The sequence below is a fragment of the Streptomyces xanthophaeus genome (genome assembly GCF_000725805.1).
GTDB lineage: Bacteria > Actinomycetota > Actinomycetes > Streptomycetales > Streptomycetaceae > Streptomyces > Streptomyces xanthophaeus.
The window spans coordinates 115,344-171,476 of record NZ_JOFT01000009.1 but is presented as its reverse complement, the minus strand read 5'-3'; the positions used below and the strand labels follow the sequence as shown (position 1 = coordinate 171,476).

Below are 56,133 nucleotides of genomic sequence, written 5' to 3'. Positions count from 1 at the left end.
CCGTGCCGGCGGCAGCGCCCCGCAGTTCGAGCCGCTGCCCGTCCAGTACGCCGACTACGCCCTGTGGCAGCACCGCCTGCTCGGCGACCCGCAGGACGCGCAGAGCCTCGCCGCCCGCCAGCTGGACTACTGGCACACCACCCTGGACGGGGCCCCCGAGGAGCTGGAACTGCCCACGGACCGGCCGCGCCCGGCCCGGCCGTCGTTCACCGGCGCCGAACTGGACATCGCCTTCGACGGCGAGGTCCACGAGGGCCTCAAGCGGCTCGCCCGCGAGACCGGCGCCAGCATGTTCATGGTCGTGCACGCGGCCGTGGCCGCCCTGCTCCACCGCATGGGCGCCGGCACGGACATCCCCGTCGGCTCGCCCATCGCGGGCCGCGGCGACGAGGCCCTCGACGACCTCGTCGGCTTCTTCGTCAACACCCTGGTGCTGCGCACCGACCTGAGCGGCGACCCCAGCTTCACCGAGCTGCTCGGCCGGGTCCGGGAGACCGACCTCGCGGCGTTCTCGCACGCGGACGTGCCCTTCGAGTCGGTCGTGGAGAAGCTCAACCCGACCCGCTCGCTGTCGCGGAACCCGCTCTTCCAGGTGATGGTCGGCTACCACGCCCGTACCGGCGACGGCCTGGAACTGCCCGGCCTGCGCGCCGACTACGTGCCGTTCCGCATCAGCTCGGCCAAGTTCGACCTGGTGTTCAGCTTCACCGAGCACACGCCCGCCGACGGCGGCGCGGGCTCCCTGGGCTGCCGCCTGGAATTCGCCACGGAGCTCTTCGACCAGAGCACCGCCGAGCGCCTCGGCGAGCGCCTGCGGGCCCTCGTCGCGGCCCTGGTCGCCGCGCCCGGACGCCCCGTCTCCCAGGCGGAGATCCTCGCGGACGACGAGCGCCGGCTGGTCCTGGAGGGCTTCAACGGCGCGCCCCGCGCGGTCGAGGAGGAGACCTTCCCGGCCCTGTTCGCGCGGCGGCTCGCCGAGCGGCCCGACGCGGTCGCCGTCGTCGACCACTCCCGTTCGGTGACGTACGCGGCGCTGGACGCCCGGTCCAACCGGATCGCCCGGCTGCTGGCCGCCCACGGCGTGGGCGCCGAGAGCGTGGTCGGCGTGGCCGTGCCCCGCTCGGTCGACATGGTCGCCACCGTGCTCGCCGCGCTCAAGCTGGGCGCCGCGTTCCTGCCGCTCGACCTGGCGCACCCCGCCGACCGGCTGGCCTACATGATCGAGGACTCCGGCGCCGGCCTGGTCGTCGGCACCGAGCCCGTCGCCGGGAAGATCCCCGAGGCCGAGGGCGTACCGCTGGTGCTGCTCGACGCCCCGCAGACCGCCACCGAGCTGGCCGGGCTGTCCGAATCCGCCCTCACGGGCGGGCCGGTCGGCCTCGACCAGGCCGCGTACGTGATCTACACCTCGGGTTCGACGGGCCGCCCCAAGGGCGTCGTCGTCCCGCACGAGGGCATCGCCAGCCTCGTGGCCACCGCCGTGGACCGGATGGGCCTGGAATCCGACAGCCGGGTCCTGCAGTTCGCCTCGATCGGCTTCGACGTCTTCGCCTTCGAACTGTCGATGGCCCTGTGCCACGGCGGGCGCCTCGTCCTGATCACCGACGAGGCCCGCGTCGCGGGCCCCGAGCTCACCGACTTCCTCGCGGCCCAGCGGATCACCCACATGATCCTGCCGCCGTCCCTGGTGTCGGCGCTGCCCGCGGGCTGCGAGCTGCCCGAGGGCTCGACCGTCCTCGTCGGTACGGAGACCGTGCCGCCGGACCTGTTCGAGCGCTTCGGTGCCAGGGCCCACCTGATCTGCGCCTACGGGCTCACCGAGGCGACGGTCAACTCCACGCTGTGGCCCGCCCGCGAGCACGGAGGCAGGCCCGGCAGCCGGGTCCCGATCGGCCGGCCCGACCCCAACACCCGCTGCTACGTCCTGGACGACACCCTGCGCCCGGTCCCGCCGGGCGTGGTGGGCGAGCTGTACGTGTCCGGCCGCGGCCTGGCCCGCGGCTACCTCGGCAAGCAGGCGCTGACCTCGGAACGCTTCGTCGCCGACCCCTTCGGCGCCCCCGGCACCCGCATGTACCGCACCGGTGACCGCGCCCGCTGGCTCGCCGACGGCAACCTCGACTTCCTCGGCCGCGTCGACACCCAGGTGAAGGTGCGCGGCTTCCGGATCGAGCTCGGCGAGATCGAGGCGGCCCTCGCCTCGCACCCGTCGGCCGCCCAGGTCGCCGTACTGCCCGACCGTGACGGCGACATCGTGCGCCTCGTCGGCTACGCCGTTCCGGACGCGGGCGAGCTGGACCCGCAGGAGCTGCGCGCCCACGTGGCGGGGCTGCTGCCGGAGTACATGGTCCCCGCGCTCGTCGTACCGCTGGACGGCCCGCTGCCGCTCACGCCCAACGGCAAGCTGGACCGCAAGGCGCTGCCCGCGCCCGACTGGTCGGCGATGACCGGCGACGCCCGCCCGGCCACCGGGACGCAGGCCCGCCTGGCGGCCCTGTTCTGCGAGATCCTCAAGCTGGAGGAGGTCGGCGTCCACGACAACTTCTTCGCGCTCGGCGGCCACTCCATGGCCTCGATGCGGCTCCTGGGCCGCATCCGCGCCGAGTTCGGGGCCGAGCTGAGCATCCGCGACGTCTTCGACGCGCTGACCGTCGCGGGCATCGAGGACAAGCTGAAGGGCGCGGGCTCGGCCCGTCCGGCCCTCGCCCCGGCGGCCGGTCGCCCGGACACGCCGCTCGCGGCGCCCGTCCAGCGCTGGCACTGGGACGCCTTCCGGCGCCACGGCCGCTTCGACCACGCGCTGGTGCTGCGCTCGCCCGGCGGCCTGGACGCGGACGCCCTGTCCGCGGCGCTCGCCGACGTGGCGGCCCGCCACGAGCCGCTGCGCACGGCGTTCACCGAGGTGGACGGCGTACTGCAGCACCGGAGCGCGCAGGCCCCGGCCCTGGTCCGCGAGACCTGCGAGGACCTGGAGGCCCGGCTGGCCGAACTGGCCGCCGGGGCACCGGAGCCGGACCGCGCGGCGCCGCTCGTGGCCCACCTGCTGACCGCCCCCGGAGGGGCGCAGGCGCTGCTGCTGACCATGCACTACCTGGTGGTCGACGAGTGGTCGGTGGTCCCGCTGTTCCGCGACCTGACCGCGGCCTACGCGGCCCGCACGGACGGCCGGGCCCCCGCCTGGCAGCCGCTGCCGGTCTCGTACGCCGACTACGCCCAGTGGGCCCGCGAGGTCCTGGGCGACCTGGACGACCCGGACAGCCGCGGCGGCCGCCAGCTCGCGTACTGGCGCGAGACGCTCCAGGACGTACCGGCCGCACTGGCCCTCCCGGCGGACGGCCCCCGCTCGGCCGCCGCAGGCGCCGACCACGTCGGCTTCGTCCTCGACGAGCAGCTGCACGCGGCCGTGGACGAGCTCGCCCGGGCGACCGGCACGAGCATGTTCATGGTGCTGCACTCCGCCCTGGCGGCCGTGCTCACCGCCCACGGCGCGGGCACCGACCTGCCCATCGGTACGATGGTCGCCGGCCGTACGGACGACCAGCTGGCCGACCTGGTGGGCTGCTTCTTCAACACGGTCGTGCTGCGCACCGACACGGCGGGCGACCCGACGTTCGCGGAACTGCTGTCCCGCGTACGGGAGACCACGCTCAGCGCCCTCGACCGCCAGGAAGTGCCCTTCGAGGAGGTCGTCCGGGCGACCGGACTGCTGCCGCAGGGCCCGCAGGTCATGGTGATCCACCATGAGCAGGCGGACCTGGAGCAGCTGGAGGGCGGCATCGGCTCCCTCGACGCCGTACCGACCGGCTCGACCCGGGCCCAGCTGACCCTCAGCTTCTACGAACCGCAGGGGGACGGCCCCGTCCACTGCGGCCTGATCCACGCGACCGACCTGATCGGCACCGCCAAGGCACGGCGGCTCGCCGACGAACTCCAGAGGCTGCTGCGCACCGTGGCAGCCGATCCGCAGCAGCCGCTCTCCGAGCTGTTCACCGCAATGTCCACGAGGAGTGACAACGCATGACCACCAACCCGTTCGAGGACCCGCAGGGTCGCTTCCTTGTCCTGGTCAACGACGAGAAGCAGCACTCGCTGTGGCCGTCCTTCGCGGAGGTCCCCGCTGGCTGGCGGACCGCCTTCGGCGAGGACACGCGCGAGGCGTGCCTCACGTACGTCGAGCAGAACTGGACGGACCTGCGCCCGGCGAGCCTGGTCGCCCAGCAGGGCTGACCGGCAACGGCCCCTGACGCCGCCTGTGGAGCACTCCCTCCACGGGCGGCGTCCGCGTTTCCGGGCCGGCTCCACCCCCCTCACGTGCCGTGGGGTGGGGACACGGCGGAGGGCCCCCGCAGGACGAGCGCGCAACCCGGGCTCCGCTTCCGTAGCGGGGGCCGAGTGCGCGAGCCGAGGAGGTCCTCCGGCGGGGCACCGCCCCACACCCCGACAGGGCTCGATCAAGCCCCGCCGGCACTTGAGGCGCGGGGTCCCGTGCAGCGGCGCCGCAGGTGGGGCACCACCACACGGCTGAACCCGGCGCAGCCGAACCCGCGGAGCCCGGACACGGCAGAAGGCTCCCGTCCCGGAACGCCGGGGCGGGAGCCTTCGTGCTGGGCGGAGGGGGACCGGTCAGGCCTGGACCGCAGGTTCGCGGCGGCTGTCGGACCACGCCGACCAGAGCTCGGCGTAACGGCCGCCCGCCGCGACGAGTTCCGCGTGGGTGCCCGTCTCGACGACGCGTCCCCGGTCCAGGACGACGACGCGGTCCGCGGTCGCCGCCTGGGGGAGCCGGTGGGCGACCATCAGGCCCGTACGGCCCTCCAGGGCGCGCAGCGCGGCGGTTTCCAGCACGCGGGCGCCGGCGCTGCCCGCGTCGGCGGTGGCCTCGTCCAGGATCGCGATGGGCGGGTCCGTGAGGACGAGGCGTGCGAGCGCGAGGTGCTGGGCCTGGGTCACCGTGAGCCGGTGGCCGCCCTCGCCCACGACCGTGGCCAGCCCGTCGGGCAGCGCGTCGACCCATTCGAGGGCGTCGACGCGGGCCAGTGCGGTGCGCAGTTCCTCGTCCGTCGCCCCGGGGCGGGCCAGCCGCAGGTCCTCGGCGAGCGGGCCCGCGAAGACGTGGACCTCCTGGCTGATCAGGGTGACCGCCTGCCGGATCCCGGAGGGGCCCAGCTCGCGGGAGTCGACCCCGCCCAGGGAGATCGCGCCGGTCTCCGGGTCGTGGACGCCCGCGATCAGCTTGGCGAGGGTGGTCTTCCCGGCGCCGCTGGCGCCGACCAGGGCGACGCGTTCGCCGTCCGCGACCACCAGGTCGACCTCGCTGAGCACCGGGTGGCCGTCCACGTACGCGTGGCTGAGGCCGGACACCTTGACCGAGCCGTCGACCGGTGCGGCGGCCCGGACGTCGGGCTCCCGCTCGGCGGGGAGGCTGGAGACGCCGACGAGGCGGGCGAGGCTCGCCCCGGCGGACTGGGCGTCGTCGATGAGGAACAGCGCGGCGTTGATCGGGTTGAACAGGCCGTGGAAGTAGAGCGCGGCCGCGGTGGCCGTACCGATGCTCACGGAGCCGTTGTCGACGAGGAAGAAGCCGGTGACGAGGATCGCCGTCATGCCGATGAACTCGGCGATGTTCAGGCGGGAGAAGAAGCCCGAGACCAGGCGCATGCCGCGCGCCGCGAGGTCGACGGCGGTCTGCGACCGCTGCTCGACCAGCTCTTCGTGGCGCCCGCCCAGCCGGAACGCCCGCACGGTGCGGACGCCGCCGACGCTGTCGAGCAGCTGGTGCTGGAGCGCTCCGGTCGCCACCCGGTGTGCGGCGTAGATGCTCGCGGCGCGCGGGATGTACCAGCGGACCGTGAGGATGTGCACGGGGACGGCCAGCAGGACGGCGGCCAGGAAGCGCCAGTCGAGGACGGTGAGGCCCACCAGCGTCAGAACGATGGTGAGGAAGGCGCCGGCGAACTCGGGCAGGGCCTGGCGCACCGCCCTGGCGATCAGGGTGACGTCGCCGGTCACGCGCGAGGTCAGGTCGCCGGAACCGGCCTTCTCGACGCGTTCCAGCGGCAGCCGCAGCGCCCGCGCGATGAAGCGTTCGCGCAGCTCGGCGAGGACCGTCTCGCCGAGCCTGGCCACCAGGGACTTGCCGATGGCGGTCGCGATCCCGCGGGCGACGGCGACGGCCAGGAGGAGGATCATCGGCACGGTCAGCGCGGACTCGCCGCGCTTGTCGATGACGAGGTCCACGATCCAGCCGAGCAGCGGCGCGGTGAGCAGCCCGATGCCCGTGCCGAGGACGAGGACGGACACCGCGGCGAAGGACAGCAGCCGGTGCCGGCGCAGCAGTTCGCGCACGACGGCGAAGGTCCGGGCACCGGTGGCGGTGGGCAGGAGCTCGCGTTCGGGTGTGTCGGGTCCGCTCATCGTCGGTCCTTCGTCCTTCGCGTCTCGGTCGAGCGGTTGTGGGTCCCGGTCCTGGGTGGCCGTCATGCCAGCACCGCCGAGCGGTAGGTCTCGTGGGCGGCGACCAGCTCCGGGTGGCTGCCCTCGGCGGCCACCCGGCCGTCGTCGAGCATGATCACGACATCGGTTCCGGCGAGCAGCGCGGGGCTGGTGGTGACGAGCACCGTGGTGCGGCCCCGGCGCAGGTCCCGCAGGCGGGTGGCGATCCGGGCCTCGGTGACGGTGTCGACGGCGGTGGTCGGGTCGTGGACGACGAGGACCGGCGGGTCCGCGGCCAGGGCGCGCGCGAGGGCCACGCGCTGGCGCTGGCCGCCGGAGAGGGAGCGGCCGCGCTCGGTGAGGACGGTGTCGACGCCCTCGGGCAGGGCCTGGGCGACGTCGTCGGCCGTGGCGGCGGCCAGGGCCGGTGCCACGTCCGCCGCCGTGGCGTCCGTCGCTGCGCGCACGTTGGCGAGCAGGCTGTCCTCGAAGAGGTCCGCGTCGTGGTGGGCGACCAGGATCGCGCGGCGGGCGTCCTCGGGGCCGAGGTCGGCCAGCGGTACGCCGTCGAGCTCGACGGTCCCCTCGGCCGGGTCGAGTTCGTGGCCCAGGCAGAGCAGCAGGTCGTTCGCGGCGGCCGCGTCGCGGGTGACGACACCGACGAGGGTGCCGGGCGCGATGTCGAGGTCGATGCCGCGGAGCACCCCCTGGGTGACACCGCGCAGGCGCAGCCCCCCGGCGACGGTGTCGGGCAGCGTGGCCGTGCCGGCCGCGACGGCGGGCGGCGAGGCGAGGACCTCGGCGATCCGGTCGGCCGAGGCGCGGCCCTGGGCGAACTCGCCGTTGACGTAGGTGAGGAGCTGGAAGGGGCCGAGGAGGTACTGGGCGAGGGCGACGGCCGCGACCAGCTCACCGACGGTGATGTCGCCGCTCATCGCGAGATGGGCGCCGACGAGTCCGATGGCCGCGATGAAGATGCCGGTCAGGGCGAGGATCGCACCGTCGTGCCAGGCGCGGCTGGTGGCCGCCCGCAGGGCGGAGGCCAGCGAGCTGCGGCTGGTCTCGCGGTAGCGGGAGACTGCCGTGGCCTCGGCGCCGATGCCCTTGAGCACGCGCAGGCCGGCGACCAGGTCGGCGGCGACGCCCGACGCGTGGGCGGCGTGCTCCTGTTCGGCCTCGCTGCGCCGTTCCAGCGGGCGGCTGATGCGGTGGCCGATCCACAGCAGCGGCGGTACGCCGAGCAGGACGAGCAGGCCGAGCGGTACGGAGATCCGCAGCAGGGCGACCGCACTGATCGCCAGACCGGTGATCGCGGACAGCGTGTACGGCAGCGCGGAGGCGACCGAGCCGACGCGGCGGGCGTCGCCGGTCGCGACGGACGTCAGCGCGCCGGGCAGCCGGCCGCTGTCGGCGCCGCCCCGCGGGTCGAGCACCCGGGCGGCGAGGTCCTTGCGGATCCGGTGCGCGGCGCTCTCGCCGGCGCCTTCCGCGAGGCGTGCCGAATTGCGGTAGCAGTTGGACAGGATGAAGAAGAGGGCGGCGAGCACCAGCAGCCAGCGGAGCAGGGCGCCGGAGGAACCGGTCGCCACCGCCTCGTCGATGACCAGACCGATGACGACGGGGATGAGGGCTTCGCACGCCTGGTGCGCCATGCCGAGGAGCGAGGCTCCGGTGACGCGGCGACGCTGATCGGCGAGGGCTCTCCGGAGGACGGTGCCTCCCGTTGGTTCTCCAGCGGGCATGCACGCCTCCACAAGAACAGAGCAGGATAGTTAGGTAAGGCTATCTTAATTTAAACGTCTGCCAAGGGTGCCTGCGGGGCCCCCGTCGGCCCTGTGCGGCCCGGCCCGGGCATCGTGTCAGGTCCCGCCGCCGCGTTGACCCCGCGGCGGCTGTACGGTTAGGCTCACCTAAGTTCAATGATTGCATGTCATGTCGCGCGCGGCATAGACGTGTTCTCGTTCACGCTTCGCGCGGCTTGCGGGGCACCGAATTCCGCCGCCAGGGGAGTGGTCGTTGTCCGTCGAAGCCCAGGCGGCGTCCGGGACCAGGACCGGTGAACCCGCCGAACCCACCGACCCCACCGACCCCACCAAGCCTTCCGCACCCAGGGCCCGTCCGGCCGCAGCGGCACTGCGCGGCCTCGGGCTCCTCGTAGCGCTCGGCGCGCTCGTCCTCGTCTCGCTCGTCAGCGTCTGGGTGGGCTCCCGGGGGATCCCCTTCGCCTCGACCTGGGACCTCCTGTGGAACCCCGACGGATCGCAGGCCTCCGTCATCGTCCACGAGTACCGGATCCCCCGCACCATACTGGGCGTCCTCGTCGGGACGGCGCTGGGTCTGTCCGGCGCCCTGATGCAGGCCCTGACGCGCAACCCGCTCGCCGACCCCGGACTGCTCGGGGTCAACCTGGGCGCCTCCTCGGGCGTCGTCGTCGCCATCGCCTTCGTGGGCGTGGCATCGCCCCTGGGTTACGTGTGGTTCGCCCTCGCCGGGGCCGCCGCCGCCTCGGTCGGCGTCTACCTCCTCGGCTCCTCCGGACGCAAGCTGGCCACCCCCGACCGGCTCGTCGTCGCCGGAGCGGCGGTGACCGCCGTGCTCTACGCCTTCAACTGGGCCGTGCTGCTCTTCGACCCGGAGGCCTTCGACCAGTTCCGCTTCTGGACGGTCGGCTCCCTCGCGGGCCGGTACTACGACATCGTGCTGCTCGTCCTGCCGTTCGTCGGCGTCGGCCTGGTCGTCGCCTTCCTCCTCGCCCCCTCCCTCAACGCCCTGGCCATGGGCGACCAGATGGGCCGCTCCCTCGGCGTGAACGTCGGCCGCACCCGCGTCCTGGCGGCCATCGCCGTGATGCTGCTGTGCGGCGCCGCCACCGCCGCCGTCGGGCCGATCAGCTTCGTCGGCCTGGCCGTGCCGCACGTCGCCCGGTTCATCGTCGGCGCCGACCAGCGCTGGGTCTTCGCCTACTCGATGGTGCTCGCGCCCGTGCTGCTCGTCGGCTCGGACGTCCTGGGCCGGGTGCTCGGCGCCCCGGGCGAGGTGCAGGTCGGCATCGTCACCGCCTTCATCGGCGCGCCCCTGTTCATCGCGCTGTGCCGCCGTCGAAAGCTGGTCATGCTGTGAGCGCCGCACCGGAGACGAAAGCCTCCGCCTCCGTAGCCTCCGCCTCCGCCTCCGTCCCCGGACCCGGGCGCACCCCCGCCCCCCGCGTCGTCAGCGGCCGGATCGTCAGGGTGGGCGGGGTGTCGATGCGCGTGCAGGGCCGCACCGCAGCCGTGACCGCCCTCCTGGTCGGCGCGCTCGTCGTCCTCATCGGCATCACGCTGACCACCGGCGACTTCGAGCTGTCCGTCGGGGAGGTCCTCCAGGCCCTGACCGGGAACGGCTCCGGCGCCGCGGACTTCGTCGTCAACACCCTGCGCATGCCGCGCATCCTGACCGCGGTGTTCGTCGGCGCGGCCCTCGCCGTGAGCGGGGCGATCCTGCAGAGCCTGACCCGCAACTCCCTCGGCAGCCCCGACATCATCGGCTTCACCAACGGCTCCGCCGTGGGCGCGCTCGTCGTGATCATCGTGCTGCACGGCAGCATGTCCCAGATCGCGCTGGGCGCCCTGGCCGGAGGCCTCGCCACCGCCCTCGTCGTCCACCTCCTCATGATCGGCCGCGGGATCCAGGGCTTCCGGCTGGTCGTCATCGGCATCGGCGTCAGCGCCCTGCTGCTCGCCGTGAACTCCTACCTGATCACCAGGGCCACCTTCCAGGAGGCCCTGGAGGCGCAGTCCTGGCTGATCGGCAGCCTCGGCAACCGGCTGTGGACGCACGCCAACGCCATCGGCCTCGCCCTCGCCGTCCTGCTGCCGCCGGCCTTCCTCCTCTCCCGCCGCCTCTCCATGGTCGAGATGGGCGACACCACCGCCGGCGCCCTCGGCGTCGACGTCACCCGGACCCGTACGGCCCTCCTCGTCATCAGCGTCGCCCTCGCCGCCTTCGCGACCGCCGTCACCGGCCCCATCTGGTTCATCGCCCTCGCCGCGCCCCAGGTCGTCCGCAGGCTCACCCGGTCGTCCGGCCCCGCGCTGCTGCCGTCCGCCCTCATGGGCGCCTTCCTCCTCCTCCTGAGCGACCTCGTCGTACAGCGGGCCTTCGCGCCCGCGCTGCTCCCGGTCGGCACGGCGACGGGCGCCATCGGCGGGCTGTACCTCATCTGGCTGCTGATCACCGAGTCGCGAAAGAGCCGCGCATGACATCGACCAACCCGCCGCAGCCCCGGCTGCGCGCAGAGGACCTCACGCTGTCCTACGACCAGCGGACGGTGGCCACGTCCCTGAGCGTCGACATCCCCGACCGCTCCTTCACCGTGATCATCGGGCCGAACGCCTGCGGCAAGTCGACGCTGCTCACGGCGCTCGCACGGATGATGAAGCCCAAGGCCGGACAGGTCTACCTCGACGGGGCCGCCATCGCCTCGTACCGCTCCCGCGAGGTGGCCCGGCGCCTCGGGCTGCTCCCGCAGTCCTCGAACGCCCCCGGCGGCATCACGGTGGGCGACCTCGTGGCGCGCGGACGCTACCCGCACCAGCGCCTGCTCAAGCAGTGGTCGGCCGAGGACGAGGAGGCCGTCACCGAGTCGATGCGCCAGACCGGCGTGCTCGAACTCGCCGACCGGCCCGTGGACGACCTCTCCGGCGGCCAGCGCCAGCGCGTCTGGCTCTCCATGGTCCTCGCCCAGCAGACCTCCATCCTGCTGCTGGACGAGCCCACCACCTTCCTCGACATCGCCCACCAGGTCGAGGTGCTGGACCTGTGCGCCGAACTGCACGCAGGCAAGGGCCACACCGTCGTCGCCGTCCTGCACGACCTCAACCAGGCCTGCCGCTACGCCACCCACCTCATCGTGATGCGGCCCGGCGGCACCATCGCCGCCCAGGGCGACCCGGCGAGCGTCATGACCGCCGAACTGGTGGAGGACGTCTTCGGGCTGCCCTGCCGGATCATCGAGGACCCCGAGACCGGCACCCCGCTGATGGTCCCCGCGGCGCCGAAGCGGTACGTGCCCCAGGACGCGCCTGCCGTCGCCCACGAGGCCGTCCTCGCCGAACGCGCCTGACCCGCCGGACCCCTCCTAGCGACGGGAACCACCCATGCTCTGCACGAGGCTGACGAACGCGCGCATCCTCACCATGGACCCGGACCACCCGGTCGCCCGCGACATGGGCATCTGGCGGGGCCGGATCGTGGGCCTGGACGAGTCCGTGACCTCGCTGCCGGCCCGCGAGGTCATCGACCTGCAAGGCGCCACCGTGCTGCCCGGGTTCATCGACAGCCACGTGCACCTGACGTGGACCGGGCTGAAGGCGACCACCCCGAGCGTGGCCCCCTGCCGACGGGCCGAGGACGTGCTCGCGGCCGTGGAGGAGGCCGCCCTGCGCAAGGACCCGGCGGACTGGGTCGACGTCATGGGCTACGACCAGCGGGCCCTGGGCCGCCATCTGACCGCCGCCGAACTGGACCGGGCCGCCCACGGGCGCAAGGTGTTCCTGCTGCACGACTCCGGGCACGGCTGCGTCGTCAGCAGCGCCGTACTGGACCTGCTCCCCGCCGGGATCCCGCACCAGGACGGCTTCCTGGCGGAGAGCGCCATGACCGCCGCGCGGCGGCTGCGCCTGCCCTACTCCCAGGCGGAGATGGCCGACGCGGTCGAAGAGGCGGCCCGCGTCTGCCTCTCCGAAGGGGTCACCGCCGTCGCCGAAGCGGGCATCGGAGGCGGCCTGCTGGGCAACAGCCCGGTGGAGCTCGGCGCCTACCAACTGCTGCGCGACCAGGGCAGGCTGCCCCTGCGGGTCCAGCTCATGGCGGCCGGCGACACGCTCCGCCCGCTCGCCGCGCACCGGGACGACGGCATCCCGCGCGCCCTGGACCTCGGTGTGCGCACCGGCTTCGGCGACGAATGGCTGTCCCTGGGCGCCCTGAAGATCTACACCGACGGCGGGATGATGGCCCGTACCGCCGCGCTCACCGCCCCCTACGTCGGCCTGGACCACACCGGCGAGCTCCAGGACGACCCGGAGCGCCTCCTCGGCCTCATCGTCGACGGCCACCTCGCGGGCTGGCAGCTCGCGGTCCACGCCATCGGGGACCGCGCCGCCGACCTCGCGCTGGAGGGCCTGGAGCGGGCGCAGCGCCTGCGGCCCCGCCCGGACGCGCGGCACCGCATCGAACACGCCGGGCTGATCCGCCCCGACCAGCTGCCGCGCTTCGCGCGCCTCGGCGTCAGCGCGGTGGTCCAGCCCGCCTTCCTGTACTCCTTCGGCGACGACTACGCGGCCGTGATGGGCGAGGAGCGGGCGCCGTGGATGTACCGGGGCCGGGGCTTCCTGGACCACGGGGTCACCCTCGTGGGCAGCTCCGACCGGCCCGTCACGGACGGAGCGCCGCTGCGGGCGGTCCAGTTCATGGTCGAGCGGGCGTCCTCGTCGGGCCTGTCGGTGGGACCGGACGAGGCCGTCACCGTGGAGGAGGCGCTGCGCGCCTACACGGTCGCCGGTGCGTACGCCTGCCGTTGGGAGGACAGCGCGGGCAGCCTCGTGGCGGGCAAGCGCGCCGACTTCGTGGTGCTGGGGGACGATCCGCGCAGCGTGGATCCGTCCCGGATCGCAGGGATCGAGATCGTGGCGACCTTCGTGGACGGCCACGAGGCGACGGAGGGAAACAAGCTGTGAGTGCCGACGTGGAAACGCTGGAGCGCCTGCTCCCGCTGTGGCAGGCCCCCGACTTCCCGCCCCGCTGGGTGATCTGGCAGGCGGGCGGGGACGAGGTCATGGTCTTCGACCGGGAGTTCAACATCCCCGTGGACGTCGACGACGCCGCCCTGGACGAGGTGCTGCGGCGGATGCGCGAGGCCGGGGCCCCGGAGAGCGCGGACTACCCCGGCAGGGCGTGCGGTTAGGCCGTCCGGCCGCCCGCCGAGGGCCCCGCGGAGGCTACTGCCGGGTACGAACCCGGCCGCCGCGCGGGCGACTTGGCCACAGGCTTAGGTGAGGCTAGCCTTACTTCGAATGTTCCACCGGGTACGCGGCGATCCTGCCGTCCTCCGCGCCCGATGGGACCCGAGGAAGGAACGCCTTGATCACGGCCCCGCCGCGCCCCGCCGCGCTCGCCACGCTGCCGCTCCGCGCACACCAGCTGCCCGGATTCACCCCGTTCTCCGTCCGCCCCGCGCGCCCCGACGACGGCGCCGCGCTGGCGGCCCTCTCCCGGCCGTTCGCCCGGGCGGGAGCGCTCCGCGAGCGTCCGCTGTCCCTCTACCTCTCCCAGGCGGCCGACTTCCTCGTCGCCCAGGCCCCCGACGGCACCCTGGAGGGGTGTCTCGGCGTACGGGTCCACCCCGCGGCCGGCGTCCTGTACAACTTCTGCGTCGCCCGGCACCGGCAGGGATCGGGCATGGGGGCCCGGCTGCTGCAAGCGGCCTTCACCGCGGCCCGCACCCGCTCGCTGGACACCCTCTTCACCGCGACCACCGGCAGCGGACGGCTGTTCCTGAGCCACGGCTTCCGCCCGGCCTCCCCCGCCTCGGCCCCGGCCGCCTGGGCGGACTCCCTGGACCCGCGCCGGGGCGCCCGCGTCCTGGCCCGCGCCCTGTAGGACGGGCCGAAGGGGCGGGCCCCGTGCGGGACCCGCCCCTTGGTGCTCGCCGCGCACGGCCGCCGCCGCGCCGTGCCTCAGGCGTCGAGGATCCCAGGCAGCGCGGCCACCAGCGCCTCGGCCTGCTCCTGCGTCACCGTCAGGGCAGGAGCCAGCCGAACCGTGGCCGGGCCGGCCGCGTTCACGAGGAACCGGGCGTCCTGCGCGGCCCGCTGGACCCGTGCGGCGACCGGTTCGGTGAGCACGACGCCCAGCAGCAGCCCCGCGCCCCGCACTTCACGGACCAGGGGGTGGCCCAGCGCCTCGATGCCGCTGTGCAGCAGCTTGCCGGTCCGTACGACGTGAGCGAGCAGGTCCTGGGAAGCGATGGTCTCCAGGACTGCGAGCCCGGCCGCGCAGGCCATCGGATTGCCGCCGAAGGTGGTGCCGTGCTGACCGGGGGTCAGCAGGTCGGCCGCGGGTCCGAAGGCCACCGCGGCGCCGATGGGCAGGCCGCCGCCCAGCCCCTTGGCCAGGGTGACCACATCGGGATCGATGCCCGGCTCCGCCTGGTGCGCGAACCAGTGGCCGGTTCGGCCGATCCCCGTCTGCACCTCGTCCAGGACGAGCAGGGTGCCCGTGGCCCGGGTGATCTCGCGGGCGGCCCGCAGGTACCCCTCGGGCGCCGGGATCACCCCGGCCTCGCCCTGCACCGGCTCCAGGAAGACCGCGGCGGTCCGCTCGGTGACCGCCGCGCGCAGCGCCGCCACGTCCCCGAAGGGCACGTGCGTCACTTCCGCGGGCAGCGGCAGGAAGGGCTCGCGCTTGGCCGGCTGGCCGGTGAGGGCCAGCGCCCCCATGGTGCGGCCGTGGAACCCGCCCTCGGTGGCCACCAGATGGGGCCGGCCCGTCCGGCGGGCGATCTTGAAGGCGGCCTCGGCGGCCTCCGCGCCCGAGTTGGCGAAGAACACCCGTCCCGGCCGGCCCAGCAGCTCCAGCAGACGTTCCGCCAGCGCGACCGGCGGCCCGGAGATGAACAGGTTCGAGACGTGGCCCAGCCGGGCGATCTGTTCCTGGACGGCCCCGACCACGGCCGGATGGGCGTGCCCGAGGGTGTTGACCGCGATCCCGCCGGTGAAGTCCGTGTACGCCAGCCCGGATTCGTCCCACACGGTGCTGCCCTCGCCCCGGACCAGGGCCAGCGGGGGAGTGCCGTAGGTGTCCATCATCACCGCCCTCCAGCGGTCGGCGAGCGGGGTGGCGGGTGCGGCGCTCACGCGACGGTCTCCTCGTTGTCGTGCTCGAAGGCGTACTCGTTGTCGTGCTCGTTGTCGTGCCCGGTGCGGGCAGGGGCGGGTCCGGGCTCGTGGTCCGGGACGACCGTGGTCCCCGAGCCGCCCTCGGTGAAGACACCCGCCAGCAGTGCGTGCGGCACCCGGCCGTCGATGACCTGGGCCCGGCCCACGCCCGCCCGTACGGCGCGCAGGCAGCCCTCCATCTTGGGGAGCATGCCGCTGGCGAGATCCGGCAGCAGCGCGTCCAGTTCGGCGGCGGTGAGGCGTTCGATCACCTCGGTGCTGTGCGGCCAGTCCGCGTACAGTCCCTCGACGTCGGTCAGGACCACCAGGCGCTCCGCGCCGAGGGCCACGGCCAGCGCCGAGGCCGCGAGATCGGCGTTGACGTTGTAGACCTCGCCGTCCGCGCCCCGCGCGATCGGCGAGACCACGGGGATGCGGCCCTGGTCCAGCAGGGTGCGCACCGTGCCGGGCTCGACGGCCACGACGTCGCCGACGAGGCCGATGTCCACCGGCCGGCCGTCCACCCACGCGGGGCGCCGCACGGCGGTCATGGTGTGCGCGTCCTCGCCCGACAGGCCCACGGCGAAGGGGCCGTGGGCGTTGAGCGCGCCGACCAGTTCCCGCTGGACCTGCCCGGTCAGCACCATGCGGACCACGTCCATGGTCTCCGGGGTGGTCACCCGCAGGCCCGCCTCGAAGCGGACCTCCAGGTCGAGGCGGTCGAGCATGGCGCTGATCTGCGGGCCGCCGCCGTGCACGACGACGGGCCGCAGCCCCGCCTGCCACAGTTCCACGACGTCCTGGGCGAAGGTCCGGTGGAGCGAGGGGTCCACCATGGCGTTACCGCCGAACTTGACGACGACGGTGCGGCCCCGGAGCTCCTCGCGCCACGGCAGGTCCGCCGCGGCCGGGGCGGGCGCCGCGTTCGTGCCGTCGGCGCGCCGCTGTCCGACGATCGTTCCCGTCCCCGTATGCGTACGGGTCGTCCCGGGGCCGTTCACGAGCTGTACGCGCTGTTCTCGTGGACGTACTCGGCCGTGAGGTCGTTGGTCCAGAGCGTCGCGGCGGCCTCGCCGGAGCGCAGGTCCACGGTGACGGTGATCTCGCGGCCCGACAGGTCGACCTTGTCCCGCGGTTCGCCCGCCGCGCCGTCGCGGCAGACCCAGACGCCGTTGATGGCCACGTCCAGGCGGTCGGGGTCGAAGACGGCGGCGGTGGTGCCGATCGCCGACAGCACCCGGCCCCAGTTCGGGTCCTCGCCGTGCAGCGCGCACTTGAGCAGGTTGTTGCGGGCCACCGAACGGCCCACCTCGACCGCATCCTCTTCCGAGGCCGCGCCGATGACCGCCACCTCGATCTCCTTGGAGGCCCCCTCGGCGTCCGCCACCAGCTGCCGCGCCAGGTCCGCGCACACCGTGCGCACGGCCTCGGTGAACTCCGCGGTGGCCGGTACGACGCCTGACGCGCCCGAAGCGAGCAGCAGGACCGTGTCGTTGGTGGACATGCAGCCGTCGGAGTCCACCCGGTCGAAGGTGGTGTGCACGGCGTCGCGCAGCGCCGGGTCGAGGACCTCCGCGCTCACGTCGGCGTCCGTGGTCAGGACGACCAGCATGGTGGCCAGGCCGGGGGCGAGCATGCCCGCGCCCTTGGCCATGCCGCCGACCGTCCAGCCGTCGCCGCCGGCGACCGCGGTCTTGTGCACGGAGTCCGTGGTCTTGATGGCGACGGCCGCGGCCTCGCCGCCCCCGTCCGACAGCCGCCCCGCGGCGGTGTCGATGCCGGCCGTGATCCGGTCCATGGGCAGGCGCAGGCCGATGAGTCCGGTGGAGCACACCGCGACCTCGTCGGGGGCCGTGTCCACGGCCAGCGCCGTGCGCTCGGCCATCAGCCGCGCGTCGTCGGCGCCCGCAGGCCCCGTACAGGCGTTGGCTCCGCCGGAGTTGAGGACGACGGCCGTGAGCCGGCCGTCGGCGAGCACGCGGCGCGACCAGCGCACGGGCGCGGCCTGCACGCGGTTGGAGGTGAAGACACCGGCGGCTGCCCGGGACGGTCCCCGGTTCACCACCAGGGCCAGGTCGGGATCCCCGGATTCCTTGATGCCGGCGGCCACTCCGGCGGCCAGGAATCCCTGGGCGGCGGTCACGCTCACGGAGCCACTCCATTCGTGGGCAGGCCCAGCCGTTCCGGCAGGCCGAGGGCGACGTTCATGCTCTGCACCGCGCCACCCGCGGTGCCCTTGGTCAGGTTGTCGATGGCGCTCACGCAGACGAGCCTGCGGGCGTCCGGGTCCACGGCGATCTGCACCTGGGCGGTGTTGGAGCCGAGGACGGCCGCCGTGGAGGGCCACTGCCCGGGCGGCAGCAGCCGTACGAACGGCTCGTCGGCGTACGCGGCCTCGTACGCCTCCCGCACCTCCTGCGCCCCGGTGGCGCTGTCGGCGACCTCCGGGCGCAGGCGGGCCGAGCAGGTCGCCAGGATGCCGCGGGGCATGGGGGCCAGGGTCGGGGTGAAGGAGACCGTCACGCGCTCGCCGGCGACCCCGGACAGGTTCTGGGTGAGCTCGGGGGTGTGCCGGTGGCCGCCGCCGACGCCGTACGGGCTCATGGAGCCCATCACCTCGGCGCCGAGCAGGTGCGTCTTCGCGGACTTGCCCGCGCCCGAGGTCCCGCTCGCGGCGACGACCACCGCTTCGGGCTCCACCAGGCGGGCCGCGTAGGCGGGGAACAGGGCGAGGGTGACCGCGGTCGGGTAGCAGCCCGGTACGGCGATCCGGGTGGCGCCCTTCAGCTCGTCCCGGGCGCCGGGCAGTTCGGGCAGGCCGTAGGGCCAGGTACCGGCGTGCGGGGAACCGTAGAACCGCTCCCAGTCGGCCGGGTCGCGCAGCCGGAAGTCCGCGCCGCAGTCCACGATCAGCGTGCCGGGGTCGAGCTCCTGCGCCAGCGCGGCCGACTGGCCGTGCGGCAGGGCGAGGAAGACCACGTCGTGGCCCGCGAGCGAGGCGGCGGAGGTCTCCACCAGCTCGCGGTCGGCGAAGGAGGACAGCTGCGGCTGGACGGAGCCCAGCAGCCGGCCCGCGCTGGTGTGGGCCGTCAGCGCGCCGATCTCCACGCCGGGATGCGCCGCCAGCAGGCGGAGTATCTCCCCGCCCGCGTAGCCGCTGGCACCGGCCACCGCGACCCGTACGGTCATGTTCTTCCGTCTCTCTCGATCCGTGCGAGGGCAGCGTCATCGTCCGCCCCCGGGGTTCCCGTCCCGCGTACGCCCTCAGGCGTCCCGGTGAACGTCTCGCGCCGCCCTTCCGAGCAGCAGGTCCCGCAGCAGGGCCTCGGTCGTACAGACCACGCCGCTGCGGGCGGCCCACCGCAGGGCCATGGCGTGTTCCTCGGCGGAGAAGTCGGCCACCGCGTCGGCGACGACGAAGGGCTGGATGTCGTTCATGAAGGCGTCGGCCGCCGTGAGCAGGATGCCGAGGTGCGCGTGGATCCCGCAGACGATCAGCTGGTCGCGCCCCTCGTCGCGCAGGAGCCGTCCGAGGTGGCTGCGCAGGAAGGCGTTGGGGCGGATGTTGGCCAGCAGGTGTTCGCCCGGTCTGGGGGCGAGCGGCCCGATGATGGCGGCGGCATCCGGCACGTCCTCGATGCCGGGGCCCCAGACGTCGGCGACCAGGCCGCGCTGGCCCGGCGGCTGGGCGGCGGGCTCGGCGCTGAAGACCACGGGGATGCCCAGGCTTCCGGCGAGCGCCCGCAACGCCGTTATGTTGTCGACGAGTTCGACCACCGGGGAGCGTCCCGCCGGGAGCGGTCCCACGAAGTGGTTCTGCATGTCGTGGATGAGCAGGGCGGCGCGGTCGGGGTCGATGGTCCAGGCGGCGCAGGAGCTGGGCAGGGCGGCGCGCTCGGGCATGGGGTAGGTGCCGATGGCCGGCAGGCCCATGGTGAATCCCTCCCCTGAGGACGTCCATGCGCCCACTGCTCGATCAAGATTTAGCTTAGCCTAACCTAAGTTGGCTGCTTCAAGTTAGCAGCCCGGGCATTTCCTGCCTACGCCACCCGCCAGTACCCGAGCGCGTACAGCCGCTCCTTGGGCACTCCGAGCTCCTTGCGCGCGAAGGCGGCCAGGGCTCGGGTGGTCGCGGTGTCGCAGGCAATCCACACGTAGGCGCCGGGGTCCAGGCGCGGGGGCAGCTCCGCCCGCACCGTCTCGACCAGTTGGGCGCCCTCGCGCTGCCGCGGTACGTGGATCACCTCGCGGTCCGGGCCCGGGCGGCGCGGGGTCCCCTCGGCCTCCGCGGGGTCCGTGCTCTCGAACCAGATGGTCGCCGGGGTCGAGGGCATCGACTCCAGAAGGGAGTTGATGGCGGGTCTGGAGGCCGGGTCGCCGACGACGAGCAGCCGCGACGGCAGCGGGTCCGGCGGAGCGAACCCCGTGCCCTGGAGCGTCGCCTCGATCGTGTCGCCGGGCCGGGCGGCGCGCGCCCAGTCGCTCGCGGGTCCGTCGTGGAGGGCGAACTCCACGTCGAAGGTACCGGCGGCGGGATCCGGGTCGACCAGCGTGTATCCCCGCTGGTGCGGCTTGCCCTGGTGCTCGAACCACAGGCGCACCCACATCGTGGGGTGCACGCCCGTGGCCTCCAGCATGCCCCCGTCGGCGAAGGACAGCCGGTGCAGGTGGCCGGACACCCGCTCGTTGGACCGGACGGTGAAGGTGAAGTCCTTGCCGCGGAAGAGTCTGAGGGCGATGCCCTGCCAGCCGTGTCCCATGGTTCAGTACCGCGCGGGGGAGTGGTCCTGGCGGGAGCACCGCCGGGGCGCCGTCAGCAGCTGCCGGACCTGCCGGCCGGCCCCGGCCGCGTCCCGCGCCGGGACGGGGAAGAGGAGCCGCAGGTCGCAGTGGCCGGAGGCGTATTCGCAGCGCAGGGTGATGCCGTGCCGGTCGACCGCGAGCGGCAGCGCCCGGCGCACACCGGCGGGCAGGCGCGAGGCGCCGAGGGCGAGCAGCTCCGTCACCATCTCCCCGTGGGAGGCGGCGAGATGGGTCAGCATGCCGGCCTCCTCCACGGCGAGCGGATCGGGCTCGGCGAGCGTGACCTCGTCCAGCGCGACGTCCACCGGGCCGGCCGCGGTCCGCAGGGTCACGCGCGCCGTGTCCAGCCGCAGGGGGCCCTCGTCCCCCGTGCCCGCCGGGGCCAGCCAGCCGGAGACCGTCACCCGGGCCCGTACGCGGTCGCGGACGGGGGTCGGCGCGATGTCGGTGAACTCCAGCAGGGCGGCGAGGCTGCCGCGCGGGGCGAAGGCGATCCGGGCGGCCAGGGGGCTGTCCGACGGGGGGTGGAGGGTGATCCGCCCCTTCGCGTCCACGGAGTGCATGCCGATCAGGTCGTAGCTGTGCCCCTCGGTGGTCAGGGACAGCGAGACCGCCCGGGCCAGCACGGAGCGGACGCGCTCGGCGGCGGTGGGCCCGGGCAGGGCGGCGCCTGCGGCAGCGTTCACGAGAACTCCTGGCGGGGTACGGGCGGGGTCCGGCGGACCCCGGCCCTCCGGCGGAGGCGCACACCTCCCGACCCCTTCGATTGAGGTAAGGCTAACCTAACCAACCCCGTCCGGACCGTCCAGACCCCCGGCCGGGACGGGGCCGGCCGAGGGCGGCGACGACCGCGCCGCACGCGCACGCCACGGCGCCGTACGCGCCGGGGACGCCGCCGAGCCGGAGATCAGTGCCGCGCGCCATGGCCGTCCCGGCAGCCGCGGACCGCCCGCGAGCCGCTCGGCCCGTCCTGGAGGAGCACCAGGCCGGCGCCACTCACCGCTCAACGGCAAGCCAGGCAAGGTCAGTTGTCAGGGGGTTGCAGCTCTGAAAGGAATGGCTGCATCCCCGGCCTGTTTGGGGGCGGCCCGGAGAATCGTCCGGGTAACCGACGGCCGGACATCGCCGATGGCCAGCAGGTGCCCCGCCAGAGCCGACCGCCGCGCACCATCCGTAAGCAGCTCCGTCCGGTGATCCGGACCGGACCGGGGAGGATGGACGCGCACGCAAACAGGTCAGGCCACCTACTACGGAAGTAGGTGGCCTGACCTGGTACTACAGCGTCGGGGTGGCGGGATTTGAACCCACGACCTCTTCGTCCCGAACGAAGCGCGCTGCCAAGCTGCGCTACACCCCGATCGCCGCCTTTGCAGCGCTTGCTGCCCTGGCGACATCGATTACTTTAGCGGACCTCTCGCCGGAGACGAAATCCGGTTTTCACGGCGCGGCCCCGGAGCCAGCGGCGACGCCGGGCGGTAGCGGTCCGCCAGGACCAGGGCCAGGCCGAGTACGGCGAAGCCGAGGCCCAGGACGACGCAGTTCACGGCGACCCGGGCGTAGCCGTACTGGGCCACGTCGATGAAGGGGTACGTGTACCGGCTCCTGCTGTCCGGGCCCAGCAGCGCGCCGCGGACCAGCGCGAACACCACGTACGCCAGCGGATAGGCCAGCCACTGCAAGGCGTGCTTCGGGCGCAGCGTGCGCGGGGCGGTCAGCAGGAGGAAGTCCAGCGCTGCGCCGATCGGGGTGACCGTGTGGAGGAGCTGGTCGGCGACGGCCTTGGCGCCGGTCAGCTTGTCGAGCTCCGCGAGCACGTTGAAGGGGCTCGCCGGGTTCGCCAGGACCAGGTGGAAGACCAGCCCGGTGACGAGGATGAACAGCAGCACCCCGCCCCGCAGCAGCGGGGCGGGGTCGGGCCGCTCCTGCCAGGCGCGGAGGGCGGAGAGGCCGAAGACGACGGCCACCGCGATGTTGGTCCAGATGGTGAAGAAGCTCAGGACGACCGGGACGCTGCCGTGGGTGAGCTCGATGACGAGCCCCACCACGGCCGCGGCACAGACCAGGGCGCGGAAGGCCGCCGGGACGAGGCGCGTCGGTTCGGTCATCCCGTCAACGTACTGGGGGAGGGCCCGGGAGTCGCTAGGCCTTCGGCGTGAGCGTGAGCAGGGTCGCCTCCGGCGGGCAGGCGAAGCGGACCGGGGTGTAGCGGTTGGTGCCGCAGCCCGCCGAGACGTGGAGGTAGGCGCGCCGGCCGCCCGTCTCGTGGGTGGAGAGGCCCTTGACCCGCTTGGTGTCCAGGTCGCAGTTGGTGACCAGGGCGCCGTAGAAGGGGATGCACAGCTGCCCGCCGTGGGTGTGCCCCGCGAGGATCAGCGGGTAGCCGTCCGCGGTGAAGGACTCCAGCGTCCGCAGGTACGGGGCGTGCACCACGGCCATGGAGAAGTCCGCGTCGGTCTCCGGGCCGCCCGCCACCTGCTCGTACCGGTCCCGCTTGATGTGCGGGTCGTCCAGACCGGTGAAGGCCAGCTCCAGGCCGTCGAGCTTCAGGCGCGCCCGCGCGTTGGTCAGGTTCAGCCAGCCCGCCGCGTCGAAGGCGTCCCGCATCTCCTCCCACGGGTTGTGGACGGCGCCGACGACCGGCTTGTTGCCGTTCAGCCCGTGCCGGCCCTGGGCCTTCTCCAGGAGGTAGCGCCCGGGGTTGCGCAGCCGGGGCCCGTAGTAGTCGTTCGAACCGAAGACGTACACGCCGGGGAAGTCCATGAGCGGGCCGAGCGCGTCGAGCACCTCGGGCACGCCTTCGGTGTCGGAGAGGTTGTCCCCGGTGTTCACGACGAAGTCGGGGCGCAGCCCCGCCAGCGACTGGAGCCAGGCGCGCTTCTTGCGCTGCCCGCCGACCATGTGGATGTCCGAGACCTGGAGTATGCGCAACGGGCGCATCCCCAGGGGCAGGACGGGCACCGTGATCCGGCGCAGGCGGAAGGACCGCGCCTCGAAACCGGCGGCGTAGGCCACTCCCGCTGCCCCCACCGCCGCGATTCCGGCAGCCGCCTTCAGGGGTACTCCGTAACGCGCACGCATGGCCCCATCGTCGCAGACCCGGAAAACGGACGGGCGCCAGCGCCCCGGTACCTGGCAGACTCGGGTGCATGACCACGCTGAAGGCCAAGCTCCAGGACGACCTCACGACCGCCATCAGGGAGCGTAACGAGCTGCACTCGTCCACGCTGCGCCTGACCCTCTCCGCCATCACCAACGCGGAGGTCGCGGGCAAGGAGGCGCGCGTCCTCTCCGACGAGGAAGTCCTCAAGGTGATCGCCAAGGAGGCGAAGAAGCGCCGTGAGGCCGCCGATGCCTTCGCCAAGGGCGACCGTCCCGAGCAGGCCGCCCGGGAGACGGCGGAGGGCGAGTTCCTCGACACGTACCTGCCCAAGCAGCTGAGCGATGAGGAGCTCGTCGAGATCGTGACGCAGGCCGTCGCGGAGGCCCGCGCGGCGGGTGCCGAGGGGCCGCGGGCCATGGGCGCCGTCATGAAGATCGTGAACCCGAAGGTCGCGGGCCTGGCGGAGGGCGGCCGCGTCGCCGCCGTCGTCAAGCAGCAGCTCCTTTGATCCGCGGACCGCAGTGACGCAGTAACGCAGTAACGCACTGACGCAGTAAAGGGGAGGGCCCCAGCCGGATCGCGGCTGGGGCCCTCCCCTTCTTCGGGGTCCGTCAGCGGTCGTCGCGGCCGCCGATCAGGCCCGGCTCGATGCTGAAATCGGGGAACGGGTTGTCCGGGTTGCCCCCGGTGCCGCCGCCCGTGGCTCCGGCTGCGGTGGCTCCGGCCGCCGTCTGCCCGCCCGGGCGCCCGCCGGGCTTGCCGTCGCCGCCCGGCTTGCCGGGCTTCCCGGGCTTGGACGGGGTCGTCGCGGGCCGTCCGCCGTTGTTGCCGCCCGCGTTGCCGTTGGCGTTGCCCGGGAGTACGGGCTCCGGGATGCTGACCGTCGTGAAGCTGGGGGCCTCGCGCCCGGACAGGGCACCGGTGACCGCGTCCTTCCAGATCGGGCCCGGCAGACCGCCGCCGAAGACCTTGTCGTAGGACCGGCCGCCGATCTCGATGTTCTCCATCGAGATCTTCTTCGCGCCGCCCGAGCCGACCCACACCGCGCCGGAGATGTTCGGGGTGTAGCCCACGAACCAGGCGTTGTGGCGGGAGTCGGTCGTACCGGTCTTGCCCGCGTTGTCGCGGTCGGTCAGGCCGGCCCGCTCACCGGTACCGGAGTCGACCACTCCGCGCAGCAGGGTGTTGATGGTGTCGGCCGTGGTCTGCGACATGGCGCGGTCGCACTTGGTCTTCGGCACCGCGAGAGCCTTGCCGTGCGCGTCGGTGATCGACTCGATGGCGACCGGGGTGCAGTAGACCCCGCGGTTGGCGAACGTGGCGTACGCGTTGGCCATGGTCAGCGGGGAGAGTTCGGCGGAGCCGAGCGCGATGGACGGTGCCTCGGGCAGCTTGGTGCCGGCGGCCGGGACCACGCCGAGCTTCTGCGTCATCTCGGTCACCGGGCAGAGCCCGATCTCGCCGATCATCTCGACGAAGTAGGTGTTGATGGACTTCTCCATCGCCGTCCGCAGGGCGTACGGGCCGATCTCGTCCTCGGTCTCGTTCTCGGCGGTGGCGAGCTTGCCGCTGTTGTCCGGCAGGTTCAGCCACTGGGTGCCGTCGCACTTGGTGATCGGGCTCGGGTAGTCGAGCTTGTTCGGGGCCCCGTACACCTTGGTGGGCGGCATGCCCCGCTCCAGCGCCGCGGCCGCGATGAACGGCTTGAAGGTGGAGCCGACCTGGAAGCCGAAGTTCGAGCCGCCCATCCGCTTGTCGACGGAGTAGTTGATCTGCGTCTCGTTCTTGCCGAAGCCGTACGGCTTGGACTGACCCATCGCCAGGACCCGGCCGGTGCCCGGCTGGACCATGGTCACGGCCGTCGCGATCGAGTCCTCCTGATAGACGTGATCCTTGATCGACTCGTTGGCCGCGTCCTGCGACTGCGGGTCGAGGGTCGTCCGTACCGTCAGGCCGCCCTGGTTCCAGACCTTGGCCCGGTCCTCGCGCGTCTTGCCGAAGACGGGGTCGGTCAGGAAGGAGTTGCGCACGTAGTCGCAGAAGAAGCCCGCGCCCTTGACCGCGGTGATGCAGCCGTTCTTCGGCTTGGTCAGCTTCAGGGTGACCGGCTTCGCCTTCGCCGCGTCCGCCTCCGCCTGCGAGATGTCCTTGATGTCGGCCATCCGCTGGAGGACGAGGTTGCGGCGCTTCGTCGCCTCCTGCGCGTCGTTCGCAGGGTCGTACCGGCTCGGCGACTGGACGACGCCCGCCAGCAGCGCCGACTCCTCCAGGGTGAGGTCCTTGGCCGGCTTGCTGAAGTAGCGCTGGGCCGCGGATTCGATTCCGTAGGCCTGCTGGCCGAAGAAGGTGATGTTGAGGTAGTTCTCGAGGATCTTCTTCTTCCCGAGCTCCTCCTCGACCTGGATCGCGTACTTCAGCTCGCGGATCTTGCGGCCGAGGCTCTTCTCCTGGGCCTCGCGCACCTTGGTCTCGTCGTCACCGGCCTCTTCGACGAAGACGTTCTTCACGTACTGCTGCGTGAGCGTGGAGGCGCCCTGTGCGGCGCCGCCTTCCTGTGCGTTGCGGTTGACCGCGCGCAGGATGCCCTTGAGGTCGACCGCACCGTGCTCGTAGAAACGAGAGTCCTCGATGGCGACGATTGCCTTCTGCATGTACGGGGAGATCGCCGTGAGCGGGACCACCTGACGGTCGCGCGAATAGACGGTGGCGATCACGCCACCTTCCGCGTCCAGAATGGTGGTCCGCTGGCTCAACGGCGGAGTCTTGAGATTGGCCGGGATCTCATCGAATCCCTCGACCGTGCCCTTGGCCGCGAGCCCCAGGGCGCCTGCGGCCGGAATCGCCATGCCGGCCAGCACAACTCCGGAGAGAACGGACACCCCGAGGAACTTGGCGGCCTGCTGGCTCCCCGTGAGCCCGCCGCCCGAGCGCTTCTTTCCCATGGAGGGCAGCCTACGTTCTCATTCGCCGGACACGCGCGAATGCCTTGGCCTAAGCTGTCCCCAACTGTCACAGCAGTGCGGCCCGACATCAACCCCGCGGCTTGATTTTCACCCTTCCCGAATGGGGTGGACTCATGTCCGAATCTCGCCGCAAGCCCCGAGCGTGCCGTGTCGATGCCCTCCCGCTTTCATCCGAATTGCCGGAATGGTCGGGCATGTCGCCGGATCACTCCGTCGGGTGATCTGCCGCTTACCCATAGTCCGTTCGGACCATTCAAGATTGGGCCCGTCGGGGGTGTTGCACTGTGCTCGCCTTCCGTAACGTCCTCAACTGGCAGCGGTGAATATGCCGCTACCGCCGTGGGGGAGCCTCGATTCGGGAGAGGACGGCGCCGGGATGGGCTGGGTTACCGACTGGAGTGCGCAGGCAGCCTGCCGCACTACCGATCCGGATGAACTGTTCGTACAAGGAGCAGCACAGAACAGGGCCAAGGCGGTGTGCACCGGATGTCCGGTGCGGACCGAATGCCTGGCCGACGCGCTCGACAACCGTGTCGAGTTCGGTGTGTGGGGCGGAATGACCGAGCGGGAACGACGGGCGCTGCTGCGCCGGCGTCCCACCGTCACCTCGTGGCGACGGCTGCTCGAAACCGCCCGCACGGAGTACGAGCGCAGCACGGGCATCCTCACCATGGATGCAGACGCGGAGATCGACGTCCCGTACGAGACGTACGCGGCAGCCGGGTAACCACCCGCGCGCCACGTCGTACGAACGCCTACGCTCCGGCCGGAACCCCGGCCGCGAGTCGCTCTCCGATGGCCCGTAGCCCGGCGAGGTCGTGCACATCGCCGGGCAGGGCGGCCACCTCGGCCACCGCCACTTCGGGGTGAAGCGAGGTGAAGCGATCGCGTGTGCGCTGTTCGCGCGCGATCACCTGCATCCGTTCCGCGTGCAGGCGCAGCAGCCCTGCCGTGATCGTGTCCACCACGGTCTCGTTCAGCGCGTTCTCGTCCGGCGTGATCTCGTCCACGTCTGCCGTGAGGTCTGCGGCGGTGGGGGAGCCGGTCCCGGAGGAGTCCGCGGCCGAGTCACGAAGTCCAGCTTTCCCGGACTCCTGATCGACAATGCGGCCTTCTTCAAGATTCTCTGCGGCGGCCAACGCCCGTTCGGCGGACAGCTGGTCGGCGCCGCTCCCGTGGACCCTGTTGAGCACCAGACCCGCCAGCGGCATGTCCTCGGCGGCCAGTCGCTCCACGAAGTACGCCGCCTCGCGCAGGGCGTCCGGCTCGGGCGCCGCGACCACGAGGAAGGCCGTGCCGGGAGCCTGGAGCAGCCGGAAGGTGGCGTCCGCGCGCGTGCGGAAACCGCCGAACATGGTGTCCATCGCGGCCACGAAGGTCTGCACGTCCTTCAGCAGCGAGGCGCCCATCAGCTTGCTGAGGGTCCCCGTCATCATCGACATGCCGACATTGAGGAACTTCATCCCCGCCCGGCCGCCCACCTTCGCCGGAGCCATCAGCACCCGGATGAACTTCCCGTCCAGGAAGGACCCGAGCCGCTTCGGCGCGTCGAGGAAGTCCAGCGCGGACCGGCTCGGCGGGGTGTCGACGATGATCAGGTCCCAGTCGTCCCGGGCCCGCAGCTGCCCCAGCTTCTCCATCGCCATGTACTCCTGCGTGCCCGCGAACCCGGCCGACAGGGACTGGTAGAAGGGGTTGGCCAGGATGGCCCGGGCCCGCTCGCCGTCCGCGTGCGCCTCGACGATCTCGTCGAAGGTCCGCTTCATGTCCAGCATCATGGCGTGCAGTTCACCGCCGCCCGAGCCCACGCCGGTCACCTTGCGCGGGGTGTTGTCCAGCGAGTCGATGCCCATCGACTGCGCGAGCCGCCGCGCCGGGTCGATGGTGAGCACGACCGCCTTGCGCCCGCGCTCCGCCGCCCGTACGCCGAGCGCCGCGGCCGTGGTGGTCTTGCCGACACCGCCCGCCCCGCAGCACACGACGATCCGGTTCTCCGGGTCGTCCAGCAGCCGGTCGACCGCCAGCCACGGCGGAGTGTCCAGACCCATGGTGTCCACCCCCTCGTTCATTCGGCCACCGACTGCTTGCGCAGGTCCTTGGCCAGTGCGTACAGCCCGGCCAGGTCCACCCCCGTGCCGAGCAGGGGGAGTTCGTACGTCGGCACCCGCAGTCCCTCCAGTACGGCGCGCTGCGCGCGCTCCAGTTCCACCCGGCTCGCGTGCTCGGCGGCCTGTTCGAGCAGCGGGTCCACCAGCCGTTCGGCCAGCCCGCCGCGCCGCGCGCCGCCGAGGCCCGCCCGGGACAGGGCCTTGGCCACCTCGGTGCGGTGGCCGTCGGCCGCGGTGCGCAGGGTGTCCTCGTCGACGTGGTGCGGCCGCACCATGTTGACCACGACCCGGCCCACCGGAAGCCCCGCCTCCTGGAGCTCGGCGATGCCGTCCGCGGTCTCCTGGACGGGCATCTCCTCCAGCAGGGTGACCAGGTGGACGGCCGTCTCGGGGGACTTGAGCACCTTCATGACGGCCTGCGCCTGGTTGTGGATCGGCCCGAACCGGGCCAGTCCCGCCACCTCGTCGTTGACGTTCAGGAACCGGGTGATCCGCCCGGTCGGCGGCGCGTCCATGATCACGTGGTCGTAGACGAACCGGCCCGCCTTGTCCTTGCGCCGCACCGCCTCGCACGCCTTGCCGGTCAGCAGGACGTCCCGCAGCCCCGGCGCGATGGTCGTCGCGAAGTCGATGGCGCCGAGCTTCTTCAGCGCCCGCCCGGCCGAGCCGAGCTTGTAGAACATCTGGAGGTAGTCGAGGAGCGCCCGCTCGGCGTCGATGGCCAGGGCGAAGACCTCGCCCCCGCCGGGCGCGACGGCGATCTTCCGCTCCTCGTACGGGAGCGCCTCGGCCCCGAAGAGCTGCGCGAGCCCCTGCCTGCCCTCGACCTCCACCAGTAGAGTCCGCCTGCCCTCGCGTGCGAGGGCGAGCGCGAGTGCCGCGGCGACCGTGGTCTTGCCGGTGCCGCCCTTGCCGCTGACCACCTGGAGCCTGCTCACAGCGTCCGAGCCTAACCACTCGCCTCTCGGGCCGCGCATGAGGCCCGCACGAGAGGCACTACCCTCGCTCCCATGACCAAGAAGTTCGAATACGCGACGGTCCCCCTGCTGGTTCACGCCACCAAGCAGATCCTGGACACCTGGGGCGAGGACGGCTGGGAGCTCGTCCAGGTCGTGCCCGGGCCGAACAACCCCGAGCAGCTCGTGGCCTACCTCAAGCGGGAGAAGGCATGAGCGGCGTCGTCGAGGCGAAGCTGGCCGAACTGGGCCTGACGCTCCCCGAGGTCGTCCCGCCGCTGGCCACCTACCAGCCGGCCGTCCGCTCGGGCGTGTACGTCTACACCGCGGGCCAGCTCCCGATGGTCAAGGGCAGCCTGCCGGTCACCGGCAAGGTCGGCGCCGAGGTCTCGCCGGAGCAGGCCAAGGAACTGGCCGCCACGTGCGCGCTGAACGCCCTGGCCGCCGTCAAGTCCGTGGTCGGTGACCTGGACAAGATCGCGCGTGTCGTGAAGGTCGTCGGTTTCGTCGCCTCGGCCCCCGACTTCACGGGTCAGCCGGGCGTCCTCAACGGCGCCAGTGAGCTCCTCGGCGCCGTCCTCGGCGAGAAGGGCGTCCACGCCCGCAGCGCGGTCGGCGTGACGGTCCTGCCGTTGGACGCCCCGGTCGAGGTCGAGATCCAGGTCGAGCTGGTCCCCTCCGCCTGACGCGCCCCTCGCGCACCCCGCACCACGCGCACCGAGCGCACCACTCGGCCCCGGCGGGCCTCCCGGGCTCCGGCCCGCTGCGCCGGACTCCGTCCGTCGACCTGCCGGGGCCGGCCCGTGCCCGCCGCTGCCCTGAGCCCGGCCGGCTCCGGCGGCGCGCAGCCGGGACACCGGCACCTCGGCCGCCGCCCACGGGTGGCCCTCGAACATCGGGCCGGATGGCCGTAGCATCCCGGCATGCCGAATGGTCAGCAGGGTCAACAGCACGCGCAGCCGCAGCCCCCCGCCGGAGGCCAGTGGTACCCGCCGGAGTGGCCCGACCGCATCCGCGCGCTCGCGGACGGTTCCCTCACCCCGGTGGACCCGCGGCGCGCCGCCACCGTGATGCTGCTGCGCGACACCCCCGCCGGACCGGCCGTGCACATGCTGCGCAGACGGACCTCCATGGCCTTCGCCGGAGGCGCGTACGCCTATCCGGGTGGCGGGGTCGATCCCCGCGACGCGGAGCACCAGGTCGGCTGGGCCGGACCCTCGCGGCAGGACTGGGCCGAACGGCTCGGGACGGATCCCGCCGTCGCACAGGCCGTCGTGTGCGCCGCGGTCCGCGAGACCTTCGAGGAAGCGGGCGTGCTGCTCGCGGGCGAGGGCCCGGACACCGTGGTCGGCGACACCACCGGGGACGACTGGGAGGCCGACCGGCTGGCGCTCGTGGCCCGGGAGCTGTCCTTCGCCGCCTTCCTCGACCGCCGCGGGCTGGTGCTGCGTTCCGACCTGCTGGGGGCGTGGGCGCGCTGGATCACCCCGGAGTTCGAGCCGCGCCGCTACGACACCTGGTTCTTCGTCGCCGCCCTTCCCGAGGGCCAGCGCACCCGCAACGCCTCCACCGAAGCAGACCGGACGGTCTGGATCCGCCCGGCTGACGCGGCCGACGGCTACGACAAGGGCGAGCTGCTGATGATGCCGCCCACCATCGCCACGCTGCGCTCCCTGGAGCCGTACGCCGGCGCTGCCGAGGCCCTCGCCGCCGCCCCGGCGCAGGAGCTCGCCCCGGTCCTGGCCCAGGCCACGCTGGAGGACGGCGAGCTGGTGCTCAGCTGGCCGGGCCACGACGAGTTCACCAAGCGCGTCCGCCCCGGAGGCCCCGCATGACCGACGCCGCCGCACTGCCCGGAGCGCCCCGCGGGGTCGTCAGCACCGGCCGGGCCACCGCCCGCGCGTTCAACGTGCTGGCGCCCAACCCCTCCGCCATGACCCTGGACGGCACCAACACCTGGATCGTCTCGGAGCCCGGCTCCGACCTGGCCGTGGTCATCGACCCCGGCCCGCTGGACGAGGCGCACCTGCGGGCCGTCGTCGCCACCGCCGAACGGTCGGGCAAGCGGGTCGCCCTGACCCTGCTCACCCACGGCCACCCGGACCACGCCGAGGGCGCGGGCCGCTTCGCGGAGCTCACGGGCACCAAGGTGCGGGCCCTGGACCCGGCCCTGCGCCTGGGCGACGAGGGCCTGGCCGCCGGTGACGTGATCCGCACCGGCGGGCTGGAGCTGCGCGTCGTGCCGACCCCCGGCCACACCTCCGACTCGCTCTGCTTCCACCTGCCCGCCGACCGGGCCGTCCTGACCGGCGACACGATCCTGGGCCGGGGCACCACCGTCGTCGCGCATCCCGACGGCCGCCTCGGCGACTACCTGGACTCCCTGCGGCGGCTGCGCTCGCTCACCGTCGACGACGGGGTCCACACGGTGCTGCCGGGCCACGGGCCGGTCCTGGAGGACGCCCAAGGCGCCGTCGAGTACTACCTGGCCCACCGGGCGCACCGCCTCGCGCAGGTCGAGACCGCGGTCGAGAGCGGCCTGCTCACCCCCGCGGCGGTCGTCGCCCAGGTGTACGCGGACGTGGACCGCTCCCTGTGGCCGGCCGCGGAATGGTCCGTCCGTGCACAGCTCGAGTACCTTCAAGATCACGGACTGATCCCGGGGGGACCCGAATGAACACGATTTTCCTGCTGCTGGCGCTCATCGCCACGGCTGCCTGGGTCACCTCGACGGTGACCCTGCGGATGAAGGCCCTGGAGAGGCGGGCCGACCGCGCCGATCGGCGCCTGGGCCTGGTGCTGTCCCACTTCGGGATCACCGAGCCGGAGCACCCGGTGACCGGCGAGGTACGGGCCCTGCTGCGCGACGGCCGGAAGATCGAGGCCATCAAGGCCTACCGGCAGGGCACCGGCTCGGACCTCCTGGAGGCCAAGCAGGCCGTGGAGGCCCTCGCCGCCGCCGAAGGCCTCTAGAACACGCCCTACGAGGGCCCAGGGCGCCCCTGGCGGGCCCGTCAGGGCCCGGGAACGCACAGGAGGGGTCCTGCCCGGCGTACGGGCAGGACCCCTCCTGTGCGGACGGCCGTCAGCGCGAGCGCTTCGCGAGGCGCTCCACGTCCAGCAGGATCACGGCGCGGGCCTCCAGCCGGAGCCAGCCGCGGCCCGCAAAGTCGGCCAGGGCCTTGTTCACGGTCTCGCGGGAGGCGCCGACGAGCTGCGCGAGCTCTTCCTGCGTCAGGTCGTGCACCACGTGGATGCCCTCCTCCGACTGCACGCCGAACCGGCGCGAGAGGTCGAGGAGCGCCCGGGCCACGCGGCCGGGGACATCGGAGAAGACCAGGTCGGACATCTGGTCGTTGGTCTTGCGCAGGCGCCGGGCCACGGCGCGCAGCAGGGCGGTCGCCACCTCGGGCCGGGCGTTGAGCCACGGCTGCAGGTCGCCGTGGCCGAGGCCGAGGAGCTTGACCTCGGTCAGGGCGGTGGCGGTGGCGGTGCGCGGGCCCGGGTCGAAGAGCGACAGCTCGCCGATCAGCTCGCCGGGGCCGAGGACGGCCAGCATGTTCTCGCGGCCGTCGGGGGAGGTGCGGTGGAGCTTCACCTTGCCCTCGGTCACGACATACAGCCGGTCGCCGGGGTCGCCCTCGTGGAACAGGGCGTCACCGCGTGCGAGGGTCACCTCGCCCATGGAGGCGCGGAGCTCCGCGGCCTGCTCGTCATCGAGCGCCGCGAAGAGCGGGGCGCGCCGCAGAACGTCGTCCACGAGTCTCTCTCCTATGTCGACCAGCTCAGGGGACCGTGCTCCCCATTTTGCCGGACGGCTCAAACAGTGCGATCAATCACAAGGATGCCGGACGTACGGGTGTGCTGTGCGGCGAGAGGCCAATCGGAGTGGTGTTACCTGAGGTCCGGACGGGTGTCGGCGCCCGGCCTTAGGCTGGCCGGGTGTCCAACAAGCCGGTGAGAGCACAGGCCAAGGGGTCCGCAGGAGTGACGGCGGCCTCCAATTCAGCCGTGGGCGAACAAGCCCCCTTGGAGGTGTCGACGAAGGCGCCGCCCCGCCCCGAGGGCAAAGCTTCGGCCAAGAAACCGAAGGTGCCGAAGGTGCCGAAGCAGGAATCGCACCTGGCCATGGTGCGCCGCGCCCGCCGGATCAACCGAGAACTGGCCGAGATCTATCCGTACGCCCATCCGGAGCTCGACTTCCGCAATCCCTTCGAACTGCTGGTCGCGACCGTCCTCTCCGCGCAGACCACCGACCTGCGCGTGAACCAGACGACCCCGGCGCTCTTCGCCGCCTACCCGACCCCCGAGGACATGGCCGCGGCCGCCCCCGAGGATCTGGAGGAGATCATCCGGCCGACCGGGTTCTTCCGGGCGAAGTCCAGGTCCCTCCTCGGTCTCTCACAGGCCCTGCGGGACCGGTTCGGCGGGGAGGTCCCCGGGCGCATCGAGGACCTGGTCACGCTGCCCGGAGTGGGCCGCAAGACGGCCAATGTGGTTCTCGGCAACGCCTTCGGCGTCCCCGGCATCACGGTGGACACGCACTTCGGCAGGCTGGTGCGCCGCTGGAAGTGGACCGAGCAGGAGGACCCGGAGAAGGTCGAGGCGGAGATCTGCGCGATCTTCCCCAAGAGCGAGTGGACGATGCTCTCGCACCGCGTCGTCTTCCACGGCCGCCGGATCTGCCATGCCCGCAAGCCCGCGTGCGGGGCCTGTCCGATCGCCCCGCTCTGCCCGGCGTACGGGGAGGGCGAGACCGATCCGCAGAAGGCGGCGAAGCTGCTCAAGTACGAGAAGGGCGGCCATCCCGGCCAGCGGCTGACCCCGCCCGCCGACTACCCGGGGCTCCCGGCCCTGCCGCTGGGCGGCCCGCAGCCGCAGACGTAGGAACGAATCGGTACCCGGACCGCGTTGGCGGTCCGGGGGAACACGGACAGGGGTGCCTATGACTGGGGCGACACAGAACAGCCCGGTGGCCGATACGGGCGCGCAGGACGCCGGACCGCCCGGCGGCGGCGCCGGGGCCCGCGCCCGTGCGGGCAAGGGCGGCAGCATCGCCCTGAGCACGCACGGCCTGCCCGAGTGGCTCGACCCGGTCGTGGAGGCCGTGCGGACCGTCCGGCCGACCCAGCTCAGCCGGTTCCTGCCGCCCGAGGACGGCCGCGGGCGCCAGTCCGCCGTGCTCATCCTCTTCGGCGAGGGCCCCCGCGGCCCCGAGCTGCTCCTGATGGAGCGCTCCGGCAGTCTGCGCTCGCATGCCGGCCAGCCCTCCTTCCCGGGCGGCGCCCTCGACCCCGAGGACGGCGACCCGCACACCACCGGCCCGCTGCGCGCCGCCCTGCGCGAGGCCGAGGAGGAGACCGGGCTCGATCCCGCCGGGGTCCAGCTCTTCGGGGTGCTGCCCCGCCTCTACATCCCGGTCAGCGAGTTCGTGGTGACCCCCGTCCTCGGCTGGTGGCGGGCCCCGAGTCCCGTCGGCGCCGTGGACCCCGCCGAGACCGCCCGCGTGTTCACGGTCCCCGTGGCCGATCTCACGGACCCCGGGCACCGCGTCACCGCGATCCACCCGAGCGGCCACCACGGCCCCGCTTTCACCGTCGAGTCGGCTCTGGTCTGGGGTTTCACCGCCGGAGTCATCGACCGCCTGCTGCACTACGCAGGATGGGAACGGCCCTGGGACCGCTCCCGGCAGGTCCCGCTCGACTGGCGCTCGTGAGACGGTGACCCACGTGAACGTGCTGGACATCTTGTTGCTGCTCGCGGCCGTGTGGTTCGCGATCGTCGGCTACCGCCAGGGCTTCGTCGTCGGCATCCTGTCGGTGATCGGCTTCCTCGGCGGCGGCCTCATCGCCGTGTCCCTGCTCCCGCTGATCTGGGACCGGGTGACGGACAACGGCAAGCAGGCCTCGTCCACGGTGGTCGTCATCGCCGTCGTCGTGATCATCATCTGTGCCTCGATCGGCCAGGCCCTCACCACCCACCTGGGCGGCAAACTCCGCCGCCACATCACCTGGTCACCGGCGCGCGCGCTCGACGCGACCGGCGGCGCCCTGGTCAATGTGGTCGCCATGCTCCTGGTGGCCTGGCTGATCGGCTCGGCGCTCGCGGGCACCTCACTGCCCACGCTGGGCAAGGAGGTCCGCAACTCCAAGGTGCTCCTCGGCGTGTCGCGGGTCCTGCCCGCCCAGGCCAACACGTGGTTCTCGGACTTCAGTTCCACGCTCGCCCGCAGCGGCTTCCCCCAGGTCTTCAACCCCTTCTCCAACGAGCCCATCACCGAGGTGAGGGCGCCCGATCCGGGGCTGGCCACCAGCCCCGTCAGCGAGCAGGCCAAGGCCTCGATCGTGAAGGTCGTGGGCACCGCGCCCAGTTGCAGCAAGGTGCTGGAGGGCACCGGCTTCGTCTTCGCGCCGGGCAAGGTGATGACCAACGCGCACGTCGTGGGCGGCGTAGGCGAGCCGACCGTGCAGGTCGGCGGCGAGGGCAAGCTGTACGACGGCAAGGTCGTGCTCTACGACTGGGCGCGCGACATCGCCGTCCTGGACGTGCCCAAACTGAAGGCCCCGCCGCTGGAGTTCGCCGACAAGGACGCGGCGAGCGGCAGCGACGCGATCGTCGCCGGCTTCCCCGAGAACGGCGCGTACGACGTCCGCGCGGCCCGCGTGCGCGGCCGCATCAACGCCAACGGCCCGGACATCTACCACCGCGGCACCGTGCGACGGGACGTGTACTCCCTGTACGCGACGGTCCGCCAGGGCAACTCCGGCGGTCCGCTCCTGACTCCCGACGGCAAGGTCTACGGGGTCGTCTTCGCGAAGTCCCTGGACGACCCGAACACCGGCTACGCGCTGTCCGTGGACGAGATCCGCGACGACATCAGGATCGGGAAGACCGCCGAACGCCGGGTCGACAGCCAGGGCTGCGCCCTCTGAGCCGTACGGGCACGGGGGCCCGTACGGCAGGAAGGGCGGCTTCCGCGAGGTCTACGTCCGCGGATGGCGCAGGCGTGCCGAGACCCATCGGGCCCGGCGGCGCAGGATGCGGGAGATCCCGAGTCGGGGGTCGTGGCCGTGCCGGCCCGCCCTCTCGTGGGTGCCCGAGGCAGCAGCCGGGCGGTGTTCGTGCGTGGTGTCACCGTAGTCGTGCGTCCAGCTCATACTCCGAGCTGTGCCCGGGCCCCAAGGTCGGTAACCCCGTCAGGGGCGGCCAATTGGCCTATGCGCCGGGCAATTGAATGTTTGTAGGACAGGCGTACGGCTCCACCTGCTGGTCCGTCAGCAGCCCGCCCACGGACCGTTCAACGCCCCTCCACGGACCGTCAGCGGCCCGGGCCCCGGCATCTGTCAGCGGTCCGGCTCGGGGTCCTTCAGCCAGTTCACCAGCTCGGTCGAGAAGGCCGCCGGGTCCTCCTCGTGCGGGAAGTGCCCGAGACCGTCGAACAGCCGCCAGCGGTAGGGGGCTTCGACGTACTGCCCGGAGCCGGCCGCGCTGCGCGTGCGCATCACCGGGTCGAGGGAACCGTGCAGGTGCAGCGTCGGCACCCGCACCGGCCGCTTCATGCGCCGGTTGAACTGGAGCCCGTCCGGCCGCGCCATGGACCGCATCATCCAGCGGTACGGCTCGACCGAGCAGTGCGCCGTGGACGGGATGCACATCGCCCGCTGGTACACCGTCAGGTCCTCGTCCTCGGGCAGCCGCGGCCCGGACCACTCCCTGATCAGCTGCCCCACGAGGGCCCCGTCGTCGGCCACGAGCTGCCGCTCGGGGACGAAGGGCCGCTGGAAGCCCCAGATGTGCGAACTCGCCCGGGTCTGGCCGAAGTCCGACAGCATCGCCGCGCGCCAGCGGCGCGGGTGCGGCATCGAGGAGACCACGAGCCGGCGCACCAGCTTGGGCCGCATCACGGCCGCCGTCCACGCGAGGTACCCGCCCAGGTCGTGCCCGACGAGGGCGGCGTCCGGCTCGCCGAGGGAGCGTACGACCCCGGTGATGTCGAGCGCCAGGTTGGCGGGGTCGTAGCCGCGCGGGGTGCGGTCGCTGCCGCCGACCCCGCGCAGGTCCATCGCGACCGCCCGGTACCCGGCGTCGGCGAGCGCGGTCAGCTGGTGCCGCCAGGTCCACCAGAACTGCGGGAACCCGTGCAGGAGCAGGACCAGCGGCCCGTCGCCGACCTCGGCCACGTGGAAGCGGGCGCCGTTGGCGGCCACGTCCCGGTGCGTCACCGCCCGGTCGCCGGGGAGGTCGAGCCGCACCGCCGTGGCAGCAGTGGGCGGAGTGCTGGAATCCGGGGTGGGCGCTGTCATGAGGACGAGCGTGCCACACCCACAGCCTTGTCACTGACCGGCCGCGGGTGCGGCTTGACGGTGCTGACGACCGCCGCGGTCTGCTTGACCGAGGCGATGGACTTCTCCGGCGGCTTGACCTTCTTGAACTTGGCCACCGCGAGCAGCGCCAGCAGGCCCGCGAGCAGCAGGAACGCCGCGCCGACGATGAGGAAGGACCAGGCGAGGCCCAGTCCGAGGTTGTGGATCCCGTACGCCGCGGCGAAGCTCAGCACCGGCAGGGAGAAGAGGGCGAACACTCCTGCGACGGTGATGGCGGCACCGCCGATGCCCGCGCGCTTGACGTCCTGGCGGAGCTCCGCCTTGGCGAGGGCGATCTCGTCGTGCACCAGGGCGGACATCTCGGCGGTGGCCGAGGCGACCAGCTGGCCGAGTGTGCGCTCGGCTCCCTGCGCCCCTTGGTCCACTGCGCTCATCGCTCTCTCCCTCTGTCGTCGGCTGTCGACCGATGTCGTCCGCCGTGGGCGGCGGCTCCGTCGTCAGTCAGATCATGCCGGACGGCTGGCGTCGTTGCTGGACCCGGCCGCCGCTTCGGCCGCGGCTGCGGCTGCTGCCGATGCGGCCGTGGCCGCCTTGCGGCGGTGTTCCGCGGCCCTGTTCTCGTAGATCCGGGCCATCCGGAGGTGGTACTCCGGATTGTGCTGTTCGTAGATGTCCGGGATGCCGTCGTGGTCCTCGTCGCGCTCCTCGTCCTCGGTGAGCGCCCGGTACTTGCGGTTGCGGAGCTTGAGCATCACGCCCGCGATCACGGCCGCGATGAGGGAGCCGATCAGGACGGCGGCCTTGACCTCGTCGGTGAGGACCGCGTCACCGGCGAAGGCGAGTTCGCCGATCAGCAGGGAGACGGTGAAGCCGATGCCGGCCAGCGAGGCCACCGCCAGGACGTCGGGCCAGGCGAGGTCCTCGTTGAGTTCGGCCTTGGTGAAGCGGGCCGCCAGCCAGGTGCCGCCGAAGATGCCCAGGGTCTTGCCGAGGACCAGGCCGAGGACCACGCCGAGGGTCTCGGGCCGGGTGAAGACCTGCGCGATGGCCTCGTCGGAGAGGGAGACCCCGGCGGAGAGGAGGGCGAAGAGGGGTACGGCCAGACCGGCGGAGAGCGGCCGGACCAGGTGCTCGATGTGCTCGCCGGGGGAGTGCTCCTCGCCCTCCTTGCGGGAGCAGCGCAGCATCAGGCCCATGGCCACGCCCGCGATGGTGGCGTGGACCCCGCTGTTGTACATCAGGCCCCAGATGACCAGGGCGAGCGGCACGTAGACGTACCAGCCGTGGACGCCGCGGCGGAGCAGGAACCAGAAGAGCACCAGGCCCACCACGGCGCCGCCGAGGGCCAGGAAGTCGATCTCGCTGGTGAAGAACACCGCGATGATCAGGATGGCGAAGAGGTCGTCGACCACGGCGAGGGTCAGCAGGAAGGCGCGCAGCGCGGAGGGCAGCGAGGTGCCGATGACCGCGAGGACGGCGAGGGCGAAGGCGATGTCGGTGGCGGTCGGGACCGCCCAGCCGTCCATCGAGCCGCTGCCCAGGGTGTTGACGAGTACGTAGACCAGTGCGGGCACGGCCATGCCGCAGAGCGCGGCGATCACCGGGAGGGCGGCAGCCTTGGCATCGCGCAGGTCACCCGCGACGAGTTCGCGCTTGAGCTCGATGCCCGCGACGAAGAAGAAGACGGCGAGGAGGCCGTCGGCCGCCCAGTGCTGGAGCGAGAGGTCCAGGCCCAGGGAGGCGGGTCCGATGTGGAAGGACCGGACGCTGTCGTAGCTGTCGGAGAGGGCGGGGATGTTCGCCCATATCAGCGCCGCGATGGCGGCCACCAGCAGGAGCACGCCGCCGACGGTCTCGGTGCGCAGCGCATCGGCGACGAAGGTGCGCTCGGGCAGCGAGAGCCGCCCGAGCAGCTTGCGGCTCTGGCGGTCGGTGGGGGTGGGCGCTGCCACGGGGGAACCTCCGGGGTGGTCGACGGCATGACAATGCAGTTGCCGACCAGACTTCCCGGCGCACCCTGTGGACTTTCTTTACGCTTTCAATATTTTACAGGGTCAGCGCGAGGGCGTATCCGGCGATCATCACTTTAAGCGCGAAAGGGGCATCCGGCGCGTCGCGCCGGATGCCCCTCCTCGGCCGTGCGGGTGTCGTCAGTCCTCGCTGCCGGCGGCCGGGAGCCTGCTCTGGATCAGGTCCATGACCGAGGAGTCGGCGAGGGTGGTGACGTCGCCGACCGCGCGGTTCTCCGCCACGTCGCGCAGCAGACGGCGCATGATCTTGCCCGAGCGGGTCTTCGGCAGCTCCTGCACCGGCAGGATCCGCTTGGGCTTGGCGATCGGGCCGAGGGTGGCGCCCACGTGGTTGCGCAGTTCCCCGACCAGGGTGTCGGTCTCGGAGGCGCTGCCGCGCAGGATGACGAAGGCCACGATGGCCTGGCCGGTGGTCTCGTCGGTGGCGCCGACCACGGCCGCCTCGGCGACCGAGGGGTGCGAGACGAGCGCCGACTCGACCTCGGTGGTCGAGATGTTGTGGCCGGAGACCAGCATCACGTCATCGACCCGGCCGAGCAGCCAGATGTCGCCGTCCTCGTCCTTCTTGGCGCCGTCGCCCGCGAAGTACTTGCCCTCGAAGCGCGACCAGTAGGTGTCGATGAACCGCTGGTCGTCGCCCCAGATGGTGCGCAGCATCGATGGCCACGGCTCGGTGAGGACCAGGTAGCCGCCTCCGCCGTTCGGGACCTCGTGCGCCTCGTCGTCCACGACGGTGGCGGAGATACCGGGCAGGGCGCGCTGCGCGGAGCCCGGCTTGGTCTCGGTGACCCCCGGCAGCGGGGAGATCATCATCGCGCCGGTCTCGGTCTGCCACCAGGTGTCCACGATCGGGCAGCGGTCGCCGCCGATGTGCTTGCGGTACCAGATCCAGGCTTCCGGGTTGATCGGCTCGCCGACCGAGCCCAGGACCCGCAGGCTCGACAGGTCGAACTTCGCGGGGATGTCGTCGCCCCACTTCATGAACGTACGGATCGCCGTGGGCGCGGTGTAGAGGATGGTGACGCCGTACTTCTGCACGACCTCCCAGAAGCGGCCCTGGTGCGGGGTGTCCGGCGTGCCCTCGTACATCACCTGGGTGGCGCCGTTGGCGAGCGGCCCGTAGACGATGTAGGAGTGCCCGGTCACCCAGCCGATGTCGGCGGTGCACCAGTAGACGTCGCTCTCCGGCTTCAGGTCGAAGACGGCGTGGTGGGTGTACGCGGCCTGGGTGAGGTAGCCGCCGGAGGTGTGCAGGATGCCCTTGGGCTTCCCCGTGGTCCCCGAGGTGTAGAGGATGAAGAGGGGGTGCTCGGCGTCGAAGGCCTGCGGGGTGTGCTCGGCGGACTGGCGGCCGACGATCTCGTGCCACCAGACGTCGCGGCCCTCGGTGAAGGCGGTGTCCTGGCCGGTGCGCTGCACCACGAGGACGTGCTCGACCTGCGGACACTTGGCGACGGCCTCGTCGATGGCCGGCTTGAGGGCGCTCGGCTTGCCGCGGCGGTAGCCGCCGTCGGCGGTGATCACCAGCTTGGCGTCGGCGTCCTGGATGCGGGAGGCGACGGCATCGGCGGAGAAGCCGCCGAAGACCACGGAGTGCGCGGCGCCCACGCGGGCGCACGCGAGCATCGCGACGACGGCCTCGGGGATCATCGGCAGGTAGACGGCGACGCGGTCGCCGGCCTGGACCCCGAGCTCGGTCAGGGCGTTGGCGGCCTTGGAGACCTCGTCCTTGAGCTCGGCGTAGGTGATCGCGCGGCTGTCGCCGGGCTCGCCCTCGAAGTGCAGGGCGACGCGGTCGCCGTTGCCGGCCTCGACGTGGCGGTCCACGCAGTTGTACGCGACGTTCAGCTTGCCGTCCGCGAACCACTTCGCGAAGGGCGGGTTGCTCCAGTCGAGCGTCTCGGTCGGCTCGGTCTCCCAGGTCAGCCGCCGGGCCTGCTCGGCCCAGAAGCCCAGCCGGTCCGCGTCGGCCTGTGAGTACGCAGCCTGTGTGACATTGGCAGCGGCGGCCAGATCGGCAGGCGGTGCGAACCGCCGCTCCTCCTTGAGCAGATTGGCCAGGCTCTCATTGCTCACGACATCTCCCTTTCCCAGGGTGTCCGTTGTGTCCCCGGGCATAGCTCATCAGTCAGCGGCCCAGGTGACAAGGGGTTGCCGGAAATTGGTTTAGACCTATAGCACGTCTGGGCGCGCGTGCGGACCACGTGAACGGCGCGCGAATGGCCCCTTCCCGCTGCAGGGCGCAGGAAGGGGCCAACCGGTTGCACGGATACGGGAGGGTATCGGTTCAGGCGTTCTGGCCGACGCTGTCGAAGACGCGGCAGTCGAAGAAGTCCTCGCCCTCGGACAGCAGATAGGCCTGCGCCTCACCCACGTGGAAGTACATGCCGTGCAGCTCCAAGGTGCCCTCGGCGAGCCGCCGGGCCACCGATTCGTGGGCGCGCAGGTGCTCCAGCTGCTGCACCACATTGGTCAGGCACAGCTGCTCCACCGCATCGGCGGGCAGCCGCCCGGAGATCCGGGCCCAGGCGTGGTGGCGGCTGGCCATCCGCTCCAGGCTGGGCAGCCCGTGCCGCAGCCAGCGGCGCAGCGGGGTCATGGGGACCCCGGGGGCGGAATTGAGCAGCGCCTGCATCGCTCCGCAGCCCGAGTGGCCGCAGACCGTGATGCTGTCCACCTGGAGCACGTCCACGGCGTACTCGATGGCGGCTGCGACCGAATCGTCCGTGGACTCGGCTCCCGGCAGCGGGACCAGATTGCCGACGTTGCGGACGGTGAACAGGTCGCCCGGGCCGCTGGCCGTGATCATGCTGGTCACCAGGCGGGAGTCCGCGCAGGTGAGGAAGAGCTGCGAGGGCCGCTGGCCCTCGCGGGCCAGCCGGGCCAGCTCGTCCCGTACGTGCGGGGCGGTGTCCCGCTGGAAGGTGCCGATCCCGTTCGCCAGCTGGCCGGCGCCGCGCCGGCGAGGTGCCGGAGCCGCGGATTCCGCCGTCCGTGCCCCGGGGGAGGCGGAGGAGGGCGCGGGGGAGGGCGAGGCCGAGGCCGCGGCCGCAGCCGTCCGGCTCCGTGCGGGCTGGTGGTCGCAGTGGTTCTGCCAGGGGGTCCAGGGCCGGCAGCACTGGTGCGTCCCGCGCTGGCCGTCCCGCCGGTCCAGGTCTGCCTCCGAGGCCCGGCTTCCGGACCGGCCGGTGACCTCCACCGAACCCCCGTGGGCGCGATGGGAGTCCTGCCAGTCGTGGAGCGTCTCGTACGCCGCGTGGTCCATGAACGAGCCGTCCAGCTCCACCACGACGTGCGCCCCGTGCGGGATCTGGTTCAGCACCCGGCTCAGCCGGGGTACGGCCAGGAAGGTCAACTGCCCGCGGGCCCACACCTGGTGGACGCCGCTGTCCTGCCGCTCCAGCGTGATCCGGGTCCGGGCGAGGCGGTGCAGGGCCAGGGCCACCGCGACCGCGATGCCGATGGCCACGCCCTCCAGGACACCGCCGAGCACCACGCCCACGATGGTCGTGCCGTAGACGAGGGCCTCGCCGTGCCGCGTGACGCTGCGCAGGTGGGTGATGCTGACCATCTGCACGCCCACGGCCATCACCAGGGCAGCCAGCGCGGCGAGCGGGATCAGGTCGAGGACGGGGACGAGCAGGGCGGCCGCCAGCAGCACCCAGAAGCCGTGCAGCATGGACGAACGCCGGCTGGTCGCACCGGCCTTGACGTTCGCCACGCTGCGGACGGCCACACCGGTGATGGGCAGGCCGCCCAGCGCCCCCGAGACGATGTTCGCCGCGCCCTGGCCCCGCAGTTCGCGGTTGAGGTCGGCGCGGGGCGGCCGGTCGGCCGTGCTGCGCTCGGAGCCGATGAGCTTGTCGGTGGCGACGGCGGACAGCAGGGACTCCACGCTGCCGACCAGGGTGATGGTCAGTACGGCGGCCATGAGGCCGAGCAGCGGCCCCTGGGGCAGTTCGGGCAGCGCGTGGCTGCGCCAGGAGGGCAGGTCCACCCGAGGCAGGGTGAGCCCGGCGAGTGAGGCCAGGGCGGTGGCCGTGGCGACGGCGGCGAGCGCGGCCGGCACCTTGCGCAGGGCCCGGCCGGTCCGTCCGGGCAGCCGGGGCCAGCTGAGCAGGACGATCAGCGTCAGGATGCTGACGCCGAGCGCGGCCGGGTGGAGGTCGGCCAACTGCCCGGGCAGTCCGAGGACGTTGGAGACGGCGGAGCTCTGCGGTGTGCCGCCGAGCACGATGTGCAGCTGGGCCAGCGCGATGGTCACGCCGATGCCCGCAAGCATGCCGTGCACGATGGCCGGGCTCACCATGAGGGCCGACCGGGCGGTCCGCAGGAAGGCGAGCCCGAGCTGGCACAGACCGGCGAGCACGGTGATGGCGCAGGTGGTCCGCCAGCCGTAGTGCTGGATCAACTCGGCGGTGACGACGGTGAGTCCGGCGGCGGGCCCGCTCACCTGGAGCGGCGCGCCGCCAAGCCGCCCGGCCACGATTCCGCCGACCGCCGCGGCGACCAGCCCCGCCTGGAGCGGGGCGCCGGTGGCCAGGGCGATGCCGAGGGAGAGCGGCAGGGCGATCAGGAAGACGGCGACGGAGGCGGAGAGGTCGGCGGGCAGGTTGGCCTGGGCGGCCTTGTTCGTCGGGGTGGTGGGGGCAGTGGCAGTCATAAGGTCCCGTCTCCTCTGGGGAGGGATGAAGCGGCGGGAGTCTCAACACTCAGTAAATGAATGGTAATGGAGAGTAAAGAGAAGTGGTGAGCAATACGGGCAAATGGTCTACGAATTAGCACTCATGGGTGAATAGGCATTTTGTACGGCTTGTCACATCTTCCTTAGAACACATCGCGTGGGAAGTTGCGGCGCGGAAGTCCTGCGTCGGAACTGCGAGGGAGAGGTGGGGCGGATGATCGCCGCCACGAAGAAGATCGCTGGTGGCCTGGTCGCCACGGCGCTGGTGCTGTGCGCCGCCGGGTGCAGCGGCTCGGAGTCCGGCAGGTCCCCGGCCCCCGGGGCCAAGAAGGGCGCCGCCGCGCCGGAGCTCCCCGGCAGCGTGAACCGGCCCATCGGTGACGGATCGACCGCTTACACCGGCCCGCAGCCGAACGTGCAGAAGCCGCAGAAGCTGGCGCCCGGTGAGAAGCCGCCGCAGTTCGTGGTGTTCTCGTGGGACGGCGCCGGCGAGGACAGCCAGAAGCTGTTCTCGCACTTCCGCCAGGTCGGCAAGAAGTACAACGCGCGGATGACGTACTTCCTCAGCGGCGTGTACATGCTCCCGGAGGAGAAGCGCTCCCTCTACACCGCACCGCAGCACTCGCCCGGCCGCTCCGACATCGGCTTCGGCGACCTCCAGGGCATCAAGGACACCGCCGTCCAGGTGCGCGGGGCCTGGCTGGAGGGCAACGAGATCGGCACCCACTTCAACGGCCACTTCTGCGGTCCCGACGGCGGCGTCGGCACCTGGTCGGTGGAGGAGTGGAAGAGCGAGGTCAGCCAGGCCAAGTCCTTCGTGAAGAACTGGAAGACCAACTCGGGCCTCAAGGACGTGGAGGCGCTCCCCTTCGACTACGACAAGGAGCTCATCGGCGCCCGCACCCCCTGCCTCGAAGGCCAGAAGAACTTCATGCTGGCAGCGAAGGACATGGGCTTCCGCTACGACTCCAGCGGCATCAGCAAGCAGATCTGGCCCAAGAAGACCGACGGCCTCTGGGACCTCCCGCTCCAGCTGGTGCCCATGCCGGGCAGGGCCTTCGACACCTTGAGCATGGATTACAACTACATGGTCAACCAGTCCGGGACGACCTCCCAGGGCGACCCCTCCCAGCACGAGTACTGGGGCGACCAGATGCGCGACGGCCTCCTGAAGGCCTTCGACCGCGTCTACGAGGGCAACCGTGCGCCACTGATCATCGGCAACCACTTCGAGTCCTGGAACGGCGGCACCTACATGCGCGCCGTCGAGGAGTCCATCAAGACCATGTGCACGCAGAAGGAGGTCCGCTGCGTCCCGTTCCGCGAGCTGGCCGACTGGCTGGACGCCCAGGACCCCAAGGCCCTGGAGTGGATGCGCAGCCTCGACGTCGGCGAGGCGCCGAAGGACGGCTGGACGAAGTTCCTGACCGCCGGGCCGCCGGCGAAGCCCGCGGCCCCCGCGACGTCGGCCGAGGTCACGCAGGCTGGGGAGCCGGCTGATGAGGGAGCGGACGAGGACTGACGAGCTGTCCGAGCTCCCCGGATTCCGTGAGCCCTCCGAACTCCCCGGGCTCCCCGAGGCGCTCGTGCAGGACGAAACCGGGGTCGATCTGGTCCGCCAGGTCGACCCCGGTCTTGGCGTTGCCCCAGCTCTCCGCGTTCTTGAGGTGGAAGCGCACCATCTGCTCGGTGTAGCGGCCCCAGTCGCGGAGCGCGTAGGAGTCGTCGGCCGCGTCCTGGAGGGCCTGCAGGGCCAGCCGGTTGGTCGCCTCCAGCAGCTCGAAGGCGGCCGGCCGGCCCTTCTCCATGGCCCGCACCCAGTCCGAGTGCCCGACGGTGACCAGCAGGTCCTCGCCCACCTCGTCCTGGAGGAACTCGATGTCCTCCGGGCCCTGCACCTTGTTGCCGATCACCTTGAGCACGATCCCGAAGTCCCGCGCGTACTCCTTGTACTGGCGGTAGACGGAGACGCCCTTGCGGGTGGGCTCGGCCACCAGGAAGGTCACGTCGAAGCGGGTGAACATGCCCGAGGCGAAGGAGTCGGAGCCGGCGGTCATGTCGACCACGACGTACTCGTCCGGCCCGTCGACCAGGTGGTTGAGGCAGAGCTCCACCGCTCCGACCTTGGAGTGGTAGCAGGCCACCCCCAGGTCGGCCTCGGTGAACGGCCCGGTGGCCATGAGCCGTACGGGCTCCCCGTCGAGGAGCAGGGTGCGCGCGCAGGCCTCGTACACCGGGTTGTCCTCGGTGACGGTCAGCAGGCGGGAGCCCGTACCGGGCGGGGTGGTCTTGATCATCGTCTCGGCGGAGGGGATGCGGGGGTTGGAACCCCGCAGGTACTCCTTGATCAGGGGCAGGTGCGCACCCAGGGCGGGCAGCGCGGCGGACTCGTCCTCGGCGAGCCCGAGCGCGGCGCCCAGGTGCTGGTTGATGTCGGCGTCCACCGCGACGACGGGGGCCTCATTGGCGGCGAGGTGGCGGATGAAGAGGGAGGACAGCGTGGTCTTTCCGCTGCCGCCCTTTCCCACGAAAGCGATCTTCATGTTCACCAAGCGTAGTGGCTCGGTAGCGGTGCGTGGTCTGTGTGAGTGAAGAAGACCACTCCAAGGAGGGGTCGGTGCTATGGCGTTGCAGTGCGTAGGCTCCCTACTTATGAGTAGCGCTTCTGACCCGTTGGCCGCACTGGCCGGGCTCCCGGGTGTCGCCGAGTCCGTGGATTCCGTACGCAAGGCGGTGGACCGGGTCTACGGGCACCGGGTGATGCGCCGCCGCAGCGGGGAGATCACCTCGGAGGCCGCCCTGCGCGGCGCCCGCGGGAGCGCGGCCCTGTCCGGGGCGGACTGGGCCCTGGAGGAGGTGCGCCGCCGGACCGACTTCGGCTCGGAGGTCGAGGCGCTGACGGTGGGCGCGGCGCTGCGGCTGACCGCCGAAGCCGGCCAGCTGCTGAGCATCTGGCGGCAGTCGCCCCTGCGGGTCCTGGCGCGGCTGCACCTGGTGGCCTCGGGTTCGACGGCGGACGGGGACGTGGTGGGCCGCCCGCGCCTGGCGGGCGAACCGGTGGACGAGCCCCTGGTGGACCTGCCGCTGCCGGACGCCCAGGAGGTCGCCGGACGGCTGGAGGGCCTCTCGTCCCTGATCATCGCGGGCGGCTCCGCCCCGGCGCTGGTCACGGCGGCGGTGGTGCACGGGGAGCTGCTGGCCCTGCGCCCCTTCGGCACGTACAACGGCCTGGTCGCGCGGGCGGCCGAGCGCATCGTCCTCATCAACAGCGGGCTGGACCCCAAGGCGATCTGCCCGGCGGAGGTCGGCCATGCGGAGCAGGGGCGCGAGGCCTACCTGGAGGCCTTCGAGGGCTACGTCTCGGGAACCGCGGAGGGGATGGCGGCCTGGATCGCCCACTGCGGCCGCGCGATCGAGCTCGGGGTCCGCGAGTCCACGGCGGTCTGCGAGGCCCTGCAGCGCGGCGCGGCCTGAGGCCGGACGACGGCCCGGGCTGCTCTCGCCTGGACAAAGGGTTGCGGCGACACCGTCTTGCTTTGGTGTCGCCGCTGGCACTTGCGCCCAGTTACCAAGCGTCCTCGATGATTGCCCATCAGGTCGGGAGCTTTGCCCGTCACCTGGTGCGGCTGGCCCGTAATCGACGGGTCGACGTCGCGTGGGTGCTCGGCGTTCGTGCTTCGGTCCGTGGGCCTTACTGCGTTTTAAAGATGATCCTCTCGGATGTTCTTTGGTCTCGCGGGCCGTTAACTACTTTGTACTCCGCTTGGCGGATATGCGAAACCCCTGGCTCCACTTCTTTACTTTCGCGGACGGGTCGGGGCGAACCGGACAGCCCGAAAAGCGGCAGGTCGGGGCGGTCCGGGACATCCCGGAGGTTCGGCTCCGGTCGGGCGTCAGGCGTCAGGCGTCAGGCGTCAGGCGGAGGTGGCGGCAGCCAGTGCGTGCGCCCGGCGCCGGCTCGCGTACCAGACCAGCCCCGCCGTGGCCGCTGCGGCGCCCACGGCCGCCGCGGCGACCAGTGCGGGACGGGCGGGCATGGAGAGTCCGGGTAGCCGCTGCTTGAGCCGCACGGGCCGGTTGAAGACCAGGACCGGCCACTCCCTGGCCACCGCCTCCCGGCGCAGCGCCCGGTCCGGATTGACGGCGTGCGGGTGGCCGACCGCCTCGAGCATCGGGATGTCCGTGGCAGAGTCGCTGTACGCGTAGCACTTCGAGAGGTCGTAGCCCTCGGACTCCGCGAGCTCGCGGACGGCTTCCGCCTTCGTGGGGCCGTAGGCGTAGTACTCGATCTCGCCGGTGAAGCAGCCGTCCTCGCCGACGACCATCCGGGTGGCGACGACCCGGTCCGCGCCGAGCATCTCCCCGATCGGCTCGACGACTTCCGCGCCGGAGGTCGACACGATGACCACGTCCCGGCCGGCCGTGTGGTGGGCTTCGATGAGGGACGCGGCCTCGTCGTAGATGATCGGGTCGATGAGGTCGTGCAGGGCTTCCGCGACGATCTCCCGGACCTGCTGCACGTTCCACCCCTTGCAGAGGGCGGACAGGTACTCGCGCATCCGCTCCATCTGGTCGTGGTCGGCGCCGCCGGCCAGGAAGATGAACTGCGTGTACGCGGTGCGCAGCACGGCTCGTCGGTTGATGAGCCCGCCCTGGTAGAAGGACTTGCTGAACGTCAGAGTGCTCGACTTCGCAATGACCGTCTTGTCCAGGTCGAAGAAGGCTGCGGTACGAGGCAAGGAGTGCGGCAAGGGCTGATTTTCCACGCCCCGAGCATATGCGCCCACCATTCGGCGTAAGGTGTGGCGCGTGGGTTTGCCTAAGAGGCCTCTCGGGTACACCATGGAAGTCACGGATCGTTCGCGACCGTGCTAACCCGGTCTGGCTCCTCCCCCCCCGAGTCGGACCGTGGGGACGACCCCCGCTCTCCCCCCCGGCGGGGGTCGTCGCATGTCCGGACGCGGTTCGCGTCCCTGCCTTCGGCCCCAAGTGTCCATCCCTACGGTCCTTTCGCTCGTGCGGACCGTCGTGGCGAAGGCCCTCTCCTCTCTCAGACTCGTGACGCTGCGTAGTGGTTCCGCCGCGCTCTGAACTCACCTGTGAGGGTGACGGGGATATTCACAATCGCTTGGCTGTCCACAGTTTTCGCTCAAGATCCACTCGTTTTCCCCGATCGCTGCACCGTGATTCCAGCCGCGAAGTCCGCGGTGCTGGATTTGCAGGGAGAAGGGGGCGGAGATCGTGGTGCGATCGAAGTCAAATGGAGTGCGAGAGTCCGCCTTGGTCGGAGGGCGGCGGTCGCCCGTCGGCGGGGCGGCGCCGGTCGGCGGACGGCCGCTGATCATCACCGAGGACCCCCTGCTGCTCGACGACCTGCTGCGGCTGTGCGCCGCGGCCGGGGCCGACCCCCATGTGCACCACGCCGTGCCGGAGCACCGGCCCGCCGGTGACGGCGGTGCGGGTGCCGGCTGGGAGTCCGCGCCGCTCGTGCTGGTCGGGGACGACGCCGCCCGGCGGGTGCGCGGAGCACCCCGCCGGGAGGGGGTGTTCCTCGTCGGCCGGGATCTCGACGACCCCCGGGTGTGGCAGCGGGCCGTGGAGATCGGCGCGCAGCAGGTGCTCCGGCTGCCCGACGCCGAGAACCTCCTCGTCGACCGCATCGCCGATGTGGTCGAGGGCGCCGGACGCCCCGCCCTGGCCGTCGGTGTGATCGGAGGGAGCGGCGGCGCCGGAGCCTCCACCCTCGCCTGCGCCCTCGCGCTGCGGGCCGCCCGCACGGGGGAGCGGACCATCCTCGTCGACGGGGACCCGCTCGGCGGCGGCATGGACGTCCTGCTCGGGGGCGAGTCCGCCGAAGGGCTGCGCTGGCCCGACTTCGCAGGTTCGCGGGGCCGCGTCGGTGCCGGAGCCCTGGAGGAGTCCCTTCCCGAACTGCATGCGCTGCGGGTGCTCAGCTGGGACCGCGGGGACCGGGTGGTCGTGCCGCCCGCCGCGATGCGTTCGGTGCTGGCCGCCGCGCGCCGCAGGGGCGGGGTGGTGGTGGTCGACCTGCCCCGGCGGGTCGACGAGGCCGTGGCCGAGGTGCTGGCGCAGCTGGACCTCGTCCTGATGGTGGTGCCGGGGGAGTTGCGGGCCGTGGCCGCCGCGGGCCGGGTGGCGGCCGGGGTGCGGATGGTGGCCCGGGACGTGCGCGTCGTCGTACGGGGCCGCAGTCCGGGCGGGCTCGAACCCGAGGCCGTGGCCGGGCTGCTCGGGGTCCCGCTGGCCGGCGAGGTGCCGGTGGAGGTGGGGCTCCCGGGCCGGGTGGCCGAGGGGGAACCGCCGGGGTCCCAGGGGCGGGGAGCGCTGGCCCGCTTCTGCGACGGATTCTGGCAGCGGGCCCTCGGCCCCGCCCAGGGGGTGCCGGCATGAGCGCCCTGCTGCTGGACGCGGTGCGCCAGCGGCTCGCCGAGAGCGGGGCGGAGCCGACCCCGGCCCGGGTCGCCGCGGCGCTGCGGGCCCAGGGGCGGCTGCTCGGGGACACGGAAGTGCTCGGTGTCGCGGCCGAGTTGAGGTCCGAGCTGGTCGGGGCGGGGCCGCTGGAAGCCCTCCTCGCCGACCCGGAGGTCACCGACGTGCTGGTGGCGGCCCCCGACCGGGTGTGGGTGGACCGGGGCGGAGGGCTGGAGCTGACCGGGGTGACCTTCGAAGGCCCCGACGCCGTGCGCAGGCTCGCCCAGCGGCTGGCCGCCGTCGCGGGCCGGCGGCTGGACGACGCCCGGCCCTGGGTGGACGCCCGGATGCCGGACGGCACCCGGCTGCACGCGGTGCTGCCTCCGGTGGCGGTCGGATCGGCCTGCCTCTCCCTGCGGGTGGTGCGGCCGAGGGCCTTCACGCTCGAGGAACTCGTGGCGGCGGGGACGCTGCCGCCCGGCGGTCAGCGGCTGTTCCGGGAGATGATCGAGGCCCGGCTGTCGTTCCTCGTCTCCGGGGGGACCGGCACGGGCAAGACCACCTTGCTCAGCGCCCTGTTGGGGCTGGTGGGACCGGGCGAGCGGATCGTGCTGGCCGAGGATTCGGCAGAACTGCGTCCCGACCATCCGCACGTGGTGCGGCTGGAGGCCCGGCCGGCCAACCAGGAGGGCGCCGGGCTGGTCACCCTGGCCGACCTCGTACGGCAGGCGCTGCGGATGCGGCCCGACCGGCTGGTGGTCGGCGAGGTCCGGGGCGTCGAGGTCACCGACCTGCTGGCCGCTCTGAACACGGGCCACGAAGGTGGCTGCGGGACGGTCCATGCCAATGCGGCCGCCCATGTCCCGGCCCGGCTGGAGGCCCTCGGAACGGCCGCCGGGCTCGACCGGGCCGCCCTGCACAGCCAGTTGGCGGCCGCCCTGACCCTCGTGATCCACCTGGTCAGGGACCGGGAGGGGCGGCGCCGGGTGGCAGAGGTGCACGTGCTGGAGCGGGATGCCGCCGGGCTGGTGGTGACCGTACCGGCGCTGCGCTGGGCCGCGCGGGGCTTCGTCCGGGAGCGGGGCTGGGAGCGGCTGCGGCCGCTGCTGCGAGGTGCCCGGTGAGCGCCGTGGCGGCCCTGTCCGTGCCCGTGTTCGCCGGGGTGCTGTGTGCAGGGGCGGCCGCCTGGACGGTGGCCGGGGGAGACCGGGCGGCGCGGCGTGCCCGGGTGGTGCTGGCCGGGGGCGCCCCGACGCTGCCCGACGGCCCGGTGAGCTGGGACCGGCTGGTGATCGCGGTACGGGTCCGGGCCGCGCGGTGGCGGGAGTGGGCCCCGCTCGGGGCGGGGCTGCTGCTGGCGCTGCTCGCCGGTTCGCCGATCCCGGTGGCCGCAGGTGCGGCGGCGGTGCCGCTGGTCCGGCGGTGGCTGCGCGTGCGGGCGGGGGAGCGGGCCCGGGTGGCGCGGGCGGCCGAGGTGATCGCCTTGTGCGGGGCCGCGGTGGGAGAGCTGCGGGCCGGGGCGCAGCCGGGGCAGGCGCTGACCGCGGCGATGCGCCGGACGGTCTCGGGCCCGGGCGGACCGGGAGCCGCGGAGGCGGGGGTCCTGGCCGCGGCGGCGTTCGGCGGGGACGTGCCGGGGGCCTTGCGCCAGGCGGCGCGGGAGCCGGGCGCGGAGGGGCTCGCCGGGATGGCCGCCTGCTGGCGGGTGTCGGTGGACGGCGGCGCGGGCCTGGCCGCCGGGCTGGACCGCCTGGAGGGGGCCCTGCGGGCCGAGCGGGACCGGGAGGAGTCGCTGCGGGCCCAGCTGGCCGGGGCCAGGTCCACGGCGGTGGTGCTCGCCCTGCTGCCGCTCGTCGGCCTGCTGATGGGCACCGGGCTGGGGGCGGATCCGCTGCGGGTGCTGCTGCACACCCCGACGGGCTGGGGGTGCCTGCTGGCCGGGGTGCTTCTGGAGGTGCTGGGGCTGTTGTGGTGCCGGCGGATCGTCCGGGTGGGGGAGCGGTGATGGACGGCTTCGTGGTCCACAGGCTGGGGACGGCGCTGTGCCTCGCGGCGGCGGTGCTGGGTGTGGCGTCGGTGTGTGCGGCCCGGGTGCGCTCGCGCGCCGCCCGGCGGCGGATCGAGGCCGTGCTGCCGGTGCGGCGGGCCGTCCGCGGGCCCGGGCTCGGCTCCCGGATACGGGGTGCGGTGGCCGGGTGGGCCGGGCCTGCCGGGGCGTTGCTGGCCAGCTGGGTGGTGATCGGCGGGGTGACCGGGGCCGCGGCCGGCTGTGCGGCGGCGCTCGGGGTGTGGCGCTGGCGGGCCAGGGCGCGCCCGCCGGCCGGGGTCGACCCGAAGGAGGCGGAGCGTCAGCTCCCCTTCGCCGCCGACCTCCTGGCCGCGACCCTGGCGGCCGGTGCCGGTCCCGTGGAGGCGGCCGAGGTGGTCGGGGAGTCCCTCGGCGGGCCGGTGGGCGAGCGGCTGGCGCTGGCCGGGGCGGAGCTGCGGCTGGGCGGGGAGCCGGGGGCAGCGTGGGGGAGGCTCGCGGAGATACCGGGCGCCGGGGCGCTCGCCGGGTGCCTGGAGCGGGCGGCCCGGACCGGGTCCCCGGCCGCGGAGCCGGTCTCCCGGCTCGCCTCGGCCCTGCGGGCGGACCGGGCCCGGCAGGCGGGGGCCAGGGCGCAGCGGGCGGCGGTGCTCGTCACCGCGCCGGTGGGGCTCTGTTTCCTCCCCGCATTTCTCGCGATCGGGGTGGCGCCCGTGGTGATCGGAATGGCCTCCGGACTTCTCTCGGACACCTGACGCCACAGGGGCCACGCATTAACGACCTTCATCACCGACGGAAATCAACGGAGACTGTCATGAGGATCATCTGGTTTCGTGTCCGGACGGCCCTGCGGGGCTGCCGCAGCGATGCAGGAATGTCGACTTCGGAATACGCCATGGGCACGATCGCTGCGTGTGCGTTCGCGGCCGTTCTGTACAAGGTGGTGACGAGTGAAGTCGTCGCCACGGCCCTTCAGTCGACCATCGGGAAGGCGCTCGATGTGCCGTTCTGAGGGAAAGTCACGGGCCTTGGGAGACCGGGGATATGTGACGGCGGAAGCCGCCATGGTGATTCCGGCGCTGGTGCTGTTCGCCGCGCTCCTGGTGTGGGCGCTGATGGCGGCGGCCGGGCAGATCCGGTGTGTGGACGCGGCCCGGGCCGGTGCCCGGGCGGCGGCCCGGTCGGAGCCGGCGGAAGTGGCGCTGGCGGCGGCCCGCTCGGCCGCACCCTCCGGCGCGGAGGTGGCGCTGGAGCGCGAGGGGGACCTGTGGCGGGTGCGGGTGGCCGCGCCCGCCCCGGGGCCGGGCGGACTGCCGGTCCGGCTCGGCGCGCAGGCGGTGGCCCTGGCGGAGGACAGCGTGGGGCCGCTGCCATGAGCCGGGACCGGGACCGGGGCTCGGCCACGGTGTGGGCCGCGCTGGTCGTCACGGTGCTGGGTGCGGTGTTCGGCGGGGTGCTCCTGCTCGGGCAGGCGGTCGTGGCCCGGCACCGGGCGGCGGCGGGCGCCGATCTGGCGGCCCTGGCGGCGGCGGCCAGCTGGGCGCACGGGCCGGAGGCCGCCTGCGCCGCGGCGGGGCGGGTCGCCCGTGCCCAGGGCACGGTGCTCGGCGGGTGCCGGGTGGAGGGCGAGGTCACCGAGGTCTCGGCCCGGGTCGCGGCGGGGCCTTTCACCCCCTCGGTCCGAGCCCGCGCGGGCCCACCCCCGGCCGCACCGCAGCCCTCACCACCGCCACGCCCGGCCCGGCCCCCGCCGGGGTGAGGTCCGTACCCCGGCTGCCCCCGCCGGGCGGGCCGCCTCGGTCCCCGCCGGGGTGGGTGGCCCGGGTGGGCTTCAGGGGGTGGTGGTGGGCGCGGGTGGGGTCTCGGAGAGGAGGCGGGTCAGGAGGCGGACCGCCCCGCGCTTGTGGAGGGGGTCGTTGCCGTTGCCGCACTTGGGCGACTGGATGCAGGAGGGGCAGCCGGCCTCGCACTCGCAGGCGGCGATGGCGTCGCGGGTCGCGGTCAGCCAGGCGCGGGCCGTGTGGAAGGCCCGCTCGGCGAAACCGGCGCCGCCGGGGTGGCCGTCGTAGACGAAGACCGTGGGGAGGAGGGTGTCGGGATGCAGCGGCACGGAGACGCCGCCGATGTCCCAGCGGTCGCAGGTGGCGAACAGCGGGAGCAGGCCGATGGAGGCGTGCTCGGCGGCGTGCAGGGCCCCGCCGAGGATCTCCGGATTGATCCGGGCCTCGTCGAGCTGGTCCTCGGTGACCGTCCACCACACGGCCCGTGTGCGCAGGGTGCGGGGCGGCAGGTCCAGCTTGGCCTCGCCCAGGACCTCGCCGGTGATCAGCTTGCGGCGCAGGTAGGAGACGACCTGGTTGGTGACCTCGACGGAGCCGTAGCAGAGCCGGGCCGCCCCCCAGGGGATCTCGGTCTCGGTCTCCAGGACGGAGATGGAGGTGGTGTCGCGGGCCGTGGTGGAGAAGGGCGGGTCCGCCTGTTCCACGAGCGCCACCGCGTCCTCCAGGTCCAGCTGCTTCACCAGATAGGTGCGGCCCTGGTGGAGGTGGACGGCCCCCTCGTGGACGGCGGTGTGGGCCGCGGATTCGTCCACGGTGCCCAGCAGCCGGCCCGTCGAGGCCTCGACGATCTGCACCGGGCGGCCGCCGCCGCCCCGGATGTCGGTCAGGTCCGAGGCGCGTTCCCGCCGGGTCCAGTGCCAGGCGGTGGCGCGTCGGCGCAGCAGCTTCGCCGCTTCCAGCTGCGGGAGCAGCTCGGCGGCCGAAGGGCCGAAAAGAGCCAGATCCGCATCGGTCAGCGGAAGCTCCGCCGCAGCTGCGCACAGGTGGGGGGCGAGGACGTACGGGTTGTCCGGGTCCAGGACGGTGGCCTCCACGGGCTGCTCGAAAAGCGCCTGCGGGTGGTGGACCAGATAGGTGTCCAGCGGGTCGTCCCGGGCGATCAGCACGGCCAGGGCGCCCTGCCCCGAGCGCCCGGCGCGGCCCGCCTGCTGCCACAGGGAGGCCCGGGTGCCCGGGTAGCCGGTGATGAGCACCGCGTCCAGGCCCGAGACGTCCACGCCCAGCTCCAGGGCGGTCGTCGCGGCCAGCCCGAGCAGCTCGCCCGAGTGCAGGGCCCGCTCCAGGGCCCGGCGCTCCTCGGGCAGGTAGCCGCCCCGGTAGGCGGCGACACGCCGGACCAGTGACCGGTCGACCGCGGCGAGGCGTTCCTGGGTGATCAGGGCGATCAGCTCGGCGCCCCGACGGGAGCGCACGAAGGCCACCGTACGGACCCCCTGGACGACCAGGTCCGTCAGCAGGTCGGCGGTTTCCGCGGTGGCCGTACGGCGTACGGGAGCGCCCTTCTCGCCCTTCAGCTCGG

The 56,133-nt window shown here is 72.8% G+C and carries 51 protein-coding genes and 1 tRNA gene (2 of these 52 running past the window's edge); 27 read left to right on the top strand and 25 right to left on the bottom strand.

Annotated elements, in window-relative coordinates; translation table 11 throughout:
- Together IO30_RS0102015 and IO30_RS0102010 are read left to right on the top strand one after the other, a co-directional pair.
- Positions 1-4,021, top strand: partial view of a non-ribosomal peptide synthetase gene (locus tag IO30_RS0102015; RefSeq protein ID WP_031138583.1) — the 3' end only. Its footprint begins 10,232 nt before the window's first position; the window shows 4,021 of its 14,253 coding nt (coding positions 10,233-14,253); its start codon lies off the left edge, out of view; it ends in the stop codon at positions 4,019-4,021.
- Entirely contained in the window at positions 4,018-4,227 is a 210-nt protein-coding gene (locus IO30_RS0102010) for an MbtH family protein (protein WP_031138581.1), read from the top strand. The genes IO30_RS0102015 and IO30_RS0102010 overlap by 4 nt, the downstream gene beginning before the upstream one ends.
- Before the next feature lie 396 nt (positions 4,228-4,623).
- On the opposite strand, the gene IO30_RS0102005 is transcribed toward IO30_RS0102010, so the two are convergent.
- The gene (locus tag IO30_RS0102005) at positions 4,624-6,414 is read right to left on the bottom strand and encodes an ABC transporter ATP-binding protein (RefSeq protein ID WP_031138579.1); all 1,791 of its coding nucleotides are present in this window, start codon (positions 6,412-6,414) and stop codon (positions 4,624-4,626) included.
- 62 nt (positions 6,415-6,476) lie between these two features.
- The gene (locus tag IO30_RS0102000) at positions 6,477-8,174 is read right to left on the bottom strand and encodes an ABC transporter ATP-binding protein (RefSeq protein WP_031138577.1); all 1,698 of its coding nucleotides are present in this window, start codon (positions 8,172-8,174) and stop codon (positions 6,477-6,479) included.
- A 274-nt stretch (positions 8,175-8,448) separates the two neighbouring features.
- Here IO30_RS0102000 and IO30_RS0101995 point away from each other — a divergent pair, with 274 nt between their 5' ends.
- The 6 genes from IO30_RS0101995 to IO30_RS0101970 all read left to right on the top strand — a co-directional run bounded on the left by IO30_RS0101995 (position 8,449) and on the right by IO30_RS0101970 (position 14,070).
- Positions 8,449-9,552 (top strand): FecCD family ABC transporter permease, encoded by a 1,104-nt coding sequence (locus tag IO30_RS0101995; RefSeq protein WP_051858925.1) that lies wholly within the window; start codon positions 8,449-8,451, stop codon positions 9,550-9,552.
- Positions 9,549-10,673 (top strand): FecCD family ABC transporter permease, encoded by a 1,125-nt coding sequence (locus tag IO30_RS0101990; protein WP_373316485.1) that lies wholly within the window; start codon positions 9,549-9,551, stop codon positions 10,671-10,673. Before IO30_RS0101995 ends, IO30_RS0101990 begins: the two co-directional genes overlap by 4 nt.
- A complete protein-coding gene (locus IO30_RS0101985) occupies positions 10,670-11,536 on the top strand; it encodes an ABC transporter ATP-binding protein (protein WP_031138571.1) in 867 nt (288 codons plus the stop codon). The genes IO30_RS0101990 and IO30_RS0101985 overlap by 4 nt, the downstream gene beginning before the upstream one ends.
- 34 nt (positions 11,537-11,570) lie before the next feature.
- Positions 11,571-13,148 carry an amidohydrolase gene (locus IO30_RS0101980; RefSeq protein ID WP_031138568.1) on the top strand — a complete coding sequence of 526 codons (1,578 nt, stop codon included), beginning with the start codon at positions 11,571-11,573 and terminating at the stop codon, positions 13,146-13,148.
- Positions 13,145-13,375 carry a hypothetical protein gene (locus IO30_RS0101975; RefSeq protein ID WP_031138566.1) on the top strand — a complete coding sequence of 77 codons (231 nt, stop codon included), beginning with the start codon at positions 13,145-13,147 and terminating at the stop codon, positions 13,373-13,375. Before IO30_RS0101980 ends, IO30_RS0101975 begins: the two co-directional genes overlap by 4 nt.
- Before the next feature lie 176 nt (positions 13,376-13,551).
- Positions 13,552-14,070: a GNAT family N-acetyltransferase gene (locus IO30_RS0101970; RefSeq protein WP_078903731.1), complete on the top strand. Its 519-nt coding sequence runs from the start codon at positions 13,552-13,554 to the stop codon at positions 14,068-14,070.
- 77 nt (positions 14,071-14,147) lie between these two features.
- Here the strand turns inward: IO30_RS0101970 and IO30_RS0101965 are convergent, their stop codons facing one another.
- The 10 genes from IO30_RS0101965 to IO30_RS0101920 all read right to left on the bottom strand — a co-directional run bounded on the left by IO30_RS0101965 (position 14,148) and on the right by IO30_RS0101920 (position 23,228).
- Positions 14,148-15,326, bottom strand: coding sequence for an acetylornithine transaminase (locus IO30_RS0101965; RefSeq protein WP_031138562.1), 1,179 nt, complete (start codon positions 15,324-15,326; stop codon positions 14,148-14,150).
- Positions 15,323-16,243, bottom strand: coding sequence for an acetylglutamate kinase (gene argB, locus IO30_RS0101960; protein WP_267886443.1), 921 nt, complete (start codon positions 16,241-16,243; stop codon positions 15,323-15,325). The genes IO30_RS0101965 and argB overlap by 4 nt, the downstream gene beginning before the upstream one ends.
- Before the next feature lie 101 nt (positions 16,244-16,344).
- A complete protein-coding gene (argJ, locus tag IO30_RS0101955) occupies positions 16,345-17,496 on the bottom strand; it encodes a bifunctional glutamate N-acetyltransferase/amino-acid acetyltransferase ArgJ (RefSeq protein ID WP_031138558.1) in 1,152 nt (383 codons plus the stop codon).
- Positions 17,493-18,536: an N-acetyl-gamma-glutamyl-phosphate reductase gene (gene argC / locus IO30_RS0101950; RefSeq protein ID WP_031138556.1), complete on the bottom strand. Its 1,044-nt coding sequence runs from the start codon at positions 18,534-18,536 to the stop codon at positions 17,493-17,495. Before argC ends, argJ begins: the two co-directional genes overlap by 4 nt.
- Before the next feature lie 75 nt (positions 18,537-18,611).
- Positions 18,612-19,280 (bottom strand): isochorismatase family protein, encoded by a 669-nt coding sequence (locus tag IO30_RS0101945; protein ID WP_037892782.1) that lies wholly within the window; start codon positions 19,278-19,280, stop codon positions 18,612-18,614.
- Positions 19,281-19,387: 107 nt separating this feature from the next.
- Entirely contained in the window at positions 19,388-20,107 is a 720-nt protein-coding gene (locus IO30_RS0101940) for a siderophore-interacting protein (RefSeq protein ID WP_031138552.1), read from the bottom strand.
- A gap of 3 nt (positions 20,108-20,110) precedes the next feature.
- Entirely contained in the window at positions 20,111-20,836 is a 726-nt protein-coding gene (locus IO30_RS0101935; protein ID WP_051901788.1) for a DUF2470 domain-containing protein, read from the bottom strand.
- A 597-nt stretch (positions 20,837-21,433) separates the two neighbouring features.
- A tRNA-Pro gene (locus IO30_RS0101930) sits at positions 21,434-21,507 on the bottom strand.
- A 40-nt stretch (positions 21,508-21,547) separates the two neighbouring features.
- The gene (locus tag IO30_RS0101925; RefSeq protein ID WP_051901786.1) at positions 21,548-22,255 is read right to left on the bottom strand and encodes a Pr6Pr family membrane protein; all 708 of its coding nucleotides are present in this window, start codon (positions 22,253-22,255) and stop codon (positions 21,548-21,550) included.
- 34 nt (positions 22,256-22,289) lie between these two features.
- Positions 22,290-23,228, bottom strand: coding sequence for a metallophosphoesterase (locus IO30_RS0101920; protein ID WP_031138546.1), 939 nt, complete (start codon positions 23,226-23,228; stop codon positions 22,290-22,292).
- A gap of 68 nt (positions 23,229-23,296) precedes the next feature.
- Between IO30_RS0101920 and IO30_RS0101915 the strand changes: the two genes are divergently transcribed.
- A complete protein-coding gene (locus tag IO30_RS0101915; RefSeq protein ID WP_031138544.1) occupies positions 23,297-23,758 on the top strand; it encodes a GatB/YqeY domain-containing protein in 462 nt (153 codons plus the stop codon).
- Positions 23,759-23,861: 103 nt separating this feature from the next.
- Here IO30_RS0101915 and IO30_RS0101910 read toward each other — a convergent pair whose 3' ends face one another.
- Entirely contained in the window at positions 23,862-26,192 is a 2,331-nt protein-coding gene (locus IO30_RS0101910; protein WP_031138542.1) for a transglycosylase domain-containing protein, read from the bottom strand.
- 397 nt (positions 26,193-26,589) lie between these two features.
- Between IO30_RS0101910 and IO30_RS0101905 the strand changes: the two genes are divergently transcribed.
- Entirely contained in the window at positions 26,590-26,940 is a 351-nt protein-coding gene (locus IO30_RS0101905) for a WhiB family transcriptional regulator (protein WP_030648100.1), read from the top strand.
- A gap of 28 nt (positions 26,941-26,968) precedes the next feature.
- Here the strand turns inward: IO30_RS0101905 and bagB are convergent, their stop codons facing one another.
- On the bottom strand, positions 26,969-28,282 hold the full coding sequence (gene bagB / locus IO30_RS0101900) for an ATPase BagB (RefSeq protein WP_051858921.1): 1,314 nt from the start codon (positions 28,280-28,282) through the stop codon (positions 26,969-26,971).
- Positions 28,279-29,259: an ATPase BagA gene (bagA, locus tag IO30_RS0101895; RefSeq protein WP_031138537.1), complete on the bottom strand. Its 981-nt coding sequence runs from the start codon at positions 29,257-29,259 to the stop codon at positions 28,279-28,281. Before bagA ends, bagB begins: the two co-directional genes overlap by 4 nt.
- Before the next feature lie 72 nt (positions 29,260-29,331).
- On the opposite strand from bagA, the gene sp36 reads away from it, so the two are divergent.
- The 5 genes from sp36 to IO30_RS0101870 all read left to right on the top strand — a co-directional run bounded on the left by sp36 (position 29,332) and on the right by IO30_RS0101870 (position 32,250).
- A complete protein-coding gene (sp36, locus tag IO30_RS44230) occupies positions 29,332-29,493 on the top strand; it encodes a Sp36 family protein (RefSeq protein ID WP_007264966.1) in 162 nt (53 codons plus the stop codon).
- Positions 29,490-29,963, top strand: a complete 474-nt coding sequence (locus IO30_RS0101885) for a RidA family protein (protein WP_031138535.1) — start codon at positions 29,490-29,492, stop codon at positions 29,961-29,963. Before sp36 ends, IO30_RS0101885 begins: the two co-directional genes overlap by 4 nt.
- A 237-nt stretch (positions 29,964-30,200) precedes the next feature.
- A complete protein-coding gene (locus IO30_RS0101880; RefSeq protein ID WP_031138534.1) occupies positions 30,201-31,112 on the top strand; it encodes an NUDIX hydrolase in 912 nt (303 codons plus the stop codon).
- Positions 31,109-31,954, top strand: coding sequence for an MBL fold metallo-hydrolase (locus IO30_RS0101875; protein WP_031138532.1), 846 nt, complete (start codon positions 31,109-31,111; stop codon positions 31,952-31,954). The genes IO30_RS0101880 and IO30_RS0101875 overlap by 4 nt, the downstream gene beginning before the upstream one ends.
- Entirely contained in the window at positions 31,951-32,250 is a 300-nt protein-coding gene (locus IO30_RS0101870; RefSeq protein WP_031138530.1) for a hypothetical protein, read from the top strand. The genes IO30_RS0101875 and IO30_RS0101870 overlap by 4 nt, the downstream gene beginning before the upstream one ends.
- A 112-nt stretch (positions 32,251-32,362) precedes the next feature.
- Here IO30_RS0101870 and IO30_RS0101865 read toward each other — a convergent pair whose 3' ends face one another.
- Positions 32,363-33,037, bottom strand: a complete 675-nt coding sequence (locus tag IO30_RS0101865) for a Crp/Fnr family transcriptional regulator (protein WP_003981529.1) — start codon at positions 33,035-33,037, stop codon at positions 32,363-32,365.
- Positions 33,038-33,369: 332 nt separating this feature from the next.
- Here IO30_RS0101865 and nth point away from each other — a divergent pair, with 332 nt between their 5' ends.
- The 3 genes from nth to IO30_RS0101850 are packed head-to-tail and all read left to right on the top strand — an operon-like array spanning position 33,370 to position 36,209.
- Positions 33,370-34,164 (top strand): endonuclease III, encoded by a 795-nt coding sequence (gene nth / locus IO30_RS0101860; RefSeq protein ID WP_237403519.1) that lies wholly within the window; start codon positions 33,370-33,372, stop codon positions 34,162-34,164.
- A 58-nt stretch (positions 34,165-34,222) separates the two neighbouring features.
- Positions 34,223-34,993 carry an NUDIX hydrolase gene (locus tag IO30_RS0101855; RefSeq protein WP_031138525.1) on the top strand — a complete coding sequence of 257 codons (771 nt, stop codon included), beginning with the start codon at positions 34,223-34,225 and terminating at the stop codon, positions 34,991-34,993.
- Between the two features lie 13 nt (positions 34,994-35,006).
- Positions 35,007-36,209: a MarP family serine protease gene (locus IO30_RS0101850; RefSeq protein ID WP_031138523.1), complete on the top strand. Its 1,203-nt coding sequence runs from the start codon at positions 35,007-35,009 to the stop codon at positions 36,207-36,209.
- Positions 36,210-36,260: 51 nt separating this feature from the next.
- Here the strand turns inward: IO30_RS0101850 and IO30_RS45835 are convergent, their stop codons facing one another.
- From IO30_RS45835 to IO30_RS0101825, 6 genes are all read right to left on the bottom strand, one after another.
- Positions 36,261-36,434 carry a hypothetical protein gene (locus IO30_RS45835; RefSeq protein WP_167347230.1) on the bottom strand — a complete coding sequence of 58 codons (174 nt, stop codon included), beginning with the start codon at positions 36,432-36,434 and terminating at the stop codon, positions 36,261-36,263.
- Between the two features lie 186 nt (positions 36,435-36,620).
- Positions 36,621-37,580, bottom strand: coding sequence for an alpha/beta fold hydrolase (locus IO30_RS0101845; protein WP_031138522.1), 960 nt, complete (start codon positions 37,578-37,580; stop codon positions 36,621-36,623).
- Positions 37,577-38,035, bottom strand: coding sequence for a phage holin family protein (locus IO30_RS0101840; protein ID WP_031138520.1), 459 nt, complete (start codon positions 38,033-38,035; stop codon positions 37,577-37,579). The genes IO30_RS0101845 and IO30_RS0101840 overlap by 4 nt, the downstream gene beginning before the upstream one ends.
- Before the next feature lie 72 nt (positions 38,036-38,107).
- On the bottom strand, positions 38,108-39,553 hold the full coding sequence (nhaA, locus tag IO30_RS0101835) for a Na+/H+ antiporter NhaA (protein ID WP_031138518.1): 1,446 nt from the start codon (positions 39,551-39,553) through the stop codon (positions 38,108-38,110).
- A gap of 198 nt (positions 39,554-39,751) precedes the next feature.
- The gene (gene acs / locus IO30_RS0101830) at positions 39,752-41,749 is read right to left on the bottom strand and encodes an acetate--CoA ligase (RefSeq protein ID WP_078903730.1); all 1,998 of its coding nucleotides are present in this window, start codon (positions 41,747-41,749) and stop codon (positions 39,752-39,754) included.
- 169 nt (positions 41,750-41,918) lie between these two features.
- Positions 41,919-44,294, bottom strand: coding sequence for a SulP family inorganic anion transporter (locus tag IO30_RS0101825; RefSeq protein ID WP_051858919.1), 2,376 nt, complete (start codon positions 44,292-44,294; stop codon positions 41,919-41,921).
- A 235-nt stretch (positions 44,295-44,529) separates the two neighbouring features.
- Between IO30_RS0101825 and IO30_RS0101820 the strand changes: the two genes are divergently transcribed.
- Positions 44,530-45,837: a polysaccharide deacetylase family protein gene (locus IO30_RS0101820; protein ID WP_031138512.1), complete on the top strand. Its 1,308-nt coding sequence runs from the start codon at positions 44,530-44,532 to the stop codon at positions 45,835-45,837.
- On the opposite strand, the gene IO30_RS0101815 is transcribed toward IO30_RS0101820, so the two are convergent.
- Positions 45,791-46,858: an ATP-binding protein gene (locus IO30_RS0101815; RefSeq protein ID WP_234321529.1), complete on the bottom strand. Its 1,068-nt coding sequence runs from the start codon at positions 46,856-46,858 to the stop codon at positions 45,791-45,793. The genes IO30_RS0101820 and IO30_RS0101815 overlap by 47 nt on opposite strands.
- Positions 46,859-46,967: 109 nt before the next feature.
- Between IO30_RS0101815 and IO30_RS0101810 the strand changes: the two genes are divergently transcribed.
- Positions 46,968-47,789 carry a Fic family protein gene (locus IO30_RS0101810; RefSeq protein ID WP_031138508.1) on the top strand — a complete coding sequence of 274 codons (822 nt, stop codon included), beginning with the start codon at positions 46,968-46,970 and terminating at the stop codon, positions 47,787-47,789.
- Between the two features lie 440 nt (positions 47,790-48,229).
- Here IO30_RS0101810 and IO30_RS0101805 read toward each other — a convergent pair whose 3' ends face one another.
- Positions 48,230-49,105 carry an HAD family hydrolase gene (locus IO30_RS0101805; protein ID WP_031138506.1) on the bottom strand — a complete coding sequence of 292 codons (876 nt, stop codon included), beginning with the start codon at positions 49,103-49,105 and terminating at the stop codon, positions 48,230-48,232.
- Between the two features lie 490 nt (positions 49,106-49,595).
- On the opposite strand from IO30_RS0101805, the gene ssd reads away from it, so the two are divergent.
- From ssd to IO30_RS0101770, 7 genes are read left to right on the top strand one after another with little or no spacing between them, the layout of a single operon-like run.
- On the top strand, positions 49,596-50,726 hold the full coding sequence (gene ssd / locus IO30_RS0101800) for a septum site-determining protein Ssd (RefSeq protein ID WP_031138504.1): 1,131 nt from the start codon (positions 49,596-49,598) through the stop codon (positions 50,724-50,726).
- Positions 50,723-51,871, top strand: a complete 1,149-nt coding sequence (locus tag IO30_RS0101795; RefSeq protein ID WP_031138502.1) for a TadA family conjugal transfer-associated ATPase — start codon at positions 50,723-50,725, stop codon at positions 51,869-51,871. The genes ssd and IO30_RS0101795 overlap by 4 nt, the downstream gene beginning before the upstream one ends.
- Positions 51,868-52,752 carry a type II secretion system F family protein gene (locus tag IO30_RS0101790; protein ID WP_373316486.1) on the top strand — a complete coding sequence of 295 codons (885 nt, stop codon included), beginning with the start codon at positions 51,868-51,870 and terminating at the stop codon, positions 52,750-52,752. Before IO30_RS0101795 ends, IO30_RS0101790 begins: the two co-directional genes overlap by 4 nt.
- Positions 52,752-53,528, top strand: a complete 777-nt coding sequence (locus IO30_RS0101785) for a type II secretion system F family protein (RefSeq protein ID WP_031138498.1) — start codon at positions 52,752-52,754, stop codon at positions 53,526-53,528. Before IO30_RS0101790 ends, IO30_RS0101785 begins: the two co-directional genes overlap by 1 nt.
- 59 nt (positions 53,529-53,587) lie before the next feature.
- Positions 53,588-53,785 (top strand): DUF4244 domain-containing protein, encoded by a 198-nt coding sequence (locus IO30_RS0101780; RefSeq protein WP_031138496.1) that lies wholly within the window; start codon positions 53,588-53,590, stop codon positions 53,783-53,785.
- A complete protein-coding gene (locus tag IO30_RS0101775; RefSeq protein ID WP_051858918.1) occupies positions 53,772-54,149 on the top strand; it encodes a TadE family type IV pilus minor pilin in 378 nt (125 codons plus the stop codon). The genes IO30_RS0101780 and IO30_RS0101775 overlap by 14 nt, the downstream gene beginning before the upstream one ends.
- Positions 54,146-54,532 carry an Rv3654c family TadE-like protein gene (locus IO30_RS0101770; RefSeq protein ID WP_037892773.1) on the top strand — a complete coding sequence of 129 codons (387 nt, stop codon included), beginning with the start codon at positions 54,146-54,148 and terminating at the stop codon, positions 54,530-54,532. The genes IO30_RS0101775 and IO30_RS0101770 overlap by 4 nt, the downstream gene beginning before the upstream one ends.
- Before the next feature lie 72 nt (positions 54,533-54,604).
- Here IO30_RS0101770 and IO30_RS0101765 read toward each other — a convergent pair whose 3' ends face one another.
- Positions 54,605-56,133: the 3' portion of a DEAD/DEAH box helicase gene (locus IO30_RS0101765; RefSeq protein ID WP_031138490.1), read on the bottom strand. 943 nt of this gene lie beyond the right edge of the window; 1,529 of the gene's 2,472 nt are visible here — the last part of the coding sequence; its start codon lies beyond the right edge, outside the window; its stop codon occupies positions 54,605-54,607.

Excerpts from the sequence above, each read along its gene's own strand:
- IO30_RS0101795 (WP_031138502.1), top strand. The coding sequence starts at position 50,723 with ATGAGCGCCCTGCTGCTGGACGCGGTGCGCCAGCGGCTCGCCGAGAGC.
- IO30_RS0101855 (WP_031138525.1), top strand. The coding sequence starts at position 34,223 with ATGACTGGGGCGACACAGAACAGCCCGGTGGCCGATACGGGCGCGCAG.
- argC (WP_031138556.1), bottom strand. The coding sequence starts at position 18,536 with ATGACCGTACGGGTCGCGGTGGCCGGTGCCAGCGGCTACGCGGGCGGG.
- IO30_RS0102010 (WP_031138581.1), top strand. The coding sequence starts at position 4,018 with ATGACCACCAACCCGTTCGAGGACCCGCAGGGTCGCTTCCTTGTCCTG.
- IO30_RS0101770 (WP_037892773.1), top strand. The coding sequence starts at position 54,146 with ATGAGCCGGGACCGGGACCGGGGCTCGGCCACGGTGTGGGCCGCGCTG.
- IO30_RS0101815 (WP_234321529.1), bottom strand. The coding sequence starts at position 46,858 with ATGAAGATCGCTTTCGTGGGAAAGGGCGGCAGCGGAAAGACCACGCTG.
- IO30_RS0101885 (WP_031138535.1), top strand. The coding sequence starts at position 29,490 with ATGAGCGGCGTCGTCGAGGCGAAGCTGGCCGAACTGGGCCTGACGCTC.
- bagB (WP_051858921.1), bottom strand. The coding sequence starts at position 28,282 with ATGAACGAGGGGGTGGACACCATGGGTCTGGACACTCCGCCGTGGCTG.
- IO30_RS0101805 (WP_031138506.1), bottom strand. The coding sequence starts at position 49,105 with ATGGTGGGCGCATATGCTCGGGGCGTGGAAAATCAGCCCTTGCCGCAC.
- IO30_RS0101925 (WP_051901786.1), bottom strand. The coding sequence starts at position 22,255 with ATGACCGAACCGACGCGCCTCGTCCCGGCGGCCTTCCGCGCCCTGGTC.
- acs (WP_078903730.1), bottom strand. The coding sequence starts at position 41,749 with ATGCCCGGGGACACAACGGACACCCTGGGAAAGGGAGATGTCGTGAGC.
- IO30_RS0101880 (WP_031138534.1), top strand. The coding sequence starts at position 30,201 with ATGCCGAATGGTCAGCAGGGTCAACAGCACGCGCAGCCGCAGCCCCCC.
- IO30_RS0101945 (WP_037892782.1), bottom strand. The coding sequence starts at position 19,280 with ATGGGCCTGCCGGCCATCGGCACCTACCCCATGCCCGAGCGCGCCGCC.
- IO30_RS0101910 (WP_031138542.1), bottom strand. The coding sequence starts at position 26,192 with ATGGGAAAGAAGCGCTCGGGCGGCGGGCTCACGGGGAGCCAGCAGGCC.
- IO30_RS0101810 (WP_031138508.1), top strand. The coding sequence starts at position 46,968 with ATGAGTAGCGCTTCTGACCCGTTGGCCGCACTGGCCGGGCTCCCGGGT.
- IO30_RS0101980 (WP_031138568.1), top strand. The coding sequence starts at position 11,571 with ATGCTCTGCACGAGGCTGACGAACGCGCGCATCCTCACCATGGACCCG.
- IO30_RS0101940 (WP_031138552.1), bottom strand. The coding sequence starts at position 20,107 with ATGGGACACGGCTGGCAGGGCATCGCCCTCAGACTCTTCCGCGGCAAG.
- IO30_RS0102005 (WP_031138579.1), bottom strand. The coding sequence starts at position 6,414 with ATGAGCGGACCCGACACACCCGAACGCGAGCTCCTGCCCACCGCCACC.
- IO30_RS0101920 (WP_031138546.1), bottom strand. The coding sequence starts at position 23,228 with ATGCGTGCGCGTTACGGAGTACCCCTGAAGGCGGCTGCCGGAATCGCG.
- IO30_RS0101915 (WP_031138544.1), top strand. The coding sequence starts at position 23,297 with ATGACCACGCTGAAGGCCAAGCTCCAGGACGACCTCACGACCGCCATC.
- IO30_RS0101840 (WP_031138520.1), bottom strand. The coding sequence starts at position 38,035 with ATGAGCGCAGTGGACCAAGGGGCGCAGGGAGCCGAGCGCACACTCGGC.
- IO30_RS0101985 (WP_031138571.1), top strand. The coding sequence starts at position 10,670 with ATGACATCGACCAACCCGCCGCAGCCCCGGCTGCGCGCAGAGGACCTC.
- IO30_RS0101775 (WP_051858918.1), top strand. The coding sequence starts at position 53,772 with ATGTGCCGTTCTGAGGGAAAGTCACGGGCCTTGGGAGACCGGGGATAT.
- IO30_RS0101780 (WP_031138496.1), top strand. The coding sequence starts at position 53,588 with ATGAGGATCATCTGGTTTCGTGTCCGGACGGCCCTGCGGGGCTGCCGC.
- sp36 (WP_007264966.1), top strand. The coding sequence starts at position 29,332 with ATGACCAAGAAGTTCGAATACGCGACGGTCCCCCTGCTGGTTCACGCC.
- IO30_RS0101875 (WP_031138532.1), top strand. The coding sequence starts at position 31,109 with ATGACCGACGCCGCCGCACTGCCCGGAGCGCCCCGCGGGGTCGTCAGC.
- IO30_RS0101825 (WP_051858919.1), bottom strand. The coding sequence starts at position 44,294 with ATGACTGCCACTGCCCCCACCACCCCGACGAACAAGGCCGCCCAGGCC.
- IO30_RS0101870 (WP_031138530.1), top strand. The coding sequence starts at position 31,951 with ATGAACACGATTTTCCTGCTGCTGGCGCTCATCGCCACGGCTGCCTGG.
- IO30_RS45835 (WP_167347230.1), bottom strand. The coding sequence starts at position 36,434 with ATGAGCTGGACGCACGACTACGGTGACACCACGCACGAACACCGCCCG.
- IO30_RS0101785 (WP_031138498.1), top strand. The coding sequence starts at position 52,752 with ATGGACGGCTTCGTGGTCCACAGGCTGGGGACGGCGCTGTGCCTCGCG.
- IO30_RS0101845 (WP_031138522.1), bottom strand. The coding sequence starts at position 37,580 with ATGACAGCGCCCACCCCGGATTCCAGCACTCCGCCCACTGCTGCCACG.
- IO30_RS0102000 (WP_031138577.1), bottom strand. The coding sequence starts at position 8,174 with ATGCCCGCTGGAGAACCAACGGGAGGCACCGTCCTCCGGAGAGCCCTC.
- IO30_RS0101905 (WP_030648100.1), top strand. The coding sequence starts at position 26,590 with ATGGGCTGGGTTACCGACTGGAGTGCGCAGGCAGCCTGCCGCACTACC.
- IO30_RS0101820 (WP_031138512.1), top strand. The coding sequence starts at position 44,530 with ATGATCGCCGCCACGAAGAAGATCGCTGGTGGCCTGGTCGCCACGGCG.